Origin of the sequence: Senegalia massiliensis (assembly GCF_009911265.1) — a bacterium.
Taxonomy (GTDB): Bacteria; Bacillota; Clostridia; order Tissierellales; family SIT17; genus Anaeromonas; species Anaeromonas massiliensis_A.
Genome location: NZ_QXXA01000017.1, coordinates 1 through 57,671 on the forward strand (window position 1 = coordinate 1; position 57,671 = coordinate 57,671).

Here is a 57,671-nt window from a genome sequence, read left to right on the forward strand (position 1 = left end):
AAGAAGAGTATAGAGCATTTATATTAAAAGAAAAGAATGATATTACATTATCATTTTTATCATATACTTATGGATTAAATGGAAATGATAGTAGATTAAACTCTAACGAGTTAGATAATATGGTTAATTTAATTGATGAGGATAAAATGCAAGAAGATATCAAAAAGGCTAAAAATGTATCAGATAAAGTAGTGGTTTTTATACATTGGGGTAATGAATATAGTAGAGAACCAAGTGAATCTCAAATGGAATTAGCAGATAAAATGTTTGAGTGGGGAGCAGACATTATATTAGGTAGTCATCCTCATGTTATTCAAAGATCAGAAATAATAAAGAAAAATGGGGAAAATAAATTTATAATATATTCAATGGGAAATTTCATATCAAATCAAAGAAGAGAAACTCTACCAAACACTAGGAATAATATTTATACAGAAGATGGTGTGATTGTTAATATTGATTTTAAAAAGGATTTAGAGACTAATGAAGTTATAATAGAGGATATAAGATATATTCCTACTTGGGTACATAAGTATCCGGAAAATGGTAAAGATGAATATAGAATACTTCCTATAGCAGATTTTATAGATGATAATACTTTGTCAAAAGCAACAATAGAAAGATTAAAAAATTCGCATAAACAAACTATGGATTTAATGGAGAAGATAGAGATAGTAGAATAATTTAAGATATATTGTAATTTTTTAAGGAACACGTTTAAAAATGGTATTTAGGATATCCTAAATACCATTAAATATTTGCACCATTAATAGCTACATATTGATTGAAAACATCAAACTTTTTACCAGACCATTGTAATCCAGTTTGAATATAACCTAAGGAATCAGCATTATATAATCCGGCGATTCTTTGATATCCTATAAGTTCATATATACCATCTAAATCAAAATCTATAGGATAAAGTCCACTTAATGGATTCACAAAGCCTTCTATTTCAGATTTAAGTTTGCCATTAGAATCATAAATTTCATTTAAATATTCTTGCCCTTTATATGATATATCAATTATATATTTAATTTTATCTGTAATATTTATAACATCAACTTTATAAAAATCTTTATATATTACTTTATATTTATAAGTTTCATTGAATATATTATAATCAAATAATAATTTAGGTATATTATTTATAGCTGAATATATATAGTAATACATAAATCCTCCACTTCCACCAGATGCAATACTTATTAGTATATCTTTTACTCCATCTCCAGTGAAATCTCTAAGGGTAATAGTAGGTTCATATCCAGAATCAGATTTAAATGATACATAATTTCTCATACCTGTTTTACCATCTTGAATTACTAAAGTAATGTTTTGTACAAATGGACTGTCTATAGTTTTTATTCCAGTCAAATATATATTATCAGGTATCCTATCACCAGTTACATCTCCACGTGCATATGAAATTATCATAAAAATTCCTCCAAATAATTTGATTTTATAATATTATATGATTCTATGAATTATATGTGATGAGATGAACTAAATTGAATATTATATTTTGTTTAGTTATAATATAATAAAATATGTATAATGGAAAGTAGTGATTTAATTGGCACCATTTATAAAATGTTTACTTTGTGATTCTAAAACAAACTTATTTAAGGTTTAAAAAGGTGGAAGTATATCTTGTATGACTAATTTGTATTATGATAGTATAGATTTTGATAGTTGGTATTATAAAAATGACAATACTCATGTGTTTTTTTATCATAAAAAAGGTTTGGAATGGATAAAAATAAATTTGACTTTTTAAATATAAAAATTGATAATAATTTTATAAAATTTACAAATAAGAACTGATTAGTCATATGACTAATCAGTTCTTATTTGTAGTATTTTTATTCATCAGCCTCAGCATCTGATTTAGTCTTGTGAATAGTACCATATGGATGTTGTGGAGGTGCATAAATAGAATATAATTTAATCGGTTCACATCCTGTGTTAATAAGGTTATGCCATTTTCCTGCAGGTATTATAAATGCATAATCATCATAAACTTTTTTTCTGAAATATAAATTATCTTTTTTATCTCCCATTAATACAAGTCCTTGACCTTGCTCTATTCTTACGAATTGATCAAGATTTGGGTGAATTTCCAATCCTATATCTTCTCCAGGCTTTATCTCCATTAGAGTTAATTGTAAATGTTCTCCTGTCCATAAGGCAGTCCTAAAGTTATTATTTTGTTTAGTTATATCTTCAATATTAACAACAAAAGGATTAGGACCATAATCTTTTAATTCATAATATTTGTCTTGATTTTTATCACCCATTGGATCATTCCAATAATTATAAGTATAGTTGTGATAAGGGTTATAATTATATGGTCTGGAACAATAAGGACATACATAATATCTATAATATTTATTCATATATTTCACTCCTTTCTTTATTGTATAAGATTATTATATGTAAAATAATAAAAATCGGTGATTTAGTACTATTTACTGTTAATATTGGTTACAGTATAATTTTATTAAGCCAAATACTTTTATGAATAAACTATATTTGATTAAATAAAATTTAGAATGATTATTTAATTATGGGAAAACCTATTGACATGAGTAAAAATATTAATATTGAGGTGATTTCATAATGTTTAAACCTAAGCAAGTATTATTTGAAAAAGATGCTTTAGAATATCCATTAGGGAAAGAAATATATGATAAGTTTAAAAAAGAAAATATTCAAATAGTTAAATTAAATGCAAATAGAGTACCAAGCATAAAGTCAGATGATTTAAAAGAAAAATACAGTAAAGCTAAACAAACGTTAGTAATTGGTGTAAGGAGAAGCTTTAAATTTCAAACATGTAAGCCATCAGCTCATTATCAATTACCTCTTGTAACTGGATGTATGGGACAATGTGAATATTGTTATTTAAATACACGATTTGGAAATAAACCTTATATAAGAACTTATGTAAATGTAGAAGAAATACTTAATCAAGCAAAAAAATATATTGAAAAAAGGGAAGGCATCACTATTTTTGAAGGTGCAGCTACTTCAGATCCTTTGCCAGTAGAACCTTATACTCATGGACTACAAAAATCAATTGATTATTTTTCTAGAATTCATAATGCTCGATTTAGATTTGTAACAAAATATGATAATATTAATAGTCTTTTAGATTTGGACCACAAAGGGCATACAACTATTAGATTTAGTTTAAACACTGAAAAGATTATAAAGAATCATGAACACTTTACTTCATCAGCAAAGAATAGAATCGAAGCTGCATCTAAAATATATAAAGCAGGATACCCTTTAGGATTTATCATAGCACCTGTATTTTTATATGATGGTTGGAAAAATGAATATAGAAAGTTGATTGAAGATATATCTAAAGCTATAGAACCTAATAATTCAAATGATATTACTTTTGAAGTTATATCTCACAGATATACACTTAAAGCCAAAGAAGTAATCACTAAAATATTTCCTAATACAACTCTCTCTATGAAAGAAGCAGATAGAAAGTTTAAATATGGTCAATTTGGTTATGGAAAATATATGTATACTAAGGAACAAATAAATGAAATAGAAGAATTCTTTACAAAAGAAATTAGTAGAATTTTTACAGACAAGAGTATTAAATATATTATTTAATACTCTAATATATTTAAAGGGGTCATAATTATATGCGAGAATTAGATGAGATGGTATTGAATATTGCAGATAGTCCTGAAAAATTCCATGATTTTATAAATAAATATGAAAATTTCATATTGAAAAGTGCCTCAAAAATCTCAAAAAAATACATATCAAAAAATGATGATGAGTGGTCAATTGCATTAGCAGGATTTTCTAAGGCTATAAAAGAATATGATTACAAAAAGGGGAGCTTTATTTCTTTTGCAGAATTATTAATACGTAGAAATATTATTGATTATTATAAAAAACAAAATAAATATAACTCAGAGATACAAGTTGAATGGATTGAAGATGCTGCAATTATGGAAAATAATTCAAATAACTTGAAGCTGGAAATTGAATCAATAACAGAAGTTTTTACAAATTTTAGAAGAAGCAAGAGAAAGAGCTGAAGAAAAAGCTGAAAGAGAAAGAGAGAAAGAAGAGGAAGCAAGAAAAAGGGCCGAAGAAAAAGCTGAAGAAAACGAAGATGAAGATTAAAAATGAAAAAAATTTAAAAAATAAAGCGTCAATCAATTGATTGATGCTTTATTTTTCGTTTCACAATACTAATATATTCCATATTTCTTAGTGTTATTATCCATAAATAAAGGAAGCTTAGGTGGAAAAAAAGTAAAAAAAGAAAGTATAAATCCAAATGATATAAACCCTATTAATCCTAAAATATTAGCTTTTTTATTTATACTTGTTTTTAGAACTTTAATACTTATTAATTGACATAGGATAGCACCTATTATAAAAGATGAGATATCAACTATAAGTGATGATTTATTGAAAACAAAGTGATAAGAATAATGTATAAGTAATATAGTAATTTCCATAGATAATATTCCTAGAAATTTACCAACAAAAAAACTATTAGTTTTAGTTTTTAGAAATTTATATTCTATAGGAATAAAAAATAATAGTGAAAAATATCCTAACTTAAGATGTTCCCAAACACTTTCGTTAACTGGTGAAAATAAGGCAACAAATTTTGAATTTCCTGACCATTCGTATGTAAAATGAAGCAAAGATCCTATTATTATAATCCAAAACATACCTATAATTTCCCACTTTTTAATTGGATCTAATTTATTCATATTTTTAATCTCCTTTCACTTTTAAAATATATTATATCCTTAATAATAATATTTATAAATTTATTATATGGAACTTTAAATATATTGATAGAATATCCTTAATAAGGGTATATATTTATGTATAAGGAGTGATAATTATGGATAATAATAAAAATCAAAAAACTTCTATTGGATTAGAACAAAATATTGCAGCAATGTTATCTTATATATTAGGTTTTATTACAGGAATAATATTTCTTCTAGTTGAAAAAGAAAATAAATTTGTGCGTTTTCATGCAATGCAATCAATAGTTGTTTTTGGTGCAATATTTTTAATAGGAGTAGTTATAGGATGGGTGCCAATAATAGGATGGTTAATAGGAGCTTTAAGCAGTCCTATAATCTTAGTTATATGGATTATACTTTTGATAAAATCATATAAAAATGAATGGTATGAATTCCCTATAGCTGGTAAGATAGCTAAAGAACAAGTTAATAAGATCAATTTATAATTATACATTAGATTAACAATATTAAAATATGAACTTTTATATAAAAGTTCATATTTTTTTGAGCAATATAATATATTTTTCAAAAATAGCTTGACTTATTTTAATATACTTGTTACTATCTAAGTATATTAAATAATCGAATAAATGCTCATATAAGTTCCATAATAAGGTTGGAACGTTTCTACTAGGTGACCGATAATCATCTGTCTATGAGCGAGAGTGTGCCTAGGGTTCCGAAGAATTTTCTTGCTGGTCCAAGCGGCACAAATACTTATAGTATTACACCGAAGGGATAAAAGCCCAGACGGGTAGGTTTCGCTCGAAACCTACCTGTCTGGGCTTTTTCAACTTTTATTTAATAAAAATGAAAATTATAGGAGGGATTATTATCAAGCTTATTTATAAAGGTAAAACTAAAGATGTACATGAATTAGATAGTGACAAAGTATTATTAAAATTCAAGGATGATGTTACAGGAAATGATGGAGTATTTGATCCAGGTGCTAATACTGTAGGACTTAGTATAGAAGGCATGGGTAATTTAGGATTAAGACTTACAAAATTTTTCTTTGAGAAATTAAATGATATGGATATTCCTACTCATTATGTAGATTCAGATTTAGATAATCAAAATATGACAGTATTAAAAGCTAAACCATTTGGTAAAGGTGTAGAAGTAATTTGCAGATACAAAGCTGTAGGGAGCTTTATTAGAAGATATGGTATGTATATAGAAGAAGGACAAGAATTAGATGCTTATGTAGAGATCACTTTGAAAGATGATGAAAGAAATGATCCTTTAATAACTGATGAAGCATTAGAAATGTTAAATATAATGACTAAAAAAGAATATGAAATTTTAACAAGTCTTACTAGAAAAATTAGTAAAGTAATAAAAGATGAACTTTCTAAAAAAGATTTAGAATTATATGATATAAAATTAGAATTTGGGAGAGTAGGTAATGATAATCACATAGCTCTTATAGATGAGATATCAGCAGGTAATATGAGAGTCTATGGAGATGGCAAATATATAGAACCATTTGAATTAGGTAAAATAATATTAAGTTAATAGAAATGCTCATATAAGTCTCATAATATGGTTGGGACGTTTCTACTAAATGACCGATAATCATTTGTCTATGAGTGAGAGTGTGTCTAGGGTTCCGAAAGCTACTTTGCTGGTCCAAGCGACACAGATACTTCTGTATTACACCGAAGGGATAAAAGCCCAGGCGGGTAGGTTTCACTCGAAATCTGCCCGTCTGGGCTTTTATCTTAAAGGAGGAAAATATGAAATATAGTAGAGTATTTATTGAAAAAAAACAAGGGTTTAATTCAGAATCTAAAAATCTTTTAGAAGAGTTTAAAAATTATTTAGAGATTAAAAGGTTAGAAGAAGTTAGGGTTATAAATGTTTATGATTTAGTAAATGCAAATGAGAAAGAGGAAAAAGAAATTATAGAAAAGTTTCTATATGAACCTGAAATAGATAATTTATATAAAGAATTAAATATTAGTGAAGATGAAAAAGCATTTAGAATAGAAGATTTAAAAGGGCAATACAACAAAAGAGAGTTTTTTTCAAATAAGCTTATAAATACTCTTTTTCCAGATAAAGATATAAAAATTTTGCAATCAAAAGTAATAATATTAAAAGGTATAAATGATGAAGAATTTAAGATTATTAAAGATTATCATATAAATCCAATAGAAGTAGCAGAGATTTTTTTAGATAAAGTTACTTTTATGGAGGAAAAAGAAAAAGCAAATGATATTGAAATAATAGATGGTTTTATAGATTTTAGTGAAGAAAAAATGAAGAAATTTAAAGCTAATTATGGTATAGGACTAGATTTAGAAGATTTATTATTTGCTAAAAAATATTTTAAAGATGAAAATAGAAATCCATCTATTACAGAAATAAAACTAATAGATACTTATTGGTCTGATCATTGTAGACATACTACATTCATGACAGAAATTAAAGATATAAAATTCAATGAAGGAAAATATAAGGAAGTTTTTGAAGAAGCTTTAAAGAAATATTTATCTTCGAGAAATTACACTTATGAAGATGAAGATAAAGCTATATCTTTAATGGATTTAGCTACTATAAATATGAAAGAATTAAAGAAAGAAGGACTTTTAGAAGATAAAGAACAAACAGATGAAGTAAATGCAGCAAGTATAGAAATAGATGTAGATATTGATGGTAAAGCTGAAAAATGGTTACTAATGTTTAAAAATGAAACTCATAATCATCCTACAGAAATGGAACCATTTGGAGGTGCTGCTACTTGTCTTGGAGGAGGCATTAGAGATCCACTATCTGGTAGAAGTTATGTATATCAAGCAATGAGAATTACAGGTTCAGCTGATCCTAGAAAAAAATATGATGAAACTTTAAAAGGAAAATTACCTCAAAGAAAAATAACTAAAACTGCTATGAAAGGATATAGCTCATATGGAAATGAAATAGGTGCAAGTACTGGATATGTAAGAGAAATTTATGATGAAGGATTTTTAGCAAAGAGAATGGAATGTGGTGCATTAGTTGCAGCTGCTCCTAAAGAATGGGTTTATAGAGGTAATCCAAGTGAGGGAGATTTAGTACTTTTAGTAGGTGGGAGAACTGGAAGAGATGGCCTTGGAGGAGCTGTAGGTTCATCTAAAGAACATACAGAAAAATCACTTCATACAAGTGGAGCGGAAGTGCAAAAAGGTGATCCTTCATTAGAAAGAAAGATAATAAGATTATTTAGAAAAGAAAATGTATCTAAGATGATAAAAAAATGTAATGATTTTGGAGCAGGAGGAGTAGGAGTTGCAATAGGAGAATTAGCCGATGGATTAACTATAGAATTAGATAATGTAAAATTAAAATATCCTGGTCTTGATGGAACTGAAATAGCTCTTTCTGAATCTCAAGAAAGAATGGCTGTTTTAATAGATAAAAATGATTTAGATAAATTTTTAAAAGAAACAAATAAAGAGGATTTAGAAGCTACTGTAATAGCTAAAGTTACAGAAGAAAGAATATTAAAAATGTTCTGGAAAGATAAAGAAATAGTAAATATTAAAAGGGATTTTTTAGACACAAATGGCATAAGAAAAAATACTAAAGTAGAAGTAGAAAATCCTTCTAATAATAGTTATTTAGAAGAAATTCCAAGTAAATTAAATAATAAATCCAAAATGGATAGTTTGAAAATGACTCTTAAAGATATCAATAACTCTAGTCAAAAAGGACTTTTAGAAAACTTTGATACTACAGTAGGAGGTACTACTGTACTGATGCCTTATGGAGGAAAATATATGTTAAGTCCTATAGAAGGAATGGTATCAAAAATACCTGTTCTAGAAGGTGAAACTTCTACTTGTTCCATAATGACTTATGGATATGAACCAAAATTAGCTAAATGGAGTCCATTTCATGGAGGATATTATTCAGTAATAGAATCTATTGCAAAAGTGGTAGCTTTAGGAGGAGATTATAGGAATATTAAACTAACATTCCAAGAATACTTTGAAAGATTAGGAGAAAATTCTATTAAATGGGGTAAGCCTTTTTCAGCTTTACTTGGAGCATATTTAGTTCAAAAGGAACTTGATATAGCAAGTATAGGTGGAAAAGATAGTATGAGTGGTACATTTGAAGACATTGATGTTCCACCTACACTTATAAGTTTTGGAGTAACAACTGAAAAGTTAGAAAATATCGTATCAAATGAATTTAAATATGAAAATAGCAATGTATTATTAATTCCTTTAGAAATAGATGATAAAGGTCTAATAGACTTTAAACAATTAAAAAATAATTATAGAAAAGTTAAAGAACTAATCCATAACAAAAAAATAAAAGCTATCCAAAGTATAAAAGAAGGTGGAATAGCTAGAACTATTTGTGAAATGGCCTTTGGAAATAAAATGGGATTTAAATTTAATGATATAGAAAAGGCAAAGTTATTCAGACCTTTATTTGGATCCTTAGTAATTGAAATATCCAAAGATGAAGATATAGAAAAATTATTTCAAGATGTAGACTATGAAATATTAGGTAAAACTATAAATGAAAGTAAAATTTATATAGATAATGATGATGAATCTATAGATGAACTTATAAATATATGGGAAAGTCCTTTAAAAGATATATTTCCTATAAAAAATAAAAATTTAAAAGAAAAAATAGAGATGAAAAATGATAAAAAAATCATATTTAAATCTAATAAATCCATAAAACCTAAAATATTGATACCTATATTTACAGGAACTCATGGGGAATATACTTTAGCTAATTCTTTTAAGGAAGCTGGGGGTGAAGTAGATACTTTTGTATTTAAGTTTTCTAATAAAATTAGTGTAGAAGATTCTTTTAAAGAATTCAGAAGAAGAATAGAGAAAAGTCAAATTATTGCCTTTCCTCATGGAGCTGTATTTGGTGGTGAACCTGAAACTGGTGGAAAACTTATTAAATATATTTTAAATGAAGATTATATAAAAGAAGAAATACAAAACCATTTAAATTTAAGAGATGGACTTATTCTTGGAATAGGTGATGGTTTTCAGGGACTTATTAAATCAGGTTTAATAGCTGATTCAGTAACTTTAGCAGAAAATGAAAGTGGGGAATTTATATCTACTACTTGCGATATAGTGGTAGAAAATGATTCATCTCCTTGGTTTAATTCTATGAATATAGGAGATATTTACACAGCACCAGTAGCTACAAAAGAAGGAAGATTAATTTTAACAGATGGAAATAATTTAAGTGAACAAATACCAACAACATTTTCAAATGAAAATCCTACTGGATCTTTAGGAAATATAGAATCCTTAACAAGTAAAGATGGAAGAATACTTGGAACAATTTCTTCTATTGATAGAATTCATAAGGATTTATATAAAAATATAGAAATAAAAGGAACACATAATATATTTAAATCAGGCGTTAAATATTTTGATTAGGAGGTAATGTAAATGAAAGTAAGCGTAATAATGGGAAGTATTTCAGATAAAGAGATAGCTAAAAAGACAATAGAAATTTTAGAGAAATTTAATATTGAATATGAGGTAAAGGTAATTTCAGCCCATAGAACACCAGATAAGGCAGTGGAATTTGTTAAAGATGCTGAAGAAAATAATACAGAAGTAATTATAGCTATAGCAGGTAAAGCAGCTCATTTAGCAGGAGTTTTAGCAGGACTTAGCACATTACCTGTAATTGGTATTCCTGCAAAATCATCTACTATGGATGGATTAGATTCTTTACTTTCAACAGTTCAAATGCCAAAAGGAGTACCTGTAGCAACTGTTGCAATTAATGGTGGAGAAAATGCAGGGTTACTTGCAGTACAAATGCTATCACTTAAATATCCAAAACTAAAAGAAGCATTAAAAGAATATAAAGTGGAATTAAAAAAACAAGTTGAAGAAATGAATGGATCTCTAAACTTTTAAGGGGGGATTATTTTGAGTGGTGTTTTAGGTATTTATGGAAAAGATATAGAAGAAATATCAGGGATGATGTACTATGGCCTCTATGCTCTTCAGCATAGAGGGCAAGTTAGTACTGGAATTGCAATAAATAATAATGGATTCATAGATTATCACAAAGATATGGGACTTGTAAATGAAGTATTTGAAAAAGAAATTTTAAATAGATTTAGAGGAAATATCTGTATTGGACATGTAAGATATGCTTTTTCAGATGAAGAAAAGAATAGAAAAAATACAGAACCTTTAGTAGTAGGATATAGAAAAGGCGCTTTAGCATTAGCACATGATGGTAAAATAGCAAATTATCTAGAGTTAAAAGACAAATTAGAAGATGATGGAACTATATTTCAAACAGATTTAGATGCAGAATTAATAGCCAATTTAATAGCAAGACATCATAAAGATGACTTAGAAGATGCTATAAAAAATGCCTTGGAGAAATTAAAAGGTTCTTTTTCAATAGCTATAATGACAAATGATAAATTAATAGGAGCAAGAGATTCTTTTGGTATCAAACCATTATCTATTGGAAAATTAAGGGATAACTATATATTATCTTCAGAAACATGTGCCTTTGATACCATAGGAGCAGAATTTATTAGGCATGTAGAGCCAGGTGAAATAGTAGTAATTGATGATGAAGGTATTAAAAGCATATATAAGAAATCTAAAAAAAGAGCTTTATGTTTATTTGAAAGTATATATTTTGCTAGACCTGATAGTGAAATAGATGGAAAAAGCATTTATCTATCTAGAATTAAAGCAGGAAAAACTCTTTTTAAAGAATCAAAAATAGATGCAGATATAGTAATAGGTGCACCAGATTCTGGAATTATCGCTGCAATAGGATATGCAGAAGAGTCAAAAATTCCATATGCAGAAGGATTAATCAAAAATAGATATGTAGGAAGAACATTTATTAGTCCTACAAAAGAATTAAGAGAACAAGGTGTAAAGATTAAATTAAATCCTTTAAAAGAAAATATAGTAGGTAAAAAAGTAATATTAGTAGATGATTCTATTGTGAGAGGAACCACAATAAAACAAACTGTAAAAATGTTAAAAGATTCAGGAGCAAAAGAAGTTCATGTAAGAATTGCATCTCCTAGAGTAACTCATTCCTGTCATTTAGGAATGGATACTCCAAATAAAGATAATTTAATAGGTGCAAATAAAACTCCTGAAGAAATAACAGAAATAATAGGTGCAGATTCACTATATTTCTTATCATTAGAAGGATTATTACAATCTGTAGGTGAAAATAATGGTTTTTGTAAAGGGTGCTTTACAGGTAATTACCCAATAGAAAGGATGGATTAATATGTCTTTAACATATAAAGATGCTGGAGTAGATAAACAAGCAGGATACAAACAAATTAGTTTAATAAAAAATATTATTAAGAATACTCATACAAAAGGAGTAGTATCTGACTTAGGAGGATTTTCTGGATTATTTGGATTAGACATGAAAAATTATAAAAATCCTGTACTAGCATCTGGCACAGATGGTGTAGGAACTAAACTTAAAATAGCCTTCATGATGGATAAACATGATACTATAGGTGAAGATTGTGTGGCTATGTGTGTAAATGACATATTATGTCAAGGTGCAAAACCATTGTTTTTCTTAGATTATATATCTACGGGGAAACTTATACCAGAAAAAATGTCAAGTATAGTAAAAGGTGTGTCACAAGGTTGTATCAAGGCAGGAGCAGCTCTAATAGGTGGAGAAACAGCTGAAATGCCAGGACTTTATGAAGAGGATGAATATGATTTAGCAGGTTTTTGCGTTGGTATAGTTGATAAGGAAAATATAATTAATGGAATAGATACAAAAGAAGGAGATATTGTAATAGGACTTCCTTCTAATGGGCTACACAGTAATGGATATTCATTAGTTAGAAAGATAGTATTTGAAAAAGAAAATTTAAAAATTGATAGCTTTATAGATGAGTTGAAAACTACTATAGGAGAAGAATTACTAAAACCTACTCGTATATATAAAGAACCAGTATTAGAATTAATAGAGAAAATTAATATAAAAGGAATAGCTCATATTACAGGTGGAGGATTATATGAAAATGTTCCAAGAATTTTACCTAAAGGATTAACTGCTCATATGGATATTTCCAGAATAGATACTCCAGTTATATTTAATCTATTACAAAAATGGGGTGACATTAGTATTTGTGAAATGTATTCTACTTTTAATATGGGAATTGGAATGATAATTGTAATTTCAAAAGATGAATTAATAAAAGCTGAAGATCTATTAAATGAATTAAATGAAAAGTATTATATTTTAGGAGAAATCAAAAAAGGTGATGAAGGAGTAGTACTGTGCTAAAAATAGGAGTTTTAATTTCAGGAAGTGGCACAAATTTTCAAGCTATAGTTGAAACAATCGAAGATGAAAATATAAATGCAAAAGTAGAATTAGTAATATCAAATAAAAAAGATGCCTATGGACTTAAAAGAGCTGAATCAAGAGGAATAAGGGCTTTGTATTTAGATTCTAAGGATTTTAATAATATAGAAGACTATGATTTAAAATTAATAGAAGAATTTAAAAAAAGAGATATAGAATTAATAGTTTTAGCAGGTTATTTAAAAGTTTTATCTAGTGATTTTATTGAAGCTTTTAAAAATAAAATAATAAATATACATCCTTCATTACTACCAAGCTTTGGAGGAAGAGGATGTTATGGAGAGAAAGTACACGAAAAAGTATTAAATTATGGATGTAAATATAGTGGAGCTACAGTACATTTTGTAGATAATGGAGTAGATACAGGTCCTATAATATTACAAAAAATAGTTGAAATAGATGAATATGAAACTATAAATAGCTTAAAACAAAAAGTACTTACTATAGAACATAAGATATTACCTATGGCAGTAAAACTATTTGCCGAAGAAAGAATTGTTTTAAATAGTAGGAAAGTAAAAATATTGGGGGAGATGAAATGAAAAGCGCTTTAATAAGTGTATACGACAAGGAAGGAATAGTAGAATTTGCTTCTTCCTTAAAAAAATTAGGTTGGAAAATAATATCAACTGGTGGCACAAAAAAATTATTAAGTAAGTCAGGTATAGATGTGTTAGAAGTAGAAGATATAACTAAATTTCCAGAAATATTAGATGGGAGGGTAAAGACCTTAAATCCATATATACATGGAGGATTACTTTTTAAAAGAGAAAACAAAGAACATATAGAAACTATTGAAGAAATGGGAATACAATCAATAGATATGGTAGTAAATAATCTATACCCATTTGAAGAAACTATAAAAAATGCAGATTCAGGTCATGAAGATATTATAGAAAATATAGATATAGGTGGTCCATCTATGATTAGAGCTGCTGCAAAGAATTATAAAGATGTTACTGTTATAGTGGATCCAAAAGACTATAGTTTAGTTTTAGAAGAACTTAATAATAATGATGATACAAACCTTTCAACTAGAAGATATTTAGCTAGGAAAGTATTTAATTATACTTCATATTATGATACTTTAATTTCTAATTATTTTAATGAATTAGAAAAGGTAAAGTTTCCAGAGAATATTACTCTTTGCTATAAATCTAGAAAAAGTTTAAGATATGGAGAAAATCCTCATCAAAATGCAGCGTTTTATGAAGAAATAAAAGAAACTAATGGAACATTATCTAAAAGTAAACAAATTCATGGGAAAGAGTTATCTTTTAATAATATAAATGATTCAAATGGAGCATTAAAGATATTAAAAGAATTTGATGAACCTACTATAGTAGGAGTAAAACACGCTAATCCAAGTGGAATAGGTAGTGGTGAAAAAATAGAAGATGCATATGTAAAAGCTTACGAATGCGATACAAAATCAATATTTGGAGGTATTATAGCTTCTAATAGAGAAATAAATAAAGAAATTGCAGAGAAAATAAATCAAATTTTTATAGAAGTGGTACTTGCTCCTTCATTTAGTAATGAAGCTTTAGATATACTTACTAAAAAGAAAAATATAAGGCTTATAGAGATAAAGGATATAATGAAAAAAGATTATAATGAATTTGATATAAAGAAAGTTTTAGGTGGAATACTTATTCAAGAAAAGGATAATAAACTTTTATTAGATGATATACAAATTGTAAGTAAAAGAAAGCCAAATGAAGAAGAATTAGAAGATTTATTATTTGCCTTTAAATCTGCAAAACATATTAATTCTAATGGAGTTGTAATAGCAAAAAATAAAGCAACTATAGGTATAGGATTAGGAGAAGTAAATAGAGTTTGGGCTGTAGAAAATGCAATAGATAGATCACAAAATAAGGTTTCTGAAAGTGTTATAGCTTCAGATGGATTTTTCCCATTCAGAGATTCTATAGAACTACTTGCAAAAGCTGGTGTAAAAGCTATTATTCAACCAGGAGGCTCTATAAGAGATGAGGAAGTTATAGAAGAAGTAGATAAAAATAATATGGTAATGGTATTTACAGGTATTAGACATTTCAAACATTAATTAGGGGGGGTAATATGAATATATTAGTCATAGGCAGTGGAGGACGTGAACATGCTTTATGCTGGAAGATTAATAAATCTAATAAAGTAAAAAAAATATATTGTGCTCCAGGTAATGGAGGAACTTTAGAAGTTGCTGAAAATGTAGATATAGCCTCAAATGATATAGATACATTACTTGAATTTGCATTAAATAACAAAATAGATTTAACAATTGTAGGACCAGAAGAGCCACTTGCATTAGGTATAGTAGATAAATTCAAAGAAAATAATTTGAAAATATTTGGACCTAATAAAAAATCTAGTCAGTTAGAATCTAGTAAGGAGTTCTCTAAAAAATTTATGAGGAAATATAATATACCAACAGCTAAATATAAAGCTTTTTTAGAATATGATGAAGCAGTAAAAGGAATAAAAGAATTTACTTACCCTCTTGTAATAAAAGCAGATGGATTGTGTCTCGGAAAAGGAGTTGTAATTTGTGAGAATGAAACAGAGGCTTTAAATACTTTAAAAGATATATTGGAGAAAAAAATATATGGAAAAGAAGGAGAGAAAGTAATCATAGAAGAATTTTTAGAAGGAACAGAAGCATCTCTTCTTTGTTTTGTATCTGGAAATGATATAATTCCAATGGAAAGTGCAAGAGACTACAAGAAAATCTTTGATGGAGATAAGGGACTTAATACAGGAGGCATAGGGGCATATTCACCTAATGAATTATTTACAGATGAATTAAATAACAAGATAGGAAAAGAAGTATTAAAAAAGATTAGCAGAGGATTAAAAGAAGAAGAATTAGAGTATAATGGTATATTATTCATTGGATTTATGGTAGAAGAAGCTGATATTAAAGTATTGGAATTTAATGTGAGATTTGGGGATCCAGAAACAGAAGTATTAATGCCAAGACTTAAAAGTGATTTAATAGATATATTTGAAAAAACAATAGATAATAAAATAGCAGAAAATGATTTGTTGTGGAGTAATAATTCTTGTGTTACAGTAGTTACTACTTCAAAGGGTTATCCTAAACAGTATAAAAAAGAACTTCCAATTACAGGAACACAAGATATAAATAAATCTTTAATACTTTTTCATAATGGTACAAAATATAACAATAGAGATTTAGTTACCAATGGTGGTAGAGTTTTAAGTATTACTTCTTTGGAATCTAATAGGGCTGAAGCTAGAGAAAAAATTTATGAAGAGATATCTAAGATTTATTATAATGGAATGTATTTTAGGAAAGATATAGCTTATAAATAAAAAAACGGACTCTTAGAGTCCGTTTTTTTCTATGAAAGCATTGATTTTACAAACCATAAGTTTTTACTATAACCTGAAACATGATCTTCAAACATAGCTACTACTTCAAAATCATTTTCTTCATCAGCAGAGTTTCTGATTTCTGTAGCTAAATTTTTCATTAATTCTAAATCACCTTTAACAATTTCAAGAACTTCATCAATAGAGAATTGTTCTTTGTCTGATTCTTTTACAGAAGCATTGTCTAAATAATCCTTTATTTTAACTAGTGGTTTTTGATCTTTCATTTTTAAGATTTCTGCTACTTCATCATATTTTTCAAAGAAATCATCATATAATGATTCTGTAAACTCATGTACTTGCACAAATTGTTTACCCACTACATTCCAATGTAAATTGTGAAACTTTATGTTTAAAACAGCTAAATTTGATAAATATTCATTTAATTTTTTTATATCTTTCATAGTAACCTCCTTAAATTTTTAAAAATTTCTTTCATAACTATACTACCCAATATCAAATATACTTAAACAATATTTTATAAATTAAATCTTATATAGTTTAAGTATAGTCTTTATAAATATTTACATATCTATGATGAATATATCTTTTTATATTGACTATGAAAAATTTCTATGCTAATCTATTTCAGTATGAGAAATATAACTTTAAATCTAAAGGAGCGCTTATATATGTTACATGAATTTTCACGTACAGAAATGCTTATAGGAACTGAAGGGTTAGAAAAATTAAAGAAAAGTACTGTAGCTGTTTTTGGAATAGGTGGAGTAGGTACTTTTGCAGTAGAAGGACTTGCAAGAAGTGGGGTAGGAAAGTTTATACTTGTAGATGATGATGATATTTGCCTTACAAATATAAATAGACAAATACATGCCACAAGAAAAACTGTTGGCAAATCAAAAGTACAAACTATGAAAAATAGAATACAAGAAATAAATCCTAAAGCAGAAGTAATTTGTTTTCATGAGTTATATAATAGTGAAAGTGCAGAAAAACTTTTATTTGATAAATTTGATTATGTAATTGATGCTATAGATATGGTTTCTTCTAAACTTGATCTAATAGAAAGATGTAATAAGAAAGGGATTCCAATTATAAGCAGTATGGGAGCAGGAAACAAGTTAAATCCTACTATGTTAGAGGTATCTGATATTTACAAAACTTCTATTTGTCCATTAGCAAGAGTGATGAGAAAAGAACTTAAAAGAAAAGGAATTAAAAAATTAAAAGTAGTATATTCAAAAGAAAAACCTATAACTCCTAAACAATTAGGTGGAAATTGTAAAACTGATTGTATATGTCCTAATAAAGATAGAACATGTGCTGAAAGAAGGCAAATTCCTGGTAGTACTTCTTTTGTGCCACCAGTAGCAGGTTTAATTATTGCTTCAGAGGTAGTTAAAGATATAATTAAATAATATATTTAAAAGCTAGAAATTCTCTGGCTTTTTTTATTGCGCAAAAATAAACTATCCTATTATTTCAATGTAACTAATATAATTTAATATTATAAGTTTTCATTTTTTAATTATTATAATTTATTTATACCTTAAAAATAATTATAGTTATTGAAAAAATAGAGGAGGATTTTATGATTGAATTTGAAAAGTTTCATGGTACTGGTAATGATTTTATTATAATTAATGGATTAACACAAAATTTTTATAAATATTCATCTTTAGCAAAGTCTATATGTGATAGAAACTATGGAGTTGGAGCAGATGGAATGCTAATAGTTGAATCATCAAATAAGGCAGAAATTAAAATGATTTTTTATAATGCAGATGGCAGTGAAGCTCCTATGTGTGGAAATGGCCTTAGGTGTTTTTCTAAATTTATATATGACAATGAAATTATAAGAGATAAGAAGTTTACTGTAGAAACTTTAGGAGGTGTTATGGAAGTTGAAATTAAACTTATTCATAATACATTAAAACATGTAAAAATAAACTTAGGAAACCCTAAAATAAATTTTATTAATAAAGAGGTAGAAATAGATAATATAATATATAAAATTTCAACATTATTTATTGGAACCATACATACAGTTATAAAGGTGGAGAATTTAGAAAAAATTCCTTTAGAAGATATAGGGAATAAAATAGAAAATCTAAATATCTTTCCAAAAAAAACTAATGTAAATTTTTATGAAGTAATAGATGAGAACAATTTAAAAGTTATAACTTGGGAAAGGGGAGTAGGTAAAACATTATCATGTGGAACAGGTGCAGCTGCAACAGCAATTATTAGTTCTATTCTTAACAATACAAATACAAAAGTAAATATACATATGATAGGGGGTGAATTAGAAGTAGAAGTAATTGATAATTCAGTGTATTTAACAGGTCCTGTTGATTTTATTTGTAAAGGATACTTTAATTATTAATAGGAGGTATAAAATGATTAATATAGCTATAAATGGGTGTAATGGGAAGATGGGTTTGGTATTAACTAATATGATAAAGGAAAGTGAAGGTATAAAAGTTATTTCTGGAATAGATAGAAATCCTGGAAAGTCAAATAGAGAATATCCAATATATAAAGAAATATGGGATATAAAAGAAAAGATCGATGCTATAATTGATTTTTCACATTATAGTAATTTGAACAATCTATTAGATTATGGAACTAAAAACAATATACCTTTAGTAATAGCTACATCAGGATTTATACAAAAGGATGAAAAGTTAATAGAAGAAGCTTCTAAAAAAATTCCTATACTATATTCTAAGAATATGTCTTTAGGGATAAATATATTGGTTGAATTAGCTAAAAATATATCTAATATACTAGGTGAAAATTTTGATATAGAAATTATTGAAAAACATCATAATACTAAAGTAGATGCTCCTAGTGGTACTGCCTGTATGATAGCAGATGGAATTAATAAATCATTTAATAATACTAAAAACTATGTTTTTGGAAGAAAAGGTCATAAGCAGTTAAGGACAAAAAATGAAATTGGCATACATTCCATAAGAGGTGGAACCATGTCAGGAGAGCATACTGTATTATTTTCTGGATTAGATGAAATCATAGAAATAAAACATACTGCAATTACCAAAAATATATTTGCATTAGGAGCTATTAAGGGAGCTAAATTTGTAATAAATAAGAAAAATGGATTATATTCAATGTTAGATATTTTTAACTTTATAGAAAGTAATTAAACATAAGAGGTGAAATAATTATGAAAAATGAAATAAATTTTACTAATTCAAATGAAATTATTAAATTTATAAAATCATCAAAAAAGACTACACCAGTTAAAGTTTATATAAAAGGAAAACTAGATTATATTGATTTCAAAAATCTAAGAAATTTTGGAGAAGGTAATTCAAGGATAATTTTTTGTGAATACAAAGAAATATGTGAATTTATAGAAAAAAATAAACATATAATAGAAGACTATCATATTGAAAATGACAGAAGAAATTCTGCTATTCCTCTTTTAGATATTAAAAATATTAAAGCCAGAATTGAACCAGGGGCAATTATACGAGAGGGAGTTAGAATAGATGAAAAAGTTGTAATTATGATGGGATCAGTTATTAACATAGGAGCAGAGATTGGAAAGAGTTCTATGATTGATATGAATGCAGTAATAGGTGCTAGAGGAATAATAGGGGAAAATGTACACATAGGAGCTGGAGCAGTAGTAGCAGGAGTATTAGAGCCACCTAGCAAAACACCTGTCATTATTGAAGATAATGTATTAGTTGGTTCAAATGCAGTAATACTTGAAGGTGTTAAAATAGGAAAAGGGGCAGTAGTGGCTGCTGGATCTGTAGTTACAAAAGATGTACCTAGTAACTCCGTAGTTGCTGGTTCTCCTGCAAAGGTGATAAAAACCAAAGATCATAAGACATTGGAAAAAGTTCAAATTGTAGAAGACCTAAGAGGTAATTAAAGTGGAAAATATTTTTAAAGAAGATAAAAAGTATATTTTAAATGTTTACAATAGAATAAACTTAGAAATTGTTAAATCAAAAGGTTCATATTTATATGATAAAGATGGTAATAAGTATTTAGATATGTTTAGTGGTCTCTCAGTGAATAATATAGGTAATAGCAATGAAAAAATTATTCAGGCTATATTAAAACAAAGTTCCGATTACATACATCTTTCAAATTATTTTGTGAGCAAATCAGTAGTTAACTTGGCTAAATTATTAGTGGAAAATACTTATGCATCTAAAGTGTTCTTTACTAATTCAGGAACAGAATCTAATGAAGCAGCAATAAAGATTGCTAGAAAATTTGGAAGTTCTATTAACAAAGGAAAAACTCATATATTATCAGCTTATAATTCTTTTCATGGAAGAACCCTAGGAAGTCTTTCTTTAACAGGACAAGAAAAATATCAAAAAAGTTTCCAACCTCTTTTATCAAATATAGATTATTTTACATACAACAATATTAAAGATTTAAAACAAAAAGTTAATGAGAAAACATGTGCTGTATTTATTGAACTTATACAAGGAGAAGGAGGTATAATAGAGATAGATAATTCTTTTGTAAAGTGTTTAAATGAATTATCAAAGCAGTATAATTTTTTAATTATTGTTGATGAAATACAAACTGGATTAGGTAGAACAGGAGAGTTATTAACATCTAATTATCATGATATTAAACCTCATATTACTACACTTGCAAAATCATTAGGTGGAGGACTACCTTTAGGTGCCGTCCTTGTAAGCAAAAAAGTGGAAGATATTCTAAGTAAAGGAGACCATGGCAGTACATTTGGTGGCAATCCTGTTTCTTGTGCGAGTGGCGAAGTTGTAGTAAATAAAGTATTAGAAAAAGACTTTAAAAAAAGTTTAAGAAGAAAAAGTAATTATTTATTGAATAAACTATATATACTTAAATACAAATATCCAGATATAATTAAAGATATAAGAGGTAAAGGTTTGATGATTGGTATTGATGTAGGTAAATATGCCTTTATTATAAAAGAAAAAGCATTGGAGCAAAAATTAATTATTAATATTACAAATGAAACAGTAATTAGATTATTACCTCCACTAAATATAGATACTAAAGAAATAGATGAATTTTTAGATATATTTGAGGTGATAATCAGTGAAAGAATATGAGGACATTTTATATAAAGAAATAAATAAAGAGATGATAAAAGTAAGAAAGTACCTTCATCAGATTCCAGAAATAGGGTTTAAAGAATTTAAAACATCATCATTTATAAAATCAAAACTAAAAGAATTTGGGTATGAGGTAGAGATTACTGCAAAAACAGGAATTATAGCATTTATTAAAGGCAAAACAACTGGTGAAGCTATAGCATTTAGAGCAGATATGGATGGGTTGATGATTAATGAAGACTCAGAAATAGATTTCTCTTCAGAACATCCAGGAAGAATGCATGCATGTGGTCATGATGGACATATGGCTGTTTTACTTGGGTTAGCAATGTTTTTATCAAGATTAAATAATATAAATAAAGATATATTATTAATATTTCAGCCAGCAGAAGAAGGACCTGGTGGAGCAAATATTATTGTAAATGAAGGTATTTTAGATAAATATAATGTTAAGTATATTTTTGGGTTACATATTTTCCCGGAAATAAAAGAAGGTAAAATTGGTATTGCTTCAGGACCTATAATGGCTCAAAGTGGTGAATTTGATATTTTTATTAATTCTAAAAATAGTCATGGTGCTATGCCACACTTAGGAATTGATGGTATATATATATCTAGTTTATTAATACAATCTTATCAAAGTATTATAAGTAGAAATATAGATCCCAATGAAACTGCAGTATTAACTATTGGTAAAATTTCAGGAGGCAGTGCTAGAAATATAATTGCTGGTAAAATTAAATTAGAAGGAACAATAAGAGCCTTTAATTTAGATATTTATAATAAAATTAAAAGTAGAATTCATGAAATAAATAAAGGGATTGAACTAATGTATCATATTAATATTGATACGCAAATAAGAGATTTTTATCCCCCAGTTATAAATGATAAGTATTTATATAATATAGTTAAGAAATCTTTAAGTAGTAAAGAGGTAATAGAAATGGAACCCCTTATGATATCTGAAGATTTTTCTTACTATCAAGAGAAAATAGCAGGTTTTTTCTTTTTATTAGGTTCAAAAAATGAAATTAAAGGTTATGATTATCCTCTTCATAGTTCTAAATTCAACTTTGATGAAAAAATATTGTTAACTGGTTTAAAAACTTATATAAAAATATTAAAAACATTAAAAATAACTTGAAAGTCAGAAAAAATTTCTGGCTTTTTATTTAATATAGCTTGATTAAGGTCATAATTATCGAATAAAATATAAGTAAGATATATTAATAATATTAAAAAAGGAGAAATTAATGAATAATTATATTGATTTACGGTCTGATACTGTTACTCAACCTACTCAATCTATGAGAGATGCAATGTATAATGCAGAAGTAGGAGATGATATATTAGGAGATGATCCTACTGTAAAAAAGCTTGAAAAAATATCGGCTGACATTTTAGGTAAAGAAGATGCTTTATTTGTAACTTCTGGAACACTTGCAAATCAGATAGCCGTCATGACATTTACAAACAGAGGGGAAGAAGTGATTGTTGGTAATACTTCTCATATATATAATTTGGAAGTAGGAGCCCTTGCAGCAATTTCTCAGGTTCAAACTAGACCTATAGATGTAGAAAATGGATATTATGATATAGATAAAATGGAAAATTTAATTCAAAATAAAGGAATTCAAAATGCAAAAACAGGACTTATTTGCATTGAAAACACAAATAACTTAAATGCAGGTTTTATTGTACCTATAGAAAATATAAATGAAGTATGTAAATTAGGAAAAAAACATGATATACCAGTTTATATGGATGGAGCTAGAATTTTTAATGCAGCAGTAGCTTTAGATATAGAGGTTAAAGATATAGTGAAGAATGTAGATGCAGTAATGTTTGCCCTTACAAAAGGACTTTGTGCACCTTTTGGAGCAATACTTGCTGGAGATAGAAAGTTTATAGAAAAAGCAAGGTGGATAAAACAAAGATTAGGAGGGGGATTTAGACAAATTGGATTTTTAGCAGCTCCTGCTATAGTGGCACTTGAAACAATGATACCTAGATTAAAAGAAGATAATAAAAATGCAAAATTATTAGGGGAAAGGTTAGCGGGAATAGAAGGATTAGATGTAAATGTAGATAATATCCATACATCAATATTAACAGCTTCAGTAAGAGGGTTACCAATAACTATAAATGAATTTTTAGATAAGTTAAAAGAAAATAAAATTAAAGCAAAAAGAATATCGGATGATAGATTTAGGATGGTTACTCATTTAGGAGTTGGAGAAAAAGAAATAGAACAAGTTATAAAGGTGGTTAGAAAAATAATAAATGACATATAGATTGGAGGGAGTAAAATGGAAAGAAGAAAATATTTACAAATACCAGGTCCAACAAATGTACCAGATAGAATTCTTAGAAGTTTATCTAAGCCATTATTGAATCATAGAGGAAAAGAATTTGAAAAATTGGTAGATTATTGTGTAAAAGGATTAAAAAAGATCTATAGGACAGAAAATGATATTTTGATATTTCCAAGTTCAGGAAGTGGAATATTAGAAGCTTCTATAGTTAATTTATTTTCTAGAGGAGATACAATAGCTATAGTTAAATTAGGTGTATTTAGCGATAGAATGGATTCAATTGCAGAGAGTCATGACTTAAATATAATACCAATAGAAAAAGAATGGGGAGAAGCTGTAACTAAAAGTGATATAAAAAAGGTTCTAGAAAATGATAAAGATAAAGAAATAAAAGCAATATGTTTACCACATAATGAAACATCAACAGGAGTTAAAAATGATATTAAAAGCATTTCTGAAATTATAAAAGAATTAAATCATCCAGCATTAATTGTTGTAGATGCAATAAGTTCTCTTGCCTCCTTAGAGCTTGAAACAGATGGCTGGAACTTAGATGTAGTTGTATCTTCATCACAAAAAGGACTTATGTTACCACCAGGACTTGGTATAGTATCAATTAGTAAAAGAGCATGGGACTTAATAGAAAAATCTACTATGAGTAAATGGTATTGGGACTTTAAAGCAGTAAAAGAAAGAATGAAAGGAAATCAATTCCCATATACACCTTCAACTTCATTATTATTTGGCTTAAAAGAATCTATAGATATGCTTTTAGATGAAGGATTAGAAAATGTATGGAATAGACATGGACTCATGACTACTGCTATTAGAAATTCATCTAAAGCAATGGGACTTAAATTACTTGCAAGGGATAAAGATGCTTCAAATACAGTTACAGCCATATTTTTACCGAAAGGAATTAAATATATTGATTTAGCTAGAGTGTTAAGCGAAGATTACAATATAATAATTGGTGGTGGGCTTAAAAAGCTAAGGGAAAAAATATTTAGAATTGGGCATTTAGGATCTCTTCACCATGTAGAAGTATATGGAATAATGGGTGCATTAGAAATGGCCCTATATAAATTAGAATATGAAGTAGAATTAGGAACTGCTGCAAAATCAGTTGCTGAAACATTTTTAGAAGATAAATAACTTGAAAATTCAAATATCCTTAAACAATTGTTTAAGGATATTTTCATTATGTTATAATATATTTATTATAGTTAACTCAAAATAATTTTAAAAGGAGAATACTATGTCATATAAATTTAATCCAAAAAATAAGAAAAAATTAGATAATATTGATAGAAGAAGATCTTTACCACCAAAAGAAACTTTGGAAAAATTATATTTAAAAGAAGGAGACTATATTGCCGATATTGGTTGTGGAATAGGATATTTCACATTTCCAGCTTCAGATATAGTTAAGAGTACAGGGAAGGTTTATGCTATTGATATATCACAAGATATGCTTCAAGATGTAGAAGAAAAAATAAATAATAAGGATATAGATAATATTCAGGTTATAAAAGGAGAAATATCAGAATTAAAAGATAATAGTGTAAATTATATTTTTATAAGTAATGTTCTTCATGAAATTGATAATAAGGATAAATTTTTTAATGATTTAAAGAGAGTATTACAGAGTAACGGTAGAATTTCAATAATTGAGTGGAAAAAAATCAAAATGGATATTGGTCCATCATTAGAACATAGAGTATCTCAGGAATGGTTAAAGGATAAATTATTCTATATAGGTTTTAAGGATTTGGAAATTATTAATATAAATGATAATTTATATTCAGTGACAGGAAAATTATAAAAAGTATTGGAGGAATGAAAATGTATAGTTTTATGAATGATTATAGTGAAGGTGCTCATCCAAAAATATTAGAAAATCTTACTAAATATAATTTAGAGCAAAACATAGGATATGGACAAGATAAACATAGTGAAAAAGCAAAAAAACATATAATAAAATTCATTCAAAATGATAATGTGGATATTCATTTTATACCAGGTGGAACACAAACTAACTTGCTTGCAATATCAAGTTTTTTAAGACCTCATGAAGCTGTAATAGCTGCTGATACTGGACATATTAATGTACATGAGACAGGTGCTATTGAGACTACAGGACATAAGGTAATTGCTATGGAATCTAAAAATGGAAAATTAAGTATAGAATCTATTAAAAAAGCTTTGGATTATCATAGTGATGAGCATATGGTAAAACCTAAAATGGTATATATATCTAATTCTACAGAGTTGGGTACTATATATACAAAAAGAGAATTAAATGATATAAAGAAAATATGTAATGAAAATAATTTGTTATTATTTTTAGATGGAGCACGCCTTGGTTCTGCTCTTACTTGCAAAGAAAATGATTTATCTTCAAAAGAAATATCTAATTTGGTAGATGCTTTTTATATAGGAGGAACTAAAAATGGAGCATTACTTGGTGAAGCTTTAGTTATATGTAAAGATGAATTAAAAGAAGATTTTAGATATCTTATTAAACAAAGAGGAGCTCTTATGGCTAAAGGTTTTGTAGCTGGGATTCAATTTGAAACATTATTTGAAGATGACCTATTTTTTTCCCTAGCAAATCATGCTAATAAAATGGCAGAAAAAATAGCAAATTCACTAGAAAATCTAGGCTATAATTTTTATGCACCACCTATGACAAATCAATTATTTCCTATATTATCAAACGACATATTAGAAAATTTATCAAAGGAATTTTTATATTCAATTGAGGCAAGAGTAGATAAAGACAATAGTGCAGTACGATTTGTAACATCATGGGCAACTACTGAAGAATCAGTTAATAAATTAATAAGCTTTTTTAAAAGTTTATAGTGGAGGTAATTGTATGTCAAAATTTTATGCAGAAATAGCTAGATATTATGATTATATTTTTCCTTTATCAGTAGAGAAATTAAACTTAATAAATGATTTGGCTGGAAACAATTCAAAAGACATTTTAGATGTGGCCAGTGGTAGTGGTTTATATTCAAAAAAATTAAGTGATAATGGATATAATGTAACTGCTATTGATTTAGACAATGAAATGATAAATAAATTAAAAGAAAAAGATAAAAAGATAGATGCAAAAGTTTTAAATATGCTAGATATAGAAAAGTTAAATAAAAAGTTCGATTTAATTTTTAGTATTGGTAATTCTATAGTTCATTTAGAAAATAATGAAATGATAAAAAAGTTTTTGTATTCAGTTAAAAATTCTTTAAATGAAAATGGGAAATTATTAATACAAATAGTTAATTACGATAGAATATTAGAAAAAAATATTAAAAGACTACCAACTATAAAAAATAATGAAGAAAGTTTAGTATTTGAAAGATATTATGAATATTTAGAGCAAGAACATAAAATAAATTTTAAAACCATATTAAAAGTAAATAATAGCACTTTTGAAAACAATGTATTATTACATCCAATAACATCTGAAGAAATAAAAGGACTATTAAAGGAAGTAGGATTTTCTAGTATTAATTTTTATGGAGATTTTACTCAAAGTAATTATGAACCTATAGATTCATTTCCTTTAATAATAATAGCTAAAAAATAATACAAAATCTTATATGAAAGAGAGAGAATAAATATGAAGTTAAGCAATGACAAATTAAAATTATTAACTAATGATTTAGTGAAATGGATAAGAGAAATGATGAGTAGTACTGGTGGAGAAAAAGCTATAATTGGTATATCAGGTGGAAAAGATAGCTCTGTGGTTGCAGGACTATGTGTAAGAGCATTGGGAAAAGAGAATGTGTTAGGAATTTTAATGCCTCATGAAGTGCAATATGATATAAATTATTCTCATGAAATATGTGATTTTTTGGGTATAAAATATAAAGAAGTATCTATTACTCCTATGATGAAAAGTTTTTATGAAGTTTTAGAAGATACAAAAGGTGATTTTATAGATAATATATCGGAACAAACAAAATTAAATTTACCTCCAAGAATTCGTATGACTTTACTTTATGCTATAAGTCAATCTATATATAATGGTAGGGTAATAAATACAAGTAATTTATCTGAAGATTGGGTAGGGTATGCCACAGTTTATGGAGATACTACAGGAGCATTTTCACCTCTTGCAACTCTTACAACTGATGAAGTTATACAAGTAGGTAGATATATAGGAATTCCAGAGAAATTTATTATTAAAACTCCAGAAGATGGACTTACAAAAAAAACAGATGAAGATGTACTAGGATTTAGTTATGACACTTTAAATCGTTATATAAGAGAAGGGAAAATAGATGATAAAGGTATAAAAAATAAGATTGATAAAATGCATAAATATAGTAGATTTAAATTTACTCCAATTCCTATATATAATTCATATTTACCTATAAAAGCAAAAGAATTAGGAAATTTTTATAATGATAAAAAATAAAATAGTATATTTAGCAGCTGTAATATTTTCTATAATTACAGGACTATCTTATTTTTTTAATAAAGTTGCTCTTGAAACTTCAGAACCTATAGATATATTAGCCCATAGGTTTACTTCAGCATTTTTAGGACTTTTAATAGGCATATTATTTGGCTTTATAAAAGTGAATTTAACAAAAGAAAAAATCAAAAAAATATTACCCCTTGCACTTTTTAATCCATTATTATATTTTGGACTCCAGACAACAGGACTCCAGTATGCTACTTCAGTTGAAGGAGGAATATTGTTAGCATCATCACCAATATTTACATTACTATTAGCTTCTTATTTTTTAAAAGAAAAAAGTACATTAAGTCAAAAAATATTCATTATTTTATCTGTATCTGGAGTTGTTTATATAACTATTATGAAAGGTGTAACATTTGATTTTAATAATATTTTAGGAGTGGTACTTTTACTTTTATCAGCAATATCAATTGCATCATATAATGTAGTTGGTAGAGTACTTAATAAGAACTTTTCAAATATGGAAATAAGCTTTGTGATGATATCTATTAGTTTTATAATATATAATATTATTGCTATAGTAAAACATATAATGTCAAATGATTTATTAAATTATTTTACCCCATTTACAAATATTGATTTCACTATTTCTGTAGTATATCTTGGAGTATTATCTTCTTTGGTTTCATCGCTTATTAATAATTATGTATTATCAAATATTGAAGCTTCAAAAATGAGTGTATTTGCTAATTTAGCGACGGTTATATCTATCTTTGCAGGAGTTATATTTTTAAATGAGCATTTATATTATTATCATATTATAGGATCCATTTTTATAATTGGAGGAGTATTAGGGGTTAATTTTAGTGAAAGTATAAAGTTTAAAATAGTAAAATTCAATAAAGGTACAGACTATTAAAAACTGATAGCATATTATAAGTTTTTAATAAATAATCTAAATCATATGGTATAATAAAATAGACTTTTAATTATTTAAATATAAGAGAGGTAAAAAATGAAATTTATTAAAAAGATTTTATTAAATAGGATATTAGTCATAGGTATCTCTATATTGGCACAGCTTTTTGCTCTTATATGGGCAACATTGAAATTTCAAGATTATTTTGTGCTCTTTTATGCAATTAGCATTATAATTAGTATAGGAGTCGTATTATTTATAATAAACGACCCAATAAATCCTGCTTATAAAATAGCTTGGATAATACCTATATTATTATTTCCTATATTTGGAGGATTATTTTATATATTTTTTGGCGGCAATAAAGTAAATAAAAGAGATAAAAAAAGGATGAAATTTATAGAACATAAAATGAAACAATGTTTACCACCTGATAGAGATATATTAAAAGAAATAGAATTAATTGATAAAGATGCAATGAATCAATCTAGTTATTTACAAAATTCTGCTTATGGACCACCTTTTAAAGATACCTTCACTGAATATTTTCCTATTGGTGAGCTAAAGTTTAAAAGATTAAAGGAAGAATTAAAAAAAGCTAAAGAATTTATATTTTTAGAGTACTTTATTATTTCTGAAGGAAAGATGTGGGATGAAATATTAGAAATATTAAAGGAAAAAGCATCAGAAGGTATAGATATTAGAATAATATATGATGACTTTGGGTGTGTATTAACTTTGCCTTATGGATATGATAAAAAATTAGAAAGTATGGGCATAAAGTGTGCAATTTTCAATCCACTTATACCAGTTTTATCGCCAAAACTTAACAATAGAGATCATAGAAAAATAGCAATAATAGATGGTCATACTGGTTTTACAGGTGGAATAAATCTAGCAGATGAATATATAAATGTTATTGATAGATTTGGACATTGGAAAGATTCAGCTATTATGCTTAAAGGAGATGCTGTATGGTCTCTTACTGTAATGTTTTTATCTATGTGGGATTATATGAAAGGAATAGATGAAGATTTTAATAAATTTAAAAAAGAAAAAGTACATATTGATTATAAGAAACAAAAAGGATATATACAACCCTTTACTGATAATCCATTAGATGATGAAACTGTTGGTGAGATAACATATCTTAATTTAATAAATAAAGCAAAAGATTACATATATATTACTACACCATATTTAATTATAGACAATGAAATGGTAGTAGCTCTTACTTCTGCTGCAAAAGCTGGAATAGATGTGAAGATTATTACACCTCATAATCCTGATAAATGGTATGTTCATGCAGTTACACGTTCTTTTTATAAATTGCTTATTGAAAAAGGAATAAAAATATATGAATATATTCCTGGGTTTATTCATTCTAAAAATTTTGTTGTTGATGATAATTATGGAGTAGTAAGTACAATTAATATGGATTATAGAAGTTTATATTTACATTTTGAATGTGGAGTATGGATGTATAAAACAGACAGCGTTTATGATATGAAAAAAGATTTTTTAGATACACTAGAGCTTTGTAAGGAAATTACTTATGAAGAAGCAACTGATATTAAGCTTCATAGAAGATTAGGCAGATCAATACTAAGAGCATTTTCACCTCTTATGTAAATTTAATATTTAAACTATTTTACTTATGAATAAAGTTTTAAAACATAGGAAAAATAAGTTTAAGGAGGTGTATTTTATATGCTAAGTTTAACCCAAAAAGAACAGACATTATTACAAGATCAAAAAAGTCATGAAGAAATGTGTATTAAGAAATATACAAAATATGCAAATGAAGCTGGAGACCCAGAATTAAAACAGCTTTTTAATGAATTGGCATCTCAAGAGAGAGAGCATTTAAATACTGTAAATCAAATATTAAATGGTCAAGTACCAAATGTAAACTCACAAAGTAATTCTAATAATTCACAAAATAAAATAACACAATTTAGCGGTAATAATATGAATAATCAGCAAGATGCTGATTTATGTCAAGATTTACTTTCAACAGAAAAATATGTTTCAAGCACATATAATACAACGATATTTGAATGTAAAGATACTAATGTAAGAAAAGCATTAAATCACATTCAAAAAGAAGAACAAGAACATGGTGAAAAGATATATAATTATATGCAGGCTAATGGAATGTATAGTTAGTAACAAATAATAAAGGATGTATGAAAATCATACATCCTTTATTATTTAAGCTTTATTTATTGAACCAAAAAGCTCCATTTTTTCTTTTACTATTTCTTTAACAGCTTCTGTACCAGGAGCGAGAAGTTTTCTAGGATCAAATCCTTTACCTTCTAAATCTTTTCCTTCTTCAATATATTTACGAGTTTCAGCTGCAAATGCCCATTGACATTCAGTATTTACGTTTATTTTTGCAACTCCAAGACTTATAGCCTTTTTAACCATATCTTCAGGAATACCTGTTCCACCATGTAATACTAAAGGAACATCATTTGTAATATCATCAATTTGTTTTAATACATCGAAATCTAGACCTTTCCAATTTTCAGGATATTTACCATGTATATTACCAATTCCAGCCGCAAGTATAGATACACCTAAGTCAGCAATAGTTTTACATTCATTAGGATCAGCTACTTCACCAGAACCTATAACACCATCTTCTTCACCACCAATTGAACCTACTTCTGCTTCAACTGAAATTCCTTTAGATTGTGCAATTCTTATAATTTCTTTTGTTTTTTCTATATTTTCATCTATATCATAATGAGAACCATCAAACATTACAGATGAAAATCCAGCATCCATAGCTTTTTGTGCACCTTCATAGCTACCATGATCTAAGTGAAGTGCTACAGGAACAGTTATATTTAACTCTTCAAGCATACCATTTACCATACCTACTACAGTTTTAAATCCCCCCATATATTTTCCTGCACCTTCAGATACACCTAAAATTACTGGAGAACTATTTTCTTGTGCTGTAAGTAATACAGCCTTAGTCCACTCTAAATTATTTATATTAAAGTGTCCTACAGCATATCCTTCCTTATGTGCTTTTTTCAACATATCATCTACTGTAACTAACATTAAAAAACCTCCTAAAGTTTACTGAATACCTACATATATATTACCACATATAAAGAAAATATAAAACTTAAAATTTTATTGACCAATATAGTCAGAGTATGCTATAATTAAACTGACCAGTAAAGTCAATATAAAACAAAAGGATGAATAATAATATGGAAACAATATTAGAGAAAATTGATATAGAAAAAAGAGATAGAATAATAAATAGCGCATTAGAAGAGTTTAGTAAGAACAATTTTGAAAAGGCTTCAACAAATAATATTGTAAAGAGAGCTCAAATATCTAAAGGATTACTATATCATTATTTTGGAACAAAACAAAAACTTTATGAATTTTTAAAAGAATTTAGCATAAAAAAAACAATAGAGAATATAGAAAGTAACATTAATTGGGATGAAAAAGATTTTTTATTAAGATTAAAACAAGTTGGAATCATAAAGCTTAAAATGAGTGATAGATATCCTTATTTGTTTAATTTTTTTTCAAGAATATTTGAAAATGCATCAGTTGAAGACATGAAAAAATTAAGTGATAAATATTCTTTAGGTTTAATAGATAAGATATATACTCAAAATATTGATTTTTCTTTATTTAGAGATGATATTGATAAACAAAAGGCTTTTACTATAATAAATTGGACATTTGAAAAATATGGTGAGCAAAAAATTTTAGAGATTAGAAATTCTAATGAAAAAATAAATTATAAAATCATTGAAAAGGAAGTAGATGAATATATTGAAATATTTAGAAAATCTTTTTATAAATAATAGTATTAAACAAACTTAAGTATTTAAAAGGGGGTAATATAGTTGATTAGTGTAAAAAATTTATATCATTCATACAATAAAGATGATAATTATTCAGTAAAGAATGTAAGTTTTAATGTGGATAAAGGTGAAATATTTGGATTTTTAGGTCCATCTGGAGCAGGAAAATCAACTACTCAAGGTATTCTTACAGGACTTTTACAATTACAAAAAGGTGAAGTTGAAGTTGCAGGATACGATATAAAGAATATTTCATCAAAAATGTTTAATAAAATAGGAATGAGTTTTGAACAATCAAATGTATATAGTAAACTTACAGCAAAAGAAAATCTAGACTTTTATAGTAAATTATTTGACGTAAAAACTGTAGATAGTATGAAATTACTTAAACTAGTAGGATTAGACGGTAAAGAAAATATTAGAGCAGGAGATTTTTCAAAGGGAATGAAACATAGATTAACATTTGCAAGATCTATGATAAATAATCCTGAACTTTGGTTTTTAGATGAGCCTACAACTGGCCTTGATCCTGCTATAGCTTCAAATATAAAAGATATTATAAAGCAAAAAAACAAAGAAGGAGTTACAATATTTTTAACTACTCATAATATGTTTATAGCAGATGAGCTTTGTGATAGAGTAGCATTTATTGTAGACGGTGAAATAAAATTAATAGATTCACCTAAAAACTTAAAATTACAATATGGAGAAAAACTTGTAGAAGTTGAATATATAAAAGAAAAAGAGATAATCACAGAAACTTTTTCAACTATTTTAGATAAAGATAAAAATTCTATTAAAAATATAATTGAAAATTATCAAATACAAACAATGCATACAAAAGAAGCTACACTTGAAGAAATCTTTATAAAAGTTACAGGAAGGGAGCTAAAGTAAAATGAAATTATGGCATAGCTTTCTAAAGGAAATGAAGTTAGCTTTTCGTGGGTTTTATATTTATATAGAAATTTTCATAGCAATATTACTTCTTGTAATAGTTCTAACAGTAGTGCCTGAAAATTTTAGTTCAAAGAGTGAAGAGTATATTTATTTAAATTTACCTGATAACATAAGAGAGAATTATATAGGTGGTATAAAACAATTAGATTTAGATAATAAAAAGGAAGTAAAAAAGATTGGAATAGATGATAAGGAAATAGAGGCAGATATTTATGAAACTAGCGATAAAGAAATATATATATTAAATAGTGAACAACAAATCAGAGATATATCAGAAAAGGACCAAAAATTTGGTGTGGTAGTTAATATGAAAGACAATAAACTACATTATGAATATTATATTCAAGGTTATGAAAAAGAAAAACTTAAAAATTTATATCTAATAAGCAATGTAGAAAACACAGAGGCTTTAAGAGAAAGTATAGATAATCAAGATATCAGACCTTTATCTATAGGTGAAGAAAAATTAACTGATAGAGAAAATTTACTTCCTACATTTTTAACTTTTAATGGAAGTTTAATGGGACTTTTTATAATAGCAGCATATGTATTTCTAGATAAAGATGAAGGTGTAATAAAAGCTTATGCAGTTACAGCATCTAGTGTAAAAGAGTATCTTTTAAGTAAGACAATGGTCCTTTTATTAACTACTTTAGTGACTAGTTTAATAATGGTTATACCTGTTATGGGTTTAAGAGCAAATTATTTTTTAATGATATTATTTTTAATAGCAACAACATTATTTTCCTCATCATTAGGGTTATTAATAGCAAGCTTTTATGATAATATAATGCAAGCATTTGGTACTATTTATATAATTATTATAATATTAATATTACCAGCTATTGCTAATATGATACCTTCTTGGAATCCAGGTTGGATGAAATTTTTTCCTACTTATCATATGATAGCAGTTTTTAAAGAGATTATTTTAGAGAATCAAGATATAAGATATGTATTGTTAGCTTCTTTAGGTTTCTTATTATTAGGTATAGTATTATTTACACTAGCTAATAGAAGATATAAATCTACGCTTACAGTTTAAAAGAAAGGGGGATATTATGATTAAGAAAATATGGAATATCTTTAAACGAGATTTAAAAGTTAATAAAAGGAATTTTTTATCACTATATTTAATATTATTTCCTATAATAATAGCAATAGGAATAAACATATTTGCTCCAGGGATAGAAGATACTACTGTAAATTTAGCTCTTTTAAAAGAACAAAATGAAAGTCAAATTAGATTCTTTAAAGACTTTGCAAATGTAGAAACCTTTAAAACAAAAGAGGATATAGAAAAAAGAGTACGTGAAAGGGACAATATAATTGGTATAATTCCTGATGGTAACGACTATTATATAATGCCAGAAGGAGATGAGCCACAAGAATTAATAGATCTTGCTAAAACATTAAATTCTCTTTATGAATTAGATGTAAATATAGAAGATACAAATGTAGAATTAATTGATTTAGGAAAAGAAGTTCCACCATTAAAACAAACTTTAGTAAACGGAGTGTTGCTTTTAATTGCAGTTCTCGGTGGTATGTTAATATCTTTTAATATAGTAGAAGAAAAAACAGATAATACAACAAGTGCCATAAATGTAACCCCTACCACAAGGAATCAATTTATTTTAGGTAAAAGTATAATCGGTATATCTTTTGTAATATTTGGTTCTCTTTCAGTGGTTTTAATTACAGGATTTACTGATATTAATTATTTGCAATTGTTAACAATGATTTTAGTAGGTTCAATTATAAGCTTACTTTTAGGTTTTATTCAAGGTATCAATAATAGTGATGTAATGAGTGCAGCAGCAAGTATAAAAGTACTGTTTTTACCACTGATAGGTTCAGTATTAGCTATAGAATTATTATCAGATAAATGGCAGAATTTTTTTTACTGGATACCATTTTATTGGTCTTATAAAGGAAATAAACTAGTTTTAAGTGGAACAGGTAATTGGTCACAAATATTGATTTATTCTGCTATAGTCTTAATTATTTCTTTTGTAGTATATTTAGCTCTTCATAAAAAAATAAGGAAAGGGCTTGAATAAAATAAAGGGAGGAATTTATATGAATATTTATCCACTTTTAGGACTACTTGCAATAGTATATGCTTTATTTGTATTATATATAGCAATAAAAAAACCAAATTCAATTTGGAATATGACAAAGATTAAATTATTTAAAAAGCTGTTAGGTGAAAAGGGTACAGTTACATTCTTTGTTATTTGGGGAATATTGTTTATAGGACTTGGAGTTTGGTTATTTACTCTTTAAAGAATATGTAGAAAACTATCAGAAAATTTCTGGTAGTTTTTTATTTTATTTAAAAAATGATATAATGAAAATATTTAGTAAAGAATATAAATTGAAAAAGAAATATGTTGATTTATTAATTAATAATATATAGGATGTGAAAAATTATGAATGGTACCATAAGAGACAATGTAAAAAAAGGAATAAAAGTAAAGGTTGTTCAAAAACAAGATCAAAAAACTGGAAAACTTACTGAAGGAATTGTAAAAGATATTTTAACTAATTCAAGAAAACATCATCATGGTATAAAAGTAAGATTAGAAAGTGGTATTGTAGGTAGAATAAAAGAAATATTATAGTTAATTGATATAAAATATATTTTTTTATATAATTAATTTATAAACAAATGATAGGGTATTTTTAATAGAAATAAAAAGATATTATTATATTTAGTGAAATGAATGAAATATTAGTTATAGCTGTAATTAAATAAAATTGTTAAGAAGGAGAGTTTTATGGGAAAACATTATGGTAACTTACAAAGAATTGTAGGTGGAATAAGAAAATATGCAATTACTCCAGATATTCCAGGTGGGTTTATAACTGTAGAGAAATTAGAGAAGATAACACGTGTTGCTAAAAAATATAATGGGATAATTAAGCTTACTTCAGGTCAAAGAATACTTATAACAAATTTATTTGAAGAAGACTTACCTGCTATTTGGGAAGAACTTGATATGGAACCAGCAGTTTTATCTCAAAATTCAGTAAAAAATGTAGAAATGTGTCCAGCAGGGTTTTGTAAGAGAATGAAATATAATACAATTGGTCTTGGAATGAAATTATATAGAAAATACCAAAAGCAGGATATGCCTTGTAGGACAAAGATAGGTGTAGCAGGCTGTAGAAATGCATGTGGAAGTGTTTATAGTAAAGATATAGGAGTAATGACAGATTTTAATGGTTTACTTACTCTCACTGCAGGTGGATCTGGTGGATTTAACCCAAGAATGGCAGACATAATAAAAAAAGATTTGACAGAAAATGAAATTTTAGATTTAATTGATAAATTATTCATTTATTATAAAGATAATGCTGAGATGGGTGAAAAATTGGGTTTTATGATAGATAGAATAGGTATTGAAAAATTTAAGAAAGATCTGAATAATATGTAAGAAAATTAAGAGCTGAAAATAAACCAGCTCTTAATTTTCTATATAGGAGGATATATATATGTTTCATAAGCCAAAAGTTGTAGTAAGTAAATGTTTAGGATTTTCTAAATGTAGATATAATGGTCAGGTAATACAAGATGATTTTGTAGATAAATTAGGAGAGTATGTACATTATATAACAGTCTGTCCAGAAGTTGAGATAGGACTTGGAATTCCTAGAAAGTCTATTAGATTAGTATTGGAAGATAATGAAATAACTCTTTTTCAACCAGAAACTAAAAATGAATATACAAATAAAATGAAAAAGTTTACTGATGACTTTTTAAGCTCTTTAAAAGATGTAGATGGATTTTTACTTAAAGGAAGATCTCCATCTTGTGGAATAAAAGACACTAAAATTTATGATGGTAAAAAAAACCCTAATGTACTTAGGAAAGGGGATGGAATATTTGCAAAAGAAGTATTGAAAAAATATCCTTATTTAGCTATTGAAGGAGAAGGAAGACTTACAAATTTTAAAATCAGAGAGCATTTTCTTGCACATCTATATACTATGAATAGATTTAAAATAGTAGAAAAAGAAAGAACAATGAAATCTTTAGTAGATTTTCATAGTAAGAATAAATATTTATTAATGGCTCATAATCCAGAAATATTAAAAGAATTAGGCAGAATTGTAGCAAACCATGATAAATTAGATATAGAAACTATTTTTAAAAATTATAAATTTAATTTAGGGAAAGCTTTGAAAGACTTACCTAAGAAAACCAATTATATAAATGCTCTTATGCATATATTTGGATATTTTTCCTATGAATTATCTAAACAAGAAAAGAAGTTTAGTTTAGATTTATTAAATAAATATAGAAATGAAAGTATAGCTTTAAGTGTGCCATTAAATGTATTTAGAACATATGCAATAAAATATAATAAAAAATATTTATTAGAACAAACTATATGGTCATGTTATCCAGAAGGATTGATGAATTTAAAAGATAGTAAAAGAAATTAAAAGAAAATTAATTAAGGAAAATAATGAAGAAACATAAAAATAAATTCTTATAGTACTAGTAATATGCATAGATTATATTACTAGTACTTTTTTTATTGTCTAAAATTACTTTAAGAAAACTATAAACTGATAATCAAAGTGAAAGTAACACTTTATAATTATATTCATATTTTAATAAGGTAATGGACCTTTGTAGGTTATTTATAGAATTAAAATAGTATGTATATTTCATTTGATATAAAAATCAGTAGATAAAGTAATTGAAGAATTTATAAGATTCTAAAGGGGTTTGTGATAAATGAAAGGTCATCAGAATAAAAGTAGTATATATAGAAAATTTATAAAAAGATTAATGGATTTTATTTTGGCTTTGATGGCTATTATTCTTTTAAGTCCTGTGCTTGTAATTGTAGGTTTATTAGTTAAAATAAATCTTGGAAGTCCAATAATATTTAAGCAAAAGAGGCCAGGGTTGGATGAGAAACTTTTTACTATGTATAAGTTTAGAACAATGACAGATGAAAAGAATAATTATGGTGAACTACTACCAGATAGTACAAGACTAACAAAGTTTGGAGTTTTACTACGATCTACTAGTCTTGATGAATTACCTGAATTATTTAATATTCTTAGAGGTGATATGAGCATAGTAGGGCCAAGGCCATTATTAGAGGAATATTTGCCTTATTATACTGAAATTGAAAAATTAAGGCATTCACTTAGGCCTGGTTTATCAGGTTTAGCACAAATAAATGGACGGAATAATATTGATTGGAATACTAGATTAAGTTTAGATGTGGAATATGTTAAAAATATTTCCTTTATATTAGATATAAAAATTATATTAAAGACTATTGGAAAAGTAATTAAAAGAGAAGATGTAATTACTGAAGATAAGGAAATTTTCACAGATTTACAGACTGAGAGGACTGCTTCAGATGATGATAAAAATAAATAGAAAGTTCTTAAATTAAATCTTAAAGGAGTTTAAGAATGTACCAAACAAAAACAGTAGCAAAATCTGCTATGACAATCATGATATTTACTTTATTAAGTAAGTTGTTAGGATTTTTAAGAGAAGTACTAATAGCTACAAAATTTGGCTCAGGAATTGAAACTGATGCATATTTTGTAGCTAATACCGCTTGTAATTTTATAATTGGGGTTATTGGATACTCATTAACTATCACTTTAATCCCGATAATTTCAAATATGTCAGGAGAGAGGTTACATACTACTAAAATAACACATAATTCTTCTAATAGTTTAAAGTGTAACACAAATATAAATAACTATATGAATAGTATTGTAAATATAACTATTTTATTTTCTCTAGCTATTTCTATAACAACTTGGTTTATTTCACCAATACTTATAAAATTATTGGCTAAGGGCTTTGAGGGAGAACAATTTATATTGGCAGTAAAATTAACTAAAATAGGAGTACCTATTATTATTTTAACAGCTTGTAATAGTATTTTTTCTGGATTTTTACAGGGAAATCAAAAATTTAATATTAATGCTGCTATAGGGATACCTTCTAATGTAATATTTATTATATTTTTAATATTTTTTTCTCAGTCATTTGGTACAGAAGGATTGATGGTAGCTTCAGTTATTGCAATGTTAACTCAATTATTGTTGCAATTATACTCAGCTTATAAAATTAAATATTCTTATAAAATGAAAATAAAGTCTAAAGATGAATATGTAAAGAATACTTTCTATATGATTATACCAGTAATATTAGGATCTATGGTAAATAAAATTAATACTGTTGTAGATAAAACATTAGCTTCAGAACTAGTAAATGGAAGTATATCATCTTTAAATTATTCTAATATAATAAATTCTTTAATATTAAATATATTTGTAATAGGAATTACTACAGTAATATATCCTATACTCTCCAAAGAATTTATGAAGAAAAATATAAAATCCATAAAAATTATTTTAAAGAAAAGTATAAATATAATATTGATAGTAATTATACCTACAACTATAGGAATTATGATACTTTCTAAGCCTCTTATAATATTATTTTATGAAAGAGGTGCCTTTGATAGTAATGCAACTAAAATGACTTCATTAGCATTGGTGTTTTATTCAATTGGATTAGTTGGGATTAGTATCAGAAACATACTTGATAAAACATTTTATTCCTTTAAGGATACTAAAACTCCAATGATAAATGGAATACTAACTGTAGTGGTAAATATTATATTAAATTTAGCTTTAGTGAGATTTATGGCACATCTAGGATTAGCACTAGCTACAAGTATAGCTGAAATATTTGGTGCAATGCTACTTATTATTAGTTTAAGAAAAAAAATAGGAAGCTTTAGTATTAAATTTTATTCTAAATTTTTAATGAAATTAGGATTATCTGCAAGCATAATGGGCGTAATTGTTTATTTTACCTATAATTCATTAGACTATATGAATTATAACTTTATATTTAGATTGATAACATTACTAATTATTATTTTAATAGGTGCTATTATTTATATATTTTTATGTTATATTTTAAGAATTGAAGAAGTGAAAGTGTTTTTTAAATATATTAAAAGAAGGTACTTATAAGTATCTTCTTTTTTTAGTAACTAAATATTGATATTACACATATATTAAACATATATTAAACCATAGGTCTTATAACTATATGAGGTGATAAGTTATGAAAAAGGTTTTATTTGTAGCTACTATCGATGAACATATATTAGCTTTTCATACACCATATCTAAAATGGTTTAAAGAGCAGGGGGTTGAGGTTCATGTAGCATCCAATGGTAATTTTAATATACCATATGCAGACATTAAATATAATATTCCATTTTCTAGATCACCATTTAAATTAGATAACTTGAAATCATATAATAAGCTTAAAAAGATTATTAATAGTAACAGTTATAACTTGATTCATTGCCATACACCTGTAGGCGGAGTATTAACTCGAATAGCAGCAATACGATCTAGAAAGAGAAAGACTAAGGTTTTATACACAGCACATGGTTTCCATTTTTTTAAAGGAGCACCACTTAAAAACTGGCTGCTATATTATCCTATAGAAAAATGGTTGTCAAAACATACAGATACTCTAATTACTATAAATGAAGAAGATTATAAATTAGCTAAAAATAATTTTAAGACTAAATCAATAAAGTTAGTGAATGGTGTTGGTATAGATTTAAATAAATTTATTTCACAAACAATAGAAAGAAAGCAAGAATTACGAAAAAAATATGGATATAAACCTGATGATTTTATTTTAATATTTGCTGGAGAGCTTAACTATGGAAAACATCAAGATTTACTAATTAATGGAGTGAATCTATTAAAGAATAAAATGCCCAATATTAAACTATTATTAGCAGGCATGGGACCATTATATGAACAGTATAAAAAACAAATTAATGATTTAAATATTAATGATTATATTAAGTTATTAGGTTTTAGAAAAGACATCAATAATTTAATGATGTTATCAGACATTGCAGTTTCATCCTCTAGGCGTGAAGGGTTGCCTGTAAATGTTATGGAAGGAATGGCTACTGGATTGCCATTAATTGTTACAGATTGTAGAGGCAATAGTGATCTTGTAAATGATGGCGAAAATGGATTTATTATAGGAATTAATAACACTACTCAATTTAAAAATAAAGTTAATGAATTATTTCAATCAGAATCTCTTAGAAATAAATTTGGTAAAAGAAGTTTAGAATTAATTAAATATTATTCACTTGAAAACATACTTAATGATATGAAGGAGATATATTATGAACAATTCAGTTAAAATAAACACATCTTACGAGGAAAATATTTTTTATAACTCTAAAAAAAAACTATAGAAATATTATTGATTTTAATGGTAATCTTTTTTCACCATGGGAATAAAGACTTCGGCGCTAATATTTCATTATCTGATCTATTATTTCCAATTATTTTATATTATTTTATTTCTAGAAATAAAATAATATTAAATGGTGCTCATTTAATATATGGTTGTTTACTTGTTATAGTTGGATTATTAACATCATTTATATTTATTCCTATTACTATGAATATTGAACCAAATCCATCAGGTATTATTGAGGGATATATAAAATTATCTATAGTATTTTTATATTTTATATTAGGGTACTCTATTTGTAAATCTAAGCTAATAGAAAGCATGCTGAAGTGGTATTCCATTGCTGGAGTAATAATCGGTAGTATTGGAATAATTTCTTTGTTTATTAATTTAGGAAGCTTAAATAAAATATTTTATTTTGGTGATGTAAGATTTAGAGGAATTATGATAGACCCAAACTTTTTTGCTGTATTACAAGTCACTACCTTAGCATATTTCACAAGAAATATTAGTATAAAAAAGATTTATAGAATTATTATCATAACAATAGTTGTTGCTTCTATATTGTTATCAGGTTCTAAAACAGGTTTTTTAACATTTATAATATATTTTGGTCTTAGATTATTTGAATATATTATTGTAACAAAAAAATCTTTTAAAAAAATTATTCTAATAATCTTATTTGTTGCTTTGTTAATTCTGTCATTACCAATATTAATAAACATATTTCAATATATGTTAGAGTATATTGGTAATATTATGCCAATTTTTAATAGAGTAAAAGTAATATTTACAGACTTTAATTCTGCAATAGGAGGAGAAGGCTCAGGTAGAAAAGAGGCCATTATGGGTGGAATACACATAATTAAAAAATCTCCAATATTAGGTGTGGGGGTTGGTAATTATTATAATTTTATGGAAAAAACATTAGGATATTTTCAAGATGCGCATAATACTTATATTCAGTTGTTTGCTGAATATGGGTTTGTTTTAGCATTTATATACTATGCTTATATATTTATAAATATTTGTAAAAGTAGAACTATAAAAAATAAAAGTAAAAATAATATTTTAATTCTTAGGGATATAATAGTTATTTTATTAATTGGCTCATTAGCTCTTTCACTGGACAATGCTAGAATGTATTGGTTTTATTTAGGCGCTTTCTTCTATGAAGTGAAAAAGAAAACATAATCTTTTTATTATTAGAATGAGAAATTATCTTCTGACCTATTCAAATAGTTTAAATTACAGTCAAGTCATCCCATATTAGGTGTATTCTAATTGGAAATGAATTTTGTTATATATAAAAATTAACAGGAAAGTAGTGATTTTTATGAAGGTAGATGTTTCAATAATAATGGGTATTTATAACTGTGAAAAAACATTAAGTGACACAATTGATTCTATAATTAATCAAACTTATAAAAATTGGGAACTAATTATGTGTGATGATGGTTCTAGTGATGCTACTTATAGAATTGCAAAAGAATATTCAAATAAGGATAATAGGATTAAAGTTATTAAAAATTCTGAAAATTTAAGGCTACCAAAAACATTAAATAATTGTTTAGAACATGCTATGGGAGAGTATATCATGAGGCATGATGGTGATGACATCATGGTAAGTAATAGAATTGAAAAGCAATTAAAATATATGAAAATTAGCAATTGTGATGTTTGTGGGGCAGGTGCATATATTTTTGATGATTCAGGAGTATGGGGACTTCGCCAGCCTGAAAAATACCCAAGTAGTAAATCTATGGTTTTAGGGGCACCTTTTATTCATCCCACTGTAATAATGAAAAAAAGTACATTGCTTCAAGTGGACGGATATTCTGATAATGAACTAACTAGAAAGAGACTTGAAGATTATGATTTGTGGCTTAAACTACTTGAAAAAAACTTTGTTTTTCAAAATATTCAGGAACCATTGATATATTTTAGGGAAAATAAAAACTCTTATAACAGAAAAAAGAAAAAATTCAGAATGGCAGAAACGAAAGCTAGATTAATTGCATGTAGTAGATTAAAAATACCTTATTTACAGAGAATATTCGCATTAAAACCTCTAGTTGTAATGATGATACCTAAAAAAATTCTTAGAAAATACCATATAAGAAAAGCATCTTTTAGTATAAGTAAATAAAAAATGTAACTACTGAGGAATAGAGATGGACTAAAGAAAAAGATAGACAACAAAAAGGTCTATATTTTTTATTGCCTATAAAAGTTAATTTAATGAGAATTTGATGGTTGAAGAAATAAGCATAAGGGGGAGTAAAAATGAAATATAATGACGTGTATTTTACAAAGAAATATGGAAAACTTTATGAGAAAATTGAGAATGGAACATTGGAAATATTTGAATATAATTCGAAAATGGGTTCTATTAAAAATATATTTTTAAAAAGAGAAATTCCAATAAATACAAATGGTGAAAAATACTATGATTTAATAACCCCTTATGGATATGGAGGACCGATAATTGTAAGTTGTAATGATGAATCTAAGAAAGATGAATTAATAAAGGGCTATTATAAGGAATTTAAAAAATTTTGTTTTAAAAATAATGTGGTTAGTGAATTTATTAGATTTCATCCTATAAATAATAACGCAAAAGATTTTATGGAAATATATGAAGTTGAATATTTAAGAAAAACAATAGGAACTAATCTAAAAAATTATGATGATCCAATAAAAAGTGAATTTAAAAAAGGATGTAGGAAGGAAATAAGAAGAGCCTTTAATAAGGGTGTGCTATATAAAATAAAAAAATCTCCTACTAATTTAGATACATTTAAGAAGTTGTATTATGAAACAATGGATAGAAATAATGCAGTTGATTATTATTATTTTGATGATCAATACTTTGATGATATATTAATACATTTTAAAGATGAATTATTGTTAGTGGAATTAATATATGAAAATAAAATAATTGCAAGTGAAATTTATCTTATCTCTAGTGGATTAATTCATGCACATTTACTGGGAAGTTTGGATGAATATTTATATTTATCTGCAGGATGTATATTAGAATATGCAACTGCACTTTGGGGAAAAGAAAATAATTATGATTATATTCACCATGGTGGTGGAAGAACAAATGCTGAAGCTGACAAATTATTAAAAAATAAAAGAAAATTTGGCAAGAATACAGAATTTGATTTCTATGTAGGAAAAAAAATCTGGAATAAGAATAAATATAAAGAGCTAGTTGAAATTCGAAGAAGAGAAAAAGAGTTTAACACGAATAATTCCTTTTTCCCATTATATAGGGCTTAAAGGTTTAATAATAATATACGTATTGTAGCATAAATTAGTAGATATTATCTATTAATTAAGTAGTAATTGTAGAAATCTTATTAGAAAGGTAAAAAAGTTCTATAGAAAGTTAAATCAAACTTATAAAAGATAATATTTATTTGGGATATGTAATATATATAGATAAAACATGTCATAAATAAGGGTGAGAAAATGATAATTAAAGTTAAAAAATATATAGAAAGTAAGAAGAAAATGCTAGAATATTTTAAATCCCATTCTGAATATTTGGAAGAGGGAGAATATAAAATAGATGATTTATTGACTTATTTGTATAAAAATGATTCTCTCACTTATAGTACAGTAAGTAATATGTTAGAAAATAGCTATACAAGAGCAGTTTTCAAGAAATCAATTCTAAAAAGACTTTTAAATTTATGCATAAAGATACTTTTTTTTAATAAGACCTTGATTGTAAAAGAGTCATCAAGATACGATTCTATATTTCAAGGAAATTTATATTTACCATCTATGAGTGGAAAAGAGATTAAAATATTTGATTTAAATACTAATAGAGTATTATTAATATTTTCTAATAAAAAAGATTATATAAATAGAGTTAAAAAATATAATAGATTTCAGGAATATTTTAATCTTCCTAAAATCTTAAGCAAGAATGACAGTGATCTAATGGCAGTTGAAAAATATATTGATTATAAGCCAAATTTTGAGTGGACTAATGAAGATTATGAAAAGGTAATAAAAAATGCATTTAAAACAGAAATAGAATATATAAAATTATGTAAAAACTCTGGGGACTATTATTATAAGAATATAAAACAAATAACTGAAGAATTGCCCAAAATGACAGATTTTATTGATTTTCTTAAGAAAAACATTAAAGATGAATTACTGGAGGAGGAATTTCCATATGTACAATTACATGGTGATCTTTGGACTTCAAATATATTAGTTGAAAATAATAAGAAAAGCATTTACTACATTGATTGGGAATATTCTACGTACTTTATAATAATTTATGATTTTTGCTTTATGATTCTTAATGAAAGTTTTACTAATTCTAATAATCTTTATTTAGATAATTATATTGATGGAAAATATGATAAATATTTTGATAAAATTTTTGAAATATTTGATATGAAGATGAAAACTGAATATAGAATTGACTATTTGTATATGGCAATGCTACTCCAATACTTAGATAGATGGTATAAAGTTGGTTACAAGATTGAAATGAAAATTCTAAAAAATATAAAAGGAGTTTTTGAATATATTAATAATATAAAATCTTATTGAATTTAGGAGGTAAAATATGATTAATTTAGCACAGCCTGATATAACTCAAAAGGAAATAGATATAGTTACTGAAGTAATGAAATCCAATATATTAAGTATTGGTCCAAAAATAAATGAATTTGAGCAAAAATTTAAAGATTATTTTCATGTAAAACATGCAATAGCTGTCAATAGTGGGACTAGTGGACTTCATTTATTGGTTAAATCTCTAGATATTAAAGAAGGAGATGAAGTAATAACAACCCCTTTTAGTTTTGTTGCATCTACTAATTGTTTTTTATTTGAGAGAGCAAAACCAGTTTTTATAGATATAGACAAAGATACATTAAATATGAATATAGATAAAATAGAAGAAAAAATAACTGATAAAACAAAAGCAATATTAGTAGTAGATGTATTTGGACATCCAAATAATATGGAAAAAATAAAAAGAATAGGTGACAAATACAAAATTAAAATTATAGAAGATTCATGCGAAGCAATTGGTTCAGAATATAATGGAATAAAATCAGGGACATTAGGAGATTGTGGAGTATTTGCTTTTTATCCTAATAAACAAATAACAACAGGTGAGGGTGGCATGATTATAACTAATAATGATGAAATAGCAGATTTATGTAGAAGTCTTAGGAGCCAGGGAAGAGCTATTACAGAAATGTGGCTTCATCATGAAAGGATAGGATATAACTATAGGATGAATGAACTACAAGCTGCTATTGGAATAGTGCAAATGGAAAGGTTAGATGAAATATTAGAAAAGAGACAAAAGGTAGCTAATATGTATAATGAAAGATTAAAAGAAATTAAAGGAATTATAATCCCATATATAGATACTAAAGTTACAAAAATGAGTTGGTTTGTATATGTTATAAGATTAAATAGTGACATTGATAGAAATAAAGTATTAGAATATTTATCAAATAATAATATTGGATGCAAACCATATTTTAGTCCAATACATTTACAGCCTTATATGAAAAAAGTATTTGGTTTTAAACAAAATGATTTTCCTATTACTGAAAAAATAAGTAATTCTACTATAGCATTACCATTTTACAATAATTTAACCATAGATGAAATTGATTATATTGCTGAAAAATTAGAGGAGGCAATAAATATATTATGATTAATGAATTAAGTTAGGGGTTATTAATATGGGTAGAAAAACTAAAAAATTAATACTAATTATTATAGATATTATTTTAATTAATATATCATTTTATTTATCATTTTATTTAAAGTTTGATTCTAATATTCCTTTAATATATTTAAGTTATATAACTAATAACTTTATCATTATAACAGTTATCAAGCTTATTATATTTTCATATTTAAAGCTATATAAAAATTTTTGGAAGTATGCAAGTATAGAAGAATTAATACAAATACTTGCAGCTGTTTTTATTTCTAATATAATTGTTTTATTTTATTTTATATTAAGGAAAATTAGTTTTCCACAAAATATATATATACTCATATTTATTATTGATATTTTATTTGTTGGTGGAAGTCGTTTGAGTTATAGAGTGATAAGAGAATTTAAAAAGAGGAAGTTAAATTTAAAGAATAATATAAAGAGAATTATGATTATCGGTGCTGGAGATGCTGGGGCAATGATAATAAGAGAGTTTAAAAATAATCTTAAATTAAATTATAAACCAATTGTTGTAATTGATGATGATGAGAAAAAAATAGGTCAAAGAATAAATGGAATACCTATTTTGGGGAGAAAAACTGAAATAGTAAATGTTGTAAAAAATAAAAATATTGATGAGATAATTATTGCTATTCCATCAGCAGATAAAAAACAAATTAGAGATATAATTGATGAATGTAAAAAAACTAAGTGTAAAATTAAGATTCTTCCTAATATGTCTGAGTATATTGAAAGTAGAGGAAGTATTAATAATATAAGGTATGTCAAAATAGAAGACTTACTAGGGAGAGAAGAAGTAAAATTAAAAGTTGAAGAAATAAGTGAACATTTAAAAGGTAAGAATGTTTTAGTAACTGGGGGAGGAGGATCAATAGGTTCTGAGTTATGTAGACAAATTTCAAAATTTAATCCTAAAAAAATTATTATATTGGATATCTATGAAAATAATGCATATAATTTACTAAATGAAATTAAAAGAAAATATAAGAATATAGATATAAAAATTATAATTGCATCTATTAGAGATAAACAAAGAATAAATGAAGTTATAAAAAATTTAATGCCAGATATAGTATTTCATGCTGCAGCCCATAAACATGTTCCTTTAATGGAAAGTAATCCAAAAGAAGCAATAAAGAATAATGTATTAGGGACAGTAAATGTAGTATTAGCAGCGCATAAATACCATGTAAAAAGATTTGTAATGATATCTACAGATAAAGCAGTAAATCCTACAAATGTAATGGGTGCATCTAAAAGATTATGTGAAATGTATATTCAATCTATAAATAATATTAGCAAAACTGAATTTGTAGCAGTTAGATTTGGGAATGTACTAGGTAGTAATGGAAGTGTAATCCCTTTATTTAAAGAACAGATATCAGAAGGTGGCCCTGTTACTGTAACTCATAAAAATGTAATAAGATATTTTATGACTATACAGGAATCAGTTCAACTTGTAATTCAAGCAGGTGCTATGGCATTAGGTGGAGAGATATTTATATTAGATATGGGTGAACCAGTTAAAATATTAAATTTAGCAGAAGATTTAATAAAACTTTCTGGATTTGAGCCTTATAAAGATATACCTATTGTAATTACTGGTTTAAGAGATGGTGAAAAATTATATGAAGAATTATTACTAGATGGTGAAGGAATATTATCAACAAATCATGAAAAAATTTTTATAGCTCAACCTCAATTTAAAGATTATGAATTATTAGTTGAAGAAATAGAAAAATTAAAGGAAATAACAAGTAATGGTAATGTTCAAGAAGTTAAAGATTATTTACAGAAAATAGTTCCAAATTATAAGACCTTATTTATTAAAAATTAGATAGGGGTTAGGGGGAATATATGGAGGAGTTAGATTTAAAAGATGTCTATAATATAATGAGGAAGAGGTCATGGATAATAGCTTTATCTATAATTATAATGCTAATAATCAGTTTAGTATTAAGTTTATTTGTTTTAGAAACTGAATATAGATCTTCTACTACTTTGATAATAAATGATGGGAAAAGTTATGAATATAATGGTGATTTTATAAGTATTATAACAGATGAAAGAATAATTAAAACATTAAAAGAAATTGCAAAGAGTAGTTTAATAATAAACCAAGTAATAGATGATTTATCATTAGATGAAGAGTTTTTAGATATAAATGAAAATATGAAAGTTGATATAGTTGAAAATACAGGAATTATTAAAATAGAAGTAGATTATAAAGAAGCTAATACTTCTAGGGATATTGCTAATAGAATAGCTAGTAAATTTATAGAATATGTAGATAAGCATTCTAAAACATTAGGAATAAAAGTAATAAATAAAGCTGAAACACCTTTAAAACCAATTAAACCAAATATAAAGCTAAATTTAGTTATAGGTGGAATATTAGGAAGTAGTATAGGAGTATTAGTGATTTTATCTCTTGAATATATTGATAATACTTTTAAAAGTGCAAAAGATATAGAGGAAAAAACGGATTTACCTGTTATAGGGAAAATATCAAAAATTACAGAGAAGACAGATGAGAATATTTTTAATATTGATGATTCCTATAAGATGTTAAGAATCAATATAAATTCATTAACTCAAAATAATATATATTCTATTTTAATTACTAGTTCAGAACCATTGGAGGGAAAAAGCACTATAGTATCAAATCTTGGCGTGGCAATGGCTCAAAATAATCAAAATGTATTAATTATAGATTGCAACTTAAAAAAACCTTGTATTCACAATGTTTTTGATGTCACAAATGATGGAGGACTCACTAATTTATTAGAAAACTATGATATTTCTTATAAAGAGCTTATAAAATCTACATATGTTAAAAATCTTGACATATTAACTGCTGGTTATTTATCAATAGATCCTTCAAATTCTTCAGAATTTTTAGACTCAATTGGAATGAAATATTTATTAGAAGAAGTTCAAAGCAATTATGATATAGCACTTATAGATTCACCATCATTACTATCAACAGCAGATGCAGCAGTTTTATCAACTATTACAGATAGTACAATTTTAATATGTGAATCAAATAAAACAAAAATTAATAAGTTATTAGAGAGTAAACAAATATTAGAAAAATTGAATATTAATATTTTAGGAGTTGTATTAAATAAAAACACCATATATTAATATATGGTGTTTTTATTTAATACAAAGAAATGCATAAATAATTATAATTATGGATATAAATAAATTGGGAGGTGTTTTAAAATGGAAAGACATCAACATGAAAAAGAAGAAGTAAATATGTTAAGATGTGGAATGAGCAGATCTTATGATAAAGAAAACCAACTGAGATGTGGAGTGAGTAGAACATATGAAAGTGAATATAGACCAAGATGTGGAAGAGCAAGAGAATATGTAGACACTACACAGGGAAATCTTAAATAAATTAAACCATTAGACTTTTAAAAGTCTAATGGTTATTTTTTAAAAAGTTATTGACATATGTCGCAAATGTAGTATAATTATTTTATAGATGACATATGTCAATAATGAATGGAGGTGAATTATTTGCCACGTCCTAAAAAAAGAAGGAGAGTGTGCTCGCTGCCAGAAAACAAAAGATTTGGACCTATGGGCATAGGGAGAATTGTTAAAGAAGTTATAATTATGTCAGTAGATGAGTATGAAACTATAAGATTAATTGATTTAAATAATTTTACACAAAAAGAATGCTCAGAACAAATGGATATAGCTCGTACTACTGTTCAAGGAATATATGATAAAGCTAGAAAAAAACTTGCTGATTCTTTAATTAATGGAAAAGTAATAGTTATTGAAGGTGGAAATTATAATCTTTGTATAAATTCTAATAAGCCTTGTGGGAAAGGTTGTAGAAAACGAGAGTTAATTAATAAAAAAGAAGGAGATGTGTGAATATGAAAATAGCAATGCCAGTAAGCGAAAAATCTATAGATAGTTATATTAATAATACTTTTGGACGTGCAAATTATTTTTTGATATATGATACTGAAAGTGAATCTAGTGTTTTTATAGATAATACAGCAGCAGCAAGTCAAGGTGGAGCTGGTATAAGCGCAGCTCAAATATTAGTAGATCAAAATATTGATTCTTTAATAACTCCAAGATGTGGTAAAAATTCAGCTGAAGTATTTGAAAATTCTAATATAAAACTATATAGATCCATTGCAGGGGCTATAAAAGAAAATATAGAGTTATTAAAAGAAGGTAAATTAAATGAATTAACAGAAATACATGCTGGTTTTCATGGGGTTGGAAGAAATAATAATAGAGGTAGAGGAAGAAGATAATGAATATAGCAGTATTAAGTGGTAAAGGTGGTACTGGCAAAACATTCATATCTGTAAATTTATCTGAAGTAGCTGGCAATTCAACATATATTGATTGTGATGTAGAAGAACCCAATGGCCATTTGTTTTTTAAACCTACTAATATAACTAGAAATAGTATATATGTAAATATTCCAGAAGTAGATAATAATATTTGTACTGGATGTAAAAAATGTGTGGGGTTTTGCAAATTTAATGCATTAGCATATACTAATAAAGTTTTAGTATTTGAAGATGTATGCCATTCTTGTGGAGGCTGTTCTATTATTTGTCCAGCTAATGCCATAACTGAAAAGAAAAAAGAAATAGGGATAGTAGAAAAAGGCATTTCAAATAACGTAAGTGTAATATCTGGAATTATGAATATTGGTGAAGTATCTGGTGTGCCTATTATTAAAGAATCTTTAAAATATATTGATAATAATAATTATAATATCATAGATTGTCCACCAGGAAGTTCATGTATAGTTATGGATAGTATAAAAGATGCTGATTATTGTATATTAGTAGCAGAGCCAACTATTTTTGGATCTCATAATTTGAATATGGTATATGATTTAGTAAAATTATTTAATAAGCCTCATGGTGTAGTATTAAATAAATATACAGATAAAAATAATCCCATAGAAGAATTTTGTAATGAAAAAAATATAAATATATTAGAAAAAATATATTTTGATAAATCAATTGGAAATTTAAATTCTAATGGGGAGATTGTTTCAAGAGTAAATGATAAATATAAAGAGTTATTTTCGTCATTATTAGAAAAAGTAACTAAGGAGGTGTGGCATGCAGAAATTACTAATCCTTAGTGGTAAAGGGGGAACAGGAAAGACTACTATTGCAAGTAGTTTTGTAAAACTTTCAGAAGATAAAGTTTTTGCAGATTGTGATGTGGATGCCCCAAACTTACACCTTGTAATAGATGATTTAAGCAAATCTATTACTAAAGATTATTATGGAATGGATAAATCATATATCCATAGTGATATATGTATAAGTTGTGGAAAATGTTTCGATAATTGTAGATTTGATGCAATAGTAAAAAAAGAAGATAGTTATAAAATAGATACTTATAGTTGTGAGGGATGTGGAGTTTGTGAATTAGTTTGTCCAGTGAATGCAGCTAAATTACAACCTGATATAGCAGGAAGACTAGATCTTTATACTGAAGATAAAGTATTTTCAACAGCAGAACTTAAAATGGGAAGTGGGACTTCAGGGAAATTGGTAACCAAAGTAAAAGAGAGGTTAAATATGCCAATTACAAGAGGAAAATTAGCAATAATAGATGGTTCACCAGGAATAGGTTGTCCAGTTATTGCTTCAATAACTGGTGTAGATATGGTTTTAGTTGTAGCTGAACCTTCTATATCTGGAATAACTGATATGAAAAGAATTGTTGAAACATCATATAAATTTGGAATCAAAACTGCTATATGTATAAATAAATATGATGTTAATATTGATAAAAGTCAAGAAATTGAATATTTTTGCAAAAATAATGAAATACCTATGATAGGTAAATTACCATTTGATAGAAATGCCATTAAAGCTATAAATATTGGAAAGACTATTGTAGATATTGATTGTGAAATAGGGGAAAAAGTAAAAGATGTATTTAATCAAGCTATAAAAATATTAAACACATAAAATAGGAGGAGTTTAAATGAAAATTGCAGTAGCTAGTGAAAAAGATTTAGTAACAGAGCATTTTGGTCATTGTGAGAATTTTAATATTTATGAGGTGGAAGGAAATAATATTATTAAAAATGAATCTATAACAAATCCAGGACATAAGCCAGGATTTTTACCTAATTTTTTAAATGATTTAGGAGTTAATGTTATAATTTCAGGAGGAATGGGAGCTGGAGCTATAAATATATTTAACAATAAAAATATAGAAGTAATAACTGGAGCTCACGGTAATGCAAGAAAATTAGTAGAAAGTTATATAACTGGAGAATTAGTATCAACTGACTCAATATGTCATCAGCATATTCATCACGAAGAATGTAATGAGTAACAAAAAATATCCATAGTAATACTATATATCATAACTATTAATAGAGGTGAGACTATGGAAATTTTAAAATTAGGTTCCAGAGGTAATAAAGTTAAGATAGTTCAAAGTGTTTTATCTAAAATAGGATATAATCCTGGAGCTATTGATGGTATATATGGTATTAATACACAAAGGGCAGTTATGAGATTTCAAAATGATAATGGATTAATAAGTGATGGTATAGTAGGTCCAAATACATGGAGTTTATTGGAACGATTTATTTTAGGATATGATAATTATACTATTAAGCAAGGAGATACTTTCTATAGCATAGCTAATAAATATTATACCAATGTCAATTCTATAATAGTAGCAAATCCTGATTTGGATCCAAATAATTTAATTGTGGGGACAAAAATAGTTGTGCCATATGGTATTGATGTAGTGTTAACTGATGTAGGATATACTTATGAGTTATTAGAAAAAAATATAGAAGGGTTAAAAGCAAGATATCCTTTTTTAGAAGTTGGAACAATAGGAAAATCAGTACTTGGAAAAAATTTATATTATATAAGATTAGGCAATGGACCTAATGAAGTATTTTATAATGCTAGTCATCATTCATTGGAATGGATAAATTCTCCAGTTATGATGAGTTTTACAGAAAATTTTTTAGAAGCTTTTGTAAACAATAATTTTATTAGAGGATATAACATAAATGATATCTGGGAATCAAGCAGTATTTATATAGTTCCTATGGTAAATCCTGATGGAGTAGATGTTGTAATAAATGGTATAACACCTGAAAATCCATATTATGAAGAAATATTAGAATGGAATGATACAGGTGAACCACTATCTAAAGTTTGGAATGCAAATATAAGGGGGGTAGACTTAAATAGAAATTATCCAGCTAATTGGGAAGAAGCTAAAGATCAGGAAGCTGAACTTGGAGTAACAGGACCAGGACCTACACGATATGGAGGTTCTTCTCCCTTATCAGAACCGGAAACGAAAGCTATGGTTGATTTTACTAGAGAACATAATTTTAAAATGACACTTGCTTATCATACTCAAGGAAGGGTAATATATTGGCAATATCTTGATTTCAATCCTCCTAATGCTAGGGCTATTGGTGAAGTATTTTCAAATATAACAGGATATAGATTATCAGATGTACCTTATGCTGCAGCATTTGCTGGTTATAAGGATTGGTTTATAAAGGAATATAACCTTCCAGGATATACATTTGAAACAGGACTTGGAGAAAATCCACTACCTATATCTCAATTTAATAGGATATATAGTGAAAATGAAGAGGTATTATTACTTTCACCTATAATATAAAAATAAAGCGTATTAACTTTTATAGTTATAAAAGTTAATACGCTTTATAATTTTAATAGAAATTCATTTAATCTTTTTTCATAATAATTTAATTCATATTTTCTTCTTTTAATAACTGAATATTTATAGCTAAGAAAATCTTTTCTATTAGCATTATTTATGTGAATTTCTTTTAATAAATTATTTTTTAATTCAATATACATGCTTGATTTGGGGAAAAATGTAAATCCGCATCCATTGATTATAGAAGACTTTGTTATGCTTACGCAATTAGTACTGAATAATATATTAAAATTATTTATATCTAAGTCATTTGCTCGGGCAAAGTTATCTAATAGTTTATACATTTTAGATTGCTTTTCTCTAATTATTATAGGAATTTCACTTAATTGTTTAATATCTATTGAATCATGAGGGTAATCTTTATTTGTAAAGAGTAATAATTCATCATTAAAAAATTCTAGCTGTTCTAGATTATCTAAAGGTAATTGACTTAAAATAATACCAATATTATAATCGTGATTCGACACTTTATTTATTACATCTAAAGAATTATAAGTATCAATTTTAATTTGTGCTTTACTATGAATATCTTTGAAATTATGGATTTTAGATGCAAAATAGCTAGAGCCAAAACTTTTACAAACAGCTATAGATAATAAATCTTTTAATTTGTCTAATTCTTCTATACTATTATGCATGTTTTCTTCAAGAGCAAAAATTGATTTTGAATAATCAAAAACTATCTCTCCAGTAGCAGTAAGTAAAACACCTTTATTTGAGCGTTTCAATAATGAAGAGCCTAATTCATCTTCTAACCTATTTAATTGATTACTAAGGGCTGGTTGAGAAATATGAAGTTTTTTACTAGCTTTTGAAATACTATTAGATTTTGCAATCCAATAAAAAGATTTTAGATATTCTAAATTCATACTTCCATCTCCTTAGCTTAAAATTTAACTGCTATAAATATTATCAATATTGTATAAATTTTATCTAATTTACTATTATCATCTATCAGTATATACTATAACTGTAATCACGTAAAGCTATATATATATAAGTTAAAAATCAAACAATAAGGAGGGAGTATTTACTAATTTACAAAAATAATAACGCAACAATATGTTAATTTTAAATCAATCGGAGGTGTATATTGTGATAAACACAGAAGTTTCTAGCAATAAGATAGGTGGAAAAAGAAAAAATTTAGACAGTAGTAATGCTATAGAAAATATCATTGGATTCATTATTTTACTATTAACAGTATTAATTGGAAATGTTTTTTTAAAGACGGATATGTTATTTTTTAGATTATTAATAGGATTAGCTTTAGGATATACTCTGACTAGAGCATATAGCGGGTTTGCAGGAAGCATAAATAGAGCCTATGCAACAGGTTCAACTAAATTAATGAGAACTTTAATGTTTATGTTCTTTATTTCAGCATTTGCAACATCTGCATTTTTATATAATTCTGATCCTACTTCCTATAATTTATGGGTAAACCCAATAAATTTAGGATTGATTTTAGGAGGATTATTATTCGGATTTGGTATGACATTTTCTGCATGTTGTGCATCAGGAGTACTTACTGATTTAATAACTGGATTACCAAGAGCATTAATAACATTAGTATTTTTTAGTTTAGGAATATTTGTAGGATTTCCAATACAAAAAACAGCATCATTTGTTACAAATTCATGGGTAGTTTCAAGTACAGGTAAAGAATTATCTGGAGGAGTATTTTTACCAGATTTATTTAAATGGGATGGACTTCAAGGTTATTTAGGATCACTTTTGCTTATAGGACT

The 57,671-nt window shown here is 26.4% G+C and carries 59 protein-coding genes and 2 riboswitches (1 of these 61 running past the window's edge); of the genes, 53 read left to right on the top strand and 6 right to left on the bottom strand.

Annotation, left to right across the window (positions count from 1 at the left end):
* Positions 1-683: CapA family protein (locus D3Z33_RS14060; RefSeq protein WP_160198413.1), on the top strand; the 683-nt coding region annotated here is incomplete at its 5' end.
* Positions 684-750: 67 nt separating this feature from the next.
* Here the strand turns inward: D3Z33_RS14060 and D3Z33_RS14065 are convergent.
* The gene (locus D3Z33_RS14065) at positions 751-1,437 is read right to left on the bottom strand and encodes a VCBS repeat-containing protein (RefSeq protein ID WP_160198414.1); all 687 of its coding nucleotides are present in this window, start codon (positions 1,435-1,437) and stop codon (positions 751-753) included.
* Between the two features lie 428 nt (positions 1,438-1,865).
* Complete coding sequence (locus D3Z33_RS14070) at positions 1,866-2,399, bottom strand: cupin domain-containing protein (RefSeq protein ID WP_160198415.1); 534 nt, start codon at positions 2,397-2,399, stop codon at positions 1,866-1,868.
* A gap of 223 nt (positions 2,400-2,622) precedes the next feature.
* On the opposite strand from D3Z33_RS14070, the gene splB reads away from it, so the two are divergent.
* Both splB and D3Z33_RS14080 read left to right on the top strand, forming a co-directional pair.
* Positions 2,623-3,636: a spore photoproduct lyase gene (gene splB, locus D3Z33_RS14075; RefSeq protein ID WP_160198416.1), complete on the top strand. Its 1,014-nt coding sequence runs from the start codon at positions 2,623-2,625 to the stop codon at positions 3,634-3,636.
* A gap of 32 nt (positions 3,637-3,668) precedes the next feature.
* A complete protein-coding gene (locus D3Z33_RS14080; RefSeq protein ID WP_160198417.1) occupies positions 3,669-4,073 on the top strand; it encodes a sigma factor in 405 nt (134 codons plus the stop codon).
* A gap of 156 nt (positions 4,074-4,229) precedes the next feature.
* Here the strand turns inward: D3Z33_RS14080 and D3Z33_RS14085 are convergent, their stop codons facing one another.
* Positions 4,230-4,763: a DUF6512 family protein gene (locus D3Z33_RS14085; RefSeq protein WP_160198418.1), complete on the bottom strand. Its 534-nt coding sequence runs from the start codon at positions 4,761-4,763 to the stop codon at positions 4,230-4,232.
* Positions 4,764-4,900: 137 nt separating this feature from the next.
* On the opposite strand from D3Z33_RS14085, the gene D3Z33_RS14090 reads away from it, so the two are divergent.
* The 9 genes from D3Z33_RS14090 (at position 4,901) to purD (ending at position 16,523) form a co-directional block, all read left to right on the top strand.
* On the top strand, positions 4,901-5,254 hold the full coding sequence (locus tag D3Z33_RS14090; RefSeq protein WP_160198419.1) for a DUF4870 domain-containing protein: 354 nt from the start codon (positions 4,901-4,903) through the stop codon (positions 5,252-5,254).
* Positions 5,255-5,382: 128 nt separating this feature from the next.
* Positions 5,383-5,484, top strand: a riboswitch (purine riboswitch).
* A gap of 158 nt (positions 5,485-5,642) precedes the next feature.
* Positions 5,643-6,326, top strand: a complete 684-nt coding sequence (locus D3Z33_RS14095) for a phosphoribosylaminoimidazolesuccinocarboxamide synthase (protein WP_160198466.1) — start codon at positions 5,643-5,645, stop codon at positions 6,324-6,326.
* Positions 6,316-6,417, top strand: a riboswitch (purine riboswitch). (Overlaps the previous gene by 11 nt.)
* 130 nt (positions 6,418-6,547) lie before the next feature.
* Positions 6,548-10,222, top strand: coding sequence for a phosphoribosylformylglycinamidine synthase (locus D3Z33_RS14100; protein WP_160198420.1), 3,675 nt, complete (start codon positions 6,548-6,550; stop codon positions 10,220-10,222).
* A 12-nt stretch (positions 10,223-10,234) separates the two neighbouring features.
* Complete coding sequence (gene purE / locus D3Z33_RS14105; protein WP_160198421.1) at positions 10,235-10,714, top strand: 5-(carboxyamino)imidazole ribonucleotide mutase; 480 nt, start codon at positions 10,235-10,237, stop codon at positions 10,712-10,714.
* 12 nt (positions 10,715-10,726) lie between these two features.
* A complete protein-coding gene (gene purF, locus D3Z33_RS14110) occupies positions 10,727-12,073 on the top strand; it encodes an amidophosphoribosyltransferase (RefSeq protein WP_243153520.1) in 1,347 nt (448 codons plus the stop codon).
* A gap of 1 nt (position 12,074) precedes the next feature.
* The gene (purM, locus tag D3Z33_RS14115) at positions 12,075-13,103 is read left to right on the top strand and encodes a phosphoribosylformylglycinamidine cyclo-ligase (RefSeq protein WP_160198422.1); all 1,029 of its coding nucleotides are present in this window, start codon (positions 12,075-12,077) and stop codon (positions 13,101-13,103) included.
* Positions 13,097-13,726, top strand: coding sequence for a phosphoribosylglycinamide formyltransferase (gene purN / locus D3Z33_RS14120; protein ID WP_160198423.1), 630 nt, complete (start codon positions 13,097-13,099; stop codon positions 13,724-13,726). Before purM ends, purN begins: the two co-directional genes overlap by 7 nt.
* Positions 13,723-15,255, top strand: a complete 1,533-nt coding sequence (purH, locus tag D3Z33_RS14125) for a bifunctional phosphoribosylaminoimidazolecarboxamide formyltransferase/IMP cyclohydrolase (RefSeq protein WP_160198424.1) — start codon at positions 13,723-13,725, stop codon at positions 15,253-15,255. Before purN ends, purH begins: the two co-directional genes overlap by 4 nt.
* A gap of 14 nt (positions 15,256-15,269) precedes the next feature.
* Complete coding sequence (gene purD / locus D3Z33_RS14130) at positions 15,270-16,523, top strand: phosphoribosylamine--glycine ligase (RefSeq protein WP_160198425.1); 1,254 nt, start codon at positions 15,270-15,272, stop codon at positions 16,521-16,523.
* Positions 16,524-16,552: 29 nt separating this feature from the next.
* Here the strand turns inward: purD and D3Z33_RS14135 are convergent, their stop codons facing one another.
* Positions 16,553-16,987 carry a Dps family protein gene (locus D3Z33_RS14135; RefSeq protein ID WP_160198426.1) on the bottom strand — a complete coding sequence of 145 codons (435 nt, stop codon included), beginning with the start codon at positions 16,985-16,987 and terminating at the stop codon, positions 16,553-16,555.
* 228 nt (positions 16,988-17,215) lie between these two features.
* Here D3Z33_RS14135 and D3Z33_RS14140 point away from each other — a divergent pair, with 228 nt between their 5' ends.
* From D3Z33_RS14140 to D3Z33_RS14210, 15 genes are all read left to right on the top strand, one after another.
* Positions 17,216-17,962 (top strand): tRNA threonylcarbamoyladenosine dehydratase, encoded by a 747-nt coding sequence (locus D3Z33_RS14140; protein WP_160198427.1) that lies wholly within the window; start codon positions 17,216-17,218, stop codon positions 17,960-17,962.
* Between the two features lie 173 nt (positions 17,963-18,135).
* Positions 18,136-18,930 (top strand): diaminopimelate epimerase, encoded by a 795-nt coding sequence (gene dapF, locus D3Z33_RS14145; RefSeq protein ID WP_160198428.1) that lies wholly within the window; start codon positions 18,136-18,138, stop codon positions 18,928-18,930.
* Positions 18,931-18,943: 13 nt separating this feature from the next.
* Complete coding sequence (gene dapB, locus D3Z33_RS14150) at positions 18,944-19,714, top strand: 4-hydroxy-tetrahydrodipicolinate reductase (RefSeq protein ID WP_160198429.1); 771 nt, start codon at positions 18,944-18,946, stop codon at positions 19,712-19,714.
* Between the two features lie 20 nt (positions 19,715-19,734).
* Positions 19,735-20,454 carry a 2,3,4,5-tetrahydropyridine-2,6-dicarboxylate N-acetyltransferase gene (gene dapD, locus D3Z33_RS14155; protein ID WP_160198430.1) on the top strand — a complete coding sequence of 240 codons (720 nt, stop codon included), beginning with the start codon at positions 19,735-19,737 and terminating at the stop codon, positions 20,452-20,454.
* Between the two features lies 1 nt (position 20,455).
* Complete coding sequence (locus D3Z33_RS14160) at positions 20,456-21,643, top strand: acetylornithine/succinylornithine family transaminase (RefSeq protein WP_160198431.1); 1,188 nt, start codon at positions 20,456-20,458, stop codon at positions 21,641-21,643.
* A complete protein-coding gene (locus D3Z33_RS14165; RefSeq protein WP_347561286.1) occupies positions 21,630-22,790 on the top strand; it encodes a M20 metallopeptidase family protein in 1,161 nt (386 codons plus the stop codon). The genes D3Z33_RS14160 and D3Z33_RS14165 overlap by 14 nt, the downstream gene beginning before the upstream one ends.
* A gap of 109 nt (positions 22,791-22,899) precedes the next feature.
* Entirely contained in the window at positions 22,900-23,940 is a 1,041-nt protein-coding gene (locus D3Z33_RS14170; RefSeq protein ID WP_160198432.1) for a threonine aldolase family protein, read from the top strand.
* 15 nt (positions 23,941-23,955) lie between these two features.
* Positions 23,956-25,116, top strand: a complete 1,161-nt coding sequence (locus D3Z33_RS14175) for a pyridoxal-phosphate-dependent aminotransferase family protein (RefSeq protein ID WP_160198433.1) — start codon at positions 23,956-23,958, stop codon at positions 25,114-25,116.
* A gap of 103 nt (positions 25,117-25,219) precedes the next feature.
* On the top strand, positions 25,220-25,786 hold the full coding sequence (locus D3Z33_RS14180) for a class I SAM-dependent methyltransferase (protein WP_160198434.1): 567 nt from the start codon (positions 25,220-25,222) through the stop codon (positions 25,784-25,786).
* Between the two features lie 20 nt (positions 25,787-25,806).
* On the top strand, positions 25,807-26,829 hold the full coding sequence (locus tag D3Z33_RS14185) for a threonine aldolase family protein (protein ID WP_160198435.1): 1,023 nt from the start codon (positions 25,807-25,809) through the stop codon (positions 26,827-26,829).
* 13 nt (positions 26,830-26,842) lie between these two features.
* The gene (locus tag D3Z33_RS14190) at positions 26,843-27,559 is read left to right on the top strand and encodes a class I SAM-dependent DNA methyltransferase (protein WP_160198436.1); all 717 of its coding nucleotides are present in this window, start codon (positions 26,843-26,845) and stop codon (positions 27,557-27,559) included.
* Positions 27,560-27,592: 33 nt separating this feature from the next.
* Positions 27,593-28,396: an NAD(+) synthase gene (gene nadE, locus D3Z33_RS14195; RefSeq protein WP_160198437.1), complete on the top strand. Its 804-nt coding sequence runs from the start codon at positions 27,593-27,595 to the stop codon at positions 28,394-28,396.
* Complete coding sequence (locus D3Z33_RS14200) at positions 28,383-29,321, top strand: DMT family transporter (protein ID WP_160198438.1); 939 nt, start codon at positions 28,383-28,385, stop codon at positions 29,319-29,321. The genes nadE and D3Z33_RS14200 overlap by 14 nt, the downstream gene beginning before the upstream one ends.
* Positions 29,322-29,417: 96 nt before the next feature.
* Positions 29,418-30,953, top strand: a complete 1,536-nt coding sequence (cls, locus tag D3Z33_RS14205; protein WP_160198439.1) for a cardiolipin synthase — start codon at positions 29,418-29,420, stop codon at positions 30,951-30,953.
* 78 nt (positions 30,954-31,031) lie between these two features.
* On the top strand, positions 31,032-31,490 hold the full coding sequence (locus tag D3Z33_RS14210) for a spore coat protein (RefSeq protein ID WP_160198440.1): 459 nt from the start codon (positions 31,032-31,034) through the stop codon (positions 31,488-31,490).
* Positions 31,491-31,535: 45 nt separating this feature from the next.
* Here the strand turns inward: D3Z33_RS14210 and fba are convergent, their stop codons facing one another.
* Positions 31,536-32,399 (bottom strand): class II fructose-1,6-bisphosphate aldolase, encoded by an 864-nt coding sequence (gene fba, locus D3Z33_RS14215; protein ID WP_160198441.1) that lies wholly within the window; start codon positions 32,397-32,399, stop codon positions 31,536-31,538.
* A gap of 155 nt (positions 32,400-32,554) precedes the next feature.
* Between fba and D3Z33_RS14220 the strand changes: the two genes are divergently transcribed.
* The 25 genes from D3Z33_RS14220 to D3Z33_RS14340 all read left to right on the top strand — a co-directional run bounded on the left by D3Z33_RS14220 (position 32,555) and on the right by D3Z33_RS14340 (position 55,857).
* Positions 32,555-33,169 (top strand): TetR/AcrR family transcriptional regulator, encoded by a 615-nt coding sequence (locus D3Z33_RS14220; protein WP_160198442.1) that lies wholly within the window; start codon positions 32,555-32,557, stop codon positions 33,167-33,169.
* A 42-nt stretch (positions 33,170-33,211) separates the two neighbouring features.
* The gene (locus D3Z33_RS14225) at positions 33,212-34,066 is read left to right on the top strand and encodes an ABC transporter ATP-binding protein (protein ID WP_160198443.1); all 855 of its coding nucleotides are present in this window, start codon (positions 33,212-33,214) and stop codon (positions 34,064-34,066) included.
* Position 34,067: 1 nt separating this feature from the next.
* The gene (locus D3Z33_RS14230) at positions 34,068-35,174 is read left to right on the top strand and encodes an ABC transporter permease (RefSeq protein ID WP_160198444.1); all 1,107 of its coding nucleotides are present in this window, start codon (positions 34,068-34,070) and stop codon (positions 35,172-35,174) included.
* A gap of 16 nt (positions 35,175-35,190) precedes the next feature.
* A complete protein-coding gene (locus D3Z33_RS14235) occupies positions 35,191-36,192 on the top strand; it encodes an ABC transporter permease (protein WP_160198445.1) in 1,002 nt (333 codons plus the stop codon).
* Between the two features lie 19 nt (positions 36,193-36,211).
* Complete coding sequence (locus D3Z33_RS14240) at positions 36,212-36,418, top strand: hypothetical protein (RefSeq protein WP_160198446.1); 207 nt, start codon at positions 36,212-36,214, stop codon at positions 36,416-36,418.
* Positions 36,419-36,564: 146 nt separating this feature from the next.
* The gene (locus tag D3Z33_RS14245) at positions 36,565-36,756 is read left to right on the top strand and encodes a YwbE family protein (RefSeq protein WP_160198447.1); all 192 of its coding nucleotides are present in this window, start codon (positions 36,565-36,567) and stop codon (positions 36,754-36,756) included.
* A 156-nt stretch (positions 36,757-36,912) separates the two neighbouring features.
* On the top strand, positions 36,913-37,572 hold the full coding sequence (locus D3Z33_RS14250) for an NAD(P)/FAD-dependent oxidoreductase (RefSeq protein WP_160198448.1): 660 nt from the start codon (positions 36,913-36,915) through the stop codon (positions 37,570-37,572).
* 58 nt (positions 37,573-37,630) lie between these two features.
* Positions 37,631-38,584: a YbgA family protein gene (locus tag D3Z33_RS14255; RefSeq protein WP_160198449.1), complete on the top strand. Its 954-nt coding sequence runs from the start codon at positions 37,631-37,633 to the stop codon at positions 38,582-38,584.
* 298 nt (positions 38,585-38,882) lie between these two features.
* A complete protein-coding gene (locus tag D3Z33_RS14260) occupies positions 38,883-39,542 on the top strand; it encodes a sugar transferase (RefSeq protein ID WP_201750544.1) in 660 nt (219 codons plus the stop codon).
* Between the two features lie 35 nt (positions 39,543-39,577).
* A complete protein-coding gene (gene murJ, locus D3Z33_RS14265) occupies positions 39,578-41,167 on the top strand; it encodes a murein biosynthesis integral membrane protein MurJ (RefSeq protein WP_160198450.1) in 1,590 nt (529 codons plus the stop codon).
* Between the two features lie 94 nt (positions 41,168-41,261).
* Positions 41,262-42,377 (top strand): glycosyltransferase family 4 protein, encoded by a 1,116-nt coding sequence (locus D3Z33_RS14270; RefSeq protein ID WP_160198451.1) that lies wholly within the window; start codon positions 41,262-41,264, stop codon positions 42,375-42,377.
* Positions 42,378-42,449: 72 nt separating this feature from the next.
* Positions 42,450-43,628: an O-antigen ligase family protein gene (locus tag D3Z33_RS14275; RefSeq protein WP_160198452.1), complete on the top strand. Its 1,179-nt coding sequence runs from the start codon at positions 42,450-42,452 to the stop codon at positions 43,626-43,628.
* A gap of 142 nt (positions 43,629-43,770) precedes the next feature.
* Positions 43,771-44,583, top strand: coding sequence for a glycosyltransferase family 2 protein (locus D3Z33_RS14280; protein ID WP_160198453.1), 813 nt, complete (start codon positions 43,771-43,773; stop codon positions 44,581-44,583).
* A 137-nt stretch (positions 44,584-44,720) separates the two neighbouring features.
* Positions 44,721-45,722, top strand: coding sequence for a GNAT family N-acetyltransferase (locus D3Z33_RS14285; protein WP_160198454.1), 1,002 nt, complete (start codon positions 44,721-44,723; stop codon positions 45,720-45,722).
* Between the two features lie 192 nt (positions 45,723-45,914).
* A complete protein-coding gene (locus D3Z33_RS14290; RefSeq protein ID WP_160198455.1) occupies positions 45,915-47,018 on the top strand; it encodes a phosphotransferase in 1,104 nt (367 codons plus the stop codon).
* 16 nt (positions 47,019-47,034) lie between these two features.
* Positions 47,035-48,144 (top strand): DegT/DnrJ/EryC1/StrS family aminotransferase, encoded by a 1,110-nt coding sequence (locus D3Z33_RS14295; RefSeq protein ID WP_160198456.1) that lies wholly within the window; start codon positions 47,035-47,037, stop codon positions 48,142-48,144.
* 28 nt (positions 48,145-48,172) lie between these two features.
* The gene (locus D3Z33_RS14300; RefSeq protein ID WP_160198457.1) at positions 48,173-50,011 is read left to right on the top strand and encodes a polysaccharide biosynthesis protein; all 1,839 of its coding nucleotides are present in this window, start codon (positions 48,173-48,175) and stop codon (positions 50,009-50,011) included.
* A 20-nt stretch (positions 50,012-50,031) separates the two neighbouring features.
* A complete protein-coding gene (locus D3Z33_RS14305) occupies positions 50,032-51,321 on the top strand; it encodes a polysaccharide biosynthesis tyrosine autokinase (RefSeq protein ID WP_160198458.1) in 1,290 nt (429 codons plus the stop codon).
* An 81-nt stretch (positions 51,322-51,402) separates the two neighbouring features.
* Positions 51,403-51,582, top strand: coding sequence for a hypothetical protein (locus D3Z33_RS14310; RefSeq protein WP_160198459.1), 180 nt, complete (start codon positions 51,403-51,405; stop codon positions 51,580-51,582).
* Positions 51,583-51,705: 123 nt separating this feature from the next.
* Positions 51,706-52,071, top strand: a complete 366-nt coding sequence (locus D3Z33_RS14315) for a DUF134 domain-containing protein (protein WP_130806257.1) — start codon at positions 51,706-51,708, stop codon at positions 52,069-52,071.
* A gap of 2 nt (positions 52,072-52,073) precedes the next feature.
* Positions 52,074-52,466 carry a NifB/NifX family molybdenum-iron cluster-binding protein gene (locus D3Z33_RS14320; protein WP_160198460.1) on the top strand — a complete coding sequence of 131 codons (393 nt, stop codon included), beginning with the start codon at positions 52,074-52,076 and terminating at the stop codon, positions 52,464-52,466.
* Positions 52,466-53,317, top strand: a complete 852-nt coding sequence (locus D3Z33_RS14325) for an AAA family ATPase (protein WP_160198461.1) — start codon at positions 52,466-52,468, stop codon at positions 53,315-53,317. Before D3Z33_RS14320 ends, D3Z33_RS14325 begins: the two co-directional genes overlap by 1 nt.
* Positions 53,295-54,158, top strand: a complete 864-nt coding sequence (locus D3Z33_RS14330; RefSeq protein ID WP_160198462.1) for an ATP-binding protein — start codon at positions 53,295-53,297, stop codon at positions 54,156-54,158. The genes D3Z33_RS14325 and D3Z33_RS14330 overlap by 23 nt, the downstream gene beginning before the upstream one ends.
* 16 nt (positions 54,159-54,174) lie before the next feature.
* Complete coding sequence (locus tag D3Z33_RS14335) at positions 54,175-54,531, top strand: NifB/NifX family molybdenum-iron cluster-binding protein (RefSeq protein ID WP_130806261.1); 357 nt, start codon at positions 54,175-54,177, stop codon at positions 54,529-54,531.
* A 54-nt stretch (positions 54,532-54,585) separates the two neighbouring features.
* Complete coding sequence (locus D3Z33_RS14340; protein ID WP_160198463.1) at positions 54,586-55,857, top strand: M14 family metallopeptidase; 1,272 nt, start codon at positions 54,586-54,588, stop codon at positions 55,855-55,857.
* A 44-nt stretch (positions 55,858-55,901) separates the two neighbouring features.
* On the opposite strand, the gene D3Z33_RS14345 is transcribed toward D3Z33_RS14340, so the two are convergent.
* Positions 55,902-56,789: a LysR family transcriptional regulator gene (locus D3Z33_RS14345; protein ID WP_160198464.1), complete on the bottom strand. Its 888-nt coding sequence runs from the start codon at positions 56,787-56,789 to the stop codon at positions 55,902-55,904.
* A 226-nt stretch (positions 56,790-57,015) separates the two neighbouring features.
* Here D3Z33_RS14345 and D3Z33_RS14350 point away from each other — a divergent pair, with 226 nt between their 5' ends.
* A protein-coding gene (locus D3Z33_RS14350; RefSeq protein WP_347561288.1) for a YeeE/YedE family protein crosses the window boundary here: on the top strand, positions 57,016-57,671 show its beginning. 670 nt of this gene lie beyond the right edge of the window; the window shows 656 of its 1,326 coding nt (coding positions 1-656); its start codon is at positions 57,016-57,018; its stop codon lies beyond the right edge, outside the window.

Bases quoted from the DNA above. Each gene is read 5' to 3' on its own strand.
- D3Z33_RS14065 (WP_160198414.1), bottom strand. From the start codon at position 1,437: ATGATAATTTCATATGCACGTGGAGATGTAACTGGTGATAGGATACCT.
- D3Z33_RS14070 (WP_160198415.1), bottom strand. From the start codon at position 2,399: ATGAATAAATATTATAGATATTATGTATGTCCTTATTGTTCCAGACCA.
- splB (WP_160198416.1), top strand. From the start codon at position 2,623: ATGTTTAAACCTAAGCAAGTATTATTTGAAAAAGATGCTTTAGAATAT.
- D3Z33_RS14080 (WP_160198417.1), top strand. From the start codon at position 3,669: ATGCGAGAATTAGATGAGATGGTATTGAATATTGCAGATAGTCCTGAA.
- D3Z33_RS14085 (WP_160198418.1), bottom strand. From the start codon at position 4,763: ATGAATAAATTAGATCCAATTAAAAAGTGGGAAATTATAGGTATGTTT.
- D3Z33_RS14090 (WP_160198419.1), top strand. From the start codon at position 4,901: ATGGATAATAATAAAAATCAAAAAACTTCTATTGGATTAGAACAAAAT.
- D3Z33_RS14100 (WP_160198420.1), top strand. From the start codon at position 6,548: ATGAAATATAGTAGAGTATTTATTGAAAAAAAACAAGGGTTTAATTCA.
- purE (WP_160198421.1), top strand. From the start codon at position 10,235: ATGAAAGTAAGCGTAATAATGGGAAGTATTTCAGATAAAGAGATAGCT.
- purM (WP_160198422.1), top strand. From the start codon at position 12,075: ATGTCTTTAACATATAAAGATGCTGGAGTAGATAAACAAGCAGGATAC.
- purH (WP_160198424.1), top strand. From the start codon at position 13,723: ATGAAAAGCGCTTTAATAAGTGTATACGACAAGGAAGGAATAGTAGAA.
- purD (WP_160198425.1), top strand. From the start codon at position 15,270: ATGAATATATTAGTCATAGGCAGTGGAGGACGTGAACATGCTTTATGC.
- D3Z33_RS14135 (WP_160198426.1), bottom strand. From the start codon at position 16,987: ATGAAAGATATAAAAAAATTAAATGAATATTTATCAAATTTAGCTGTT.
- D3Z33_RS14140 (WP_160198427.1), top strand. From the start codon at position 17,216: ATGTTACATGAATTTTCACGTACAGAAATGCTTATAGGAACTGAAGGG.
- dapF (WP_160198428.1), top strand. From the start codon at position 18,136: ATGATTGAATTTGAAAAGTTTCATGGTACTGGTAATGATTTTATTATA.
- dapB (WP_160198429.1), top strand. From the start codon at position 18,944: ATGATTAATATAGCTATAAATGGGTGTAATGGGAAGATGGGTTTGGTA.
- dapD (WP_160198430.1), top strand. From the start codon at position 19,735: ATGAAAAATGAAATAAATTTTACTAATTCAAATGAAATTATTAAATTT.
- D3Z33_RS14170 (WP_160198432.1), top strand. From the start codon at position 22,900: ATGAATAATTATATTGATTTACGGTCTGATACTGTTACTCAACCTACT.
- D3Z33_RS14175 (WP_160198433.1), top strand. From the start codon at position 23,956: ATGGAAAGAAGAAAATATTTACAAATACCAGGTCCAACAAATGTACCA.
- D3Z33_RS14180 (WP_160198434.1), top strand. From the start codon at position 25,220: ATGTCATATAAATTTAATCCAAAAAATAAGAAAAAATTAGATAATATT.
- D3Z33_RS14185 (WP_160198435.1), top strand. From the start codon at position 25,807: ATGTATAGTTTTATGAATGATTATAGTGAAGGTGCTCATCCAAAAATA.
- D3Z33_RS14190 (WP_160198436.1), top strand. From the start codon at position 26,843: ATGTCAAAATTTTATGCAGAAATAGCTAGATATTATGATTATATTTTT.
- nadE (WP_160198437.1), top strand. From the start codon at position 27,593: ATGAAGTTAAGCAATGACAAATTAAAATTATTAACTAATGATTTAGTG.
- D3Z33_RS14200 (WP_160198438.1), top strand. From the start codon at position 28,383: ATGATAAAAAATAAAATAGTATATTTAGCAGCTGTAATATTTTCTATA.
- cls (WP_160198439.1), top strand. From the start codon at position 29,418: ATGAAATTTATTAAAAAGATTTTATTAAATAGGATATTAGTCATAGGT.
- D3Z33_RS14210 (WP_160198440.1), top strand. From the start codon at position 31,032: ATGCTAAGTTTAACCCAAAAAGAACAGACATTATTACAAGATCAAAAA.
- fba (WP_160198441.1), bottom strand. From the start codon at position 32,399: ATGTTAGTTACAGTAGATGATATGTTGAAAAAAGCACATAAGGAAGGA.
- D3Z33_RS14220 (WP_160198442.1), top strand. From the start codon at position 32,555: ATGGAAACAATATTAGAGAAAATTGATATAGAAAAAAGAGATAGAATA.
- D3Z33_RS14230 (WP_160198444.1), top strand. From the start codon at position 34,068: ATGAAATTATGGCATAGCTTTCTAAAGGAAATGAAGTTAGCTTTTCGT.
- D3Z33_RS14235 (WP_160198445.1), top strand. From the start codon at position 35,191: ATGATTAAGAAAATATGGAATATCTTTAAACGAGATTTAAAAGTTAAT.
- D3Z33_RS14240 (WP_160198446.1), top strand. From the start codon at position 36,212: ATGAATATTTATCCACTTTTAGGACTACTTGCAATAGTATATGCTTTA.
- D3Z33_RS14245 (WP_160198447.1), top strand. From the start codon at position 36,565: ATGAATGGTACCATAAGAGACAATGTAAAAAAAGGAATAAAAGTAAAG.
- D3Z33_RS14250 (WP_160198448.1), top strand. From the start codon at position 36,913: ATGGGAAAACATTATGGTAACTTACAAAGAATTGTAGGTGGAATAAGA.
- D3Z33_RS14255 (WP_160198449.1), top strand. From the start codon at position 37,631: ATGTTTCATAAGCCAAAAGTTGTAGTAAGTAAATGTTTAGGATTTTCT.
- D3Z33_RS14260 (WP_201750544.1), top strand. From the start codon at position 38,883: ATGAAAGGTCATCAGAATAAAAGTAGTATATATAGAAAATTTATAAAA.
- murJ (WP_160198450.1), top strand. From the start codon at position 39,578: ATGTACCAAACAAAAACAGTAGCAAAATCTGCTATGACAATCATGATA.
- D3Z33_RS14270 (WP_160198451.1), top strand. From the start codon at position 41,262: ATGAAAAAGGTTTTATTTGTAGCTACTATCGATGAACATATATTAGCT.
- D3Z33_RS14275 (WP_160198452.1), top strand. From the start codon at position 42,450: ATGGTAATCTTTTTTCACCATGGGAATAAAGACTTCGGCGCTAATATT.
- D3Z33_RS14280 (WP_160198453.1), top strand. From the start codon at position 43,771: ATGAAGGTAGATGTTTCAATAATAATGGGTATTTATAACTGTGAAAAA.
- D3Z33_RS14285 (WP_160198454.1), top strand. From the start codon at position 44,721: ATGAAATATAATGACGTGTATTTTACAAAGAAATATGGAAAACTTTAT.
- D3Z33_RS14290 (WP_160198455.1), top strand. From the start codon at position 45,915: ATGATAATTAAAGTTAAAAAATATATAGAAAGTAAGAAGAAAATGCTA.
- D3Z33_RS14295 (WP_160198456.1), top strand. From the start codon at position 47,035: ATGATTAATTTAGCACAGCCTGATATAACTCAAAAGGAAATAGATATA.
- D3Z33_RS14300 (WP_160198457.1), top strand. From the start codon at position 48,173: ATGGGTAGAAAAACTAAAAAATTAATACTAATTATTATAGATATTATT.
- D3Z33_RS14305 (WP_160198458.1), top strand. From the start codon at position 50,032: ATGGAGGAGTTAGATTTAAAAGATGTCTATAATATAATGAGGAAGAGG.
- D3Z33_RS14310 (WP_160198459.1), top strand. From the start codon at position 51,403: ATGGAAAGACATCAACATGAAAAAGAAGAAGTAAATATGTTAAGATGT.
- D3Z33_RS14320 (WP_160198460.1), top strand. From the start codon at position 52,074: ATGAAAATAGCAATGCCAGTAAGCGAAAAATCTATAGATAGTTATATT.
- D3Z33_RS14325 (WP_160198461.1), top strand. From the start codon at position 52,466: ATGAATATAGCAGTATTAAGTGGTAAAGGTGGTACTGGCAAAACATTC.
- D3Z33_RS14330 (WP_160198462.1), top strand. From the start codon at position 53,295: ATGCAGAAATTACTAATCCTTAGTGGTAAAGGGGGAACAGGAAAGACT.
- D3Z33_RS14335 (WP_130806261.1), top strand. From the start codon at position 54,175: ATGAAAATTGCAGTAGCTAGTGAAAAAGATTTAGTAACAGAGCATTTT.
- D3Z33_RS14340 (WP_160198463.1), top strand. From the start codon at position 54,586: ATGGAAATTTTAAAATTAGGTTCCAGAGGTAATAAAGTTAAGATAGTT.
- D3Z33_RS14345 (WP_160198464.1), bottom strand. From the start codon at position 56,789: ATGAATTTAGAATATCTAAAATCTTTTTATTGGATTGCAAAATCTAAT.